39 protein-coding genes, 1 tRNA gene and 2 pseudogenes are annotated in these 42177 nt (G+C 55.2%); 17 read left to right on the top strand and 25 right to left on the bottom strand.

The genetic code is table 11. The features are described 5' to 3' along the window. Together ABD76_RS24580 and ABD76_RS24585 are read right to left on the bottom strand one after the other, a co-directional pair. A pseudogene (locus tag ABD76_RS24580) lies at positions 1–347 on the bottom strand (group II intron reverse transcriptase/maturase); the annotation flags it as partial. Positions 348–975: 628 nt separating this feature from the next. Continuing rightward, positions 976–1836: a M15 family metallopeptidase gene (locus ABD76_RS24585; RefSeq protein ID WP_197259635.1), complete on the bottom strand. Its 861-nt coding sequence runs from the start codon at positions 1834–1836 to the stop codon at positions 976–978. A 296-nt stretch (positions 1837–2132) separates the two neighbouring features. Here ABD76_RS24585 and ABD76_RS24590 point away from each other — a divergent pair, with 296 nt between their 5' ends. Then, on the top strand, positions 2133–3791 hold the full coding sequence (locus tag ABD76_RS24590; protein WP_197259636.1) for a YheC/YheD family endospore coat-associated protein: 1659 nt from the start codon (positions 2133–2135) through the stop codon (positions 3789–3791). A 128-nt stretch (positions 3792–3919) separates the two neighbouring features. Here ABD76_RS24590 and ABD76_RS24595 read toward each other — a convergent pair whose 3' ends face one another. From ABD76_RS24595 to ABD76_RS24610, 4 genes are all read right to left on the bottom strand, one after another. Further along, a complete protein-coding gene (locus ABD76_RS24595; protein ID WP_197259637.1) occupies positions 3920–5308 on the bottom strand; it encodes a dicarboxylate/amino acid:cation symporter in 1389 nt (462 codons plus the stop codon). A gap of 931 nt (positions 5309–6239) precedes the next feature. Further along, positions 6240–7538: an ABC transporter substrate-binding protein gene (locus ABD76_RS24600; RefSeq protein WP_197259638.1), complete on the bottom strand. Its 1299-nt coding sequence runs from the start codon at positions 7536–7538 to the stop codon at positions 6240–6242. 266 nt (positions 7539–7804) lie between these two features. Next, positions 7805–8641, bottom strand: coding sequence for a carbohydrate ABC transporter permease (locus tag ABD76_RS24605; protein ID WP_197259639.1), 837 nt, complete (start codon positions 8639–8641; stop codon positions 7805–7807). Then, positions 8641–9522 carry a carbohydrate ABC transporter permease gene (locus ABD76_RS24610; protein ID WP_197259640.1) on the bottom strand — a complete coding sequence of 294 codons (882 nt, stop codon included), beginning with the start codon at positions 9520–9522 and terminating at the stop codon, positions 8641–8643. Before ABD76_RS24610 ends, ABD76_RS24605 begins: the two co-directional genes overlap by 1 nt. Positions 9523–9687: 165 nt before the next feature. On the opposite strand from ABD76_RS24610, the gene ABD76_RS24615 reads away from it, so the two are divergent. Beyond that, the gene (locus ABD76_RS24615; protein WP_197259641.1) at positions 9688–11547 is read left to right on the top strand and encodes a sensor histidine kinase; all 1860 of its coding nucleotides are present in this window, start codon (positions 9688–9690) and stop codon (positions 11545–11547) included. Continuing rightward, positions 11528–13168: a response regulator gene (locus tag ABD76_RS24620; protein ID WP_197259642.1), complete on the top strand. Its 1641-nt coding sequence runs from the start codon at positions 11528–11530 to the stop codon at positions 13166–13168. The genes ABD76_RS24615 and ABD76_RS24620 overlap by 20 nt, the downstream gene beginning before the upstream one ends. Positions 13169–13227: 59 nt before the next feature. On the opposite strand, the gene ABD76_RS24625 is transcribed toward ABD76_RS24620, so the two are convergent. After that, positions 13228–13734 carry a DUF2062 domain-containing protein gene (locus tag ABD76_RS24625; RefSeq protein ID WP_197259643.1) on the bottom strand — a complete coding sequence of 169 codons (507 nt, stop codon included), beginning with the start codon at positions 13732–13734 and terminating at the stop codon, positions 13228–13230. A gap of 213 nt (positions 13735–13947) precedes the next feature. On the opposite strand from ABD76_RS24625, the gene ABD76_RS24630 reads away from it, so the two are divergent. After that, the gene (locus ABD76_RS24630; RefSeq protein WP_197259644.1) at positions 13948–14715 is read left to right on the top strand and encodes a tryptophan-rich sensory protein; all 768 of its coding nucleotides are present in this window, start codon (positions 13948–13950) and stop codon (positions 14713–14715) included. Between the two features lie 149 nt (positions 14716–14864). Here the strand turns inward: ABD76_RS24630 and ABD76_RS24635 are convergent, their stop codons facing one another. From ABD76_RS24635 to ABD76_RS24650, 4 genes are read right to left on the bottom strand one after another with little or no spacing between them, the layout of a single operon-like run. Beyond that, positions 14865–16031 (bottom strand): GerAB/ArcD/ProY family transporter, encoded by a 1167-nt coding sequence (locus tag ABD76_RS24635; RefSeq protein WP_197259645.1) that lies wholly within the window; start codon positions 16029–16031, stop codon positions 14865–14867. Between the two features lie 4 nt (positions 16032–16035). Then, a complete protein-coding gene (locus ABD76_RS24640; RefSeq protein ID WP_197259646.1) occupies positions 16036–16269 on the bottom strand; it encodes a hypothetical protein in 234 nt (77 codons plus the stop codon). Further along, entirely contained in the window at positions 16270–17472 is a 1203-nt protein-coding gene (locus tag ABD76_RS24645; protein WP_197259647.1) for a Ger(x)C family spore germination protein, read from the bottom strand. 35 nt (positions 17473–17507) lie between these two features. Continuing rightward, entirely contained in the window at positions 17508–19013 is a 1506-nt protein-coding gene (locus ABD76_RS24650) for a spore germination protein (protein ID WP_197259648.1), read from the bottom strand. A gap of 202 nt (positions 19014–19215) precedes the next feature. Between ABD76_RS24650 and ABD76_RS24655 the strand changes: the two genes are divergently transcribed. Continuing rightward, a complete protein-coding gene (locus tag ABD76_RS24655) occupies positions 19216–19695 on the top strand; it encodes a MarR family winged helix-turn-helix transcriptional regulator (RefSeq protein WP_338125195.1) in 480 nt (159 codons plus the stop codon). A gap of 10 nt (positions 19696–19705) precedes the next feature. Here ABD76_RS24655 and ABD76_RS24660 read toward each other — a convergent pair whose 3' ends face one another. Next, positions 19706–19855 (bottom strand): hypothetical protein, encoded by a 150-nt coding sequence (locus ABD76_RS24660; RefSeq protein WP_197259649.1) that lies wholly within the window; start codon positions 19853–19855, stop codon positions 19706–19708. A gap of 119 nt (positions 19856–19974) precedes the next feature. On the opposite strand from ABD76_RS24660, the gene ABD76_RS24665 reads away from it, so the two are divergent. From ABD76_RS24665 to msrA, 4 genes are all read left to right on the top strand, one after another. Next, positions 19975–21696 (top strand): phospho-sugar mutase, encoded by a 1722-nt coding sequence (locus ABD76_RS24665; protein WP_197259650.1) that lies wholly within the window; start codon positions 19975–19977, stop codon positions 21694–21696. A 262-nt stretch (positions 21697–21958) separates the two neighbouring features. Next, positions 21959–23038 (top strand): M42 family metallopeptidase, encoded by a 1080-nt coding sequence (locus ABD76_RS24670; protein ID WP_197259651.1) that lies wholly within the window; start codon positions 21959–21961, stop codon positions 23036–23038. 216 nt (positions 23039–23254) lie between these two features. Next, positions 23255–23587, top strand: a complete 333-nt coding sequence (locus ABD76_RS24675; RefSeq protein WP_242069790.1) for a cytochrome d ubiquinol oxidase subunit II — start codon at positions 23255–23257, stop codon at positions 23585–23587. A gap of 149 nt (positions 23588–23736) precedes the next feature. Continuing rightward, the gene (msrA, locus tag ABD76_RS24680) at positions 23737–24315 is read left to right on the top strand and encodes a peptide-methionine (S)-S-oxide reductase MsrA (RefSeq protein WP_197259652.1); all 579 of its coding nucleotides are present in this window, start codon (positions 23737–23739) and stop codon (positions 24313–24315) included. 592 nt (positions 24316–24907) lie between these two features. On the opposite strand, the gene ABD76_RS24685 is transcribed toward msrA, so the two are convergent. The 6 genes and pseudogenes from ABD76_RS24685 to ABD76_RS24710 form a co-directional block, all read right to left on the bottom strand. After that, entirely contained in the window at positions 24908–25882 is a 975-nt protein-coding gene (locus ABD76_RS24685; RefSeq protein ID WP_197259653.1) for a diaminopimelate dehydrogenase, read from the bottom strand. Between the two features lie 226 nt (positions 25883–26108). Further along, on the bottom strand, positions 26109–26333 hold the full coding sequence (locus ABD76_RS24690; protein ID WP_197259654.1) for a sulfurtransferase TusA family protein: 225 nt from the start codon (positions 26331–26333) through the stop codon (positions 26109–26111). A 27-nt stretch (positions 26334–26360) separates the two neighbouring features. Beyond that, a complete protein-coding gene (locus tag ABD76_RS24695; protein WP_206765800.1) occupies positions 26361–27428 on the bottom strand; it encodes a YeeE/YedE family protein in 1068 nt (355 codons plus the stop codon). Positions 27429–27623: 195 nt separating this feature from the next. After that, positions 27624–28162 (bottom strand): annotated as a pseudogene (locus ABD76_RS24700) (class I SAM-dependent methyltransferase). A gap of 245 nt (positions 28163–28407) precedes the next feature. Then, positions 28408–29082: a TerC family protein gene (locus ABD76_RS24705; protein WP_197259655.1), complete on the bottom strand. Its 675-nt coding sequence runs from the start codon at positions 29080–29082 to the stop codon at positions 28408–28410. Between the two features lie 302 nt (positions 29083–29384). After that, a complete protein-coding gene (locus tag ABD76_RS24710; protein WP_242069791.1) occupies positions 29385–29570 on the bottom strand; it encodes a putative glycolipid-binding domain-containing protein in 186 nt (61 codons plus the stop codon). 133 nt (positions 29571–29703) lie between these two features. Here ABD76_RS24710 and ABD76_RS24715 point away from each other — a divergent pair, with 133 nt between their 5' ends. From ABD76_RS24715 to ABD76_RS24725, 3 genes are all read left to right on the top strand, one after another. Beyond that, the gene (locus ABD76_RS24715; RefSeq protein WP_197259657.1) at positions 29704–30972 is read left to right on the top strand and encodes an esterase/lipase family protein; all 1269 of its coding nucleotides are present in this window, start codon (positions 29704–29706) and stop codon (positions 30970–30972) included. A gap of 102 nt (positions 30973–31074) precedes the next feature. Continuing rightward, positions 31075–31791, top strand: a complete 717-nt coding sequence (locus tag ABD76_RS24720; protein ID WP_197259658.1) for a YiiX/YebB-like N1pC/P60 family cysteine hydrolase — start codon at positions 31075–31077, stop codon at positions 31789–31791. 58 nt (positions 31792–31849) lie between these two features. Then, the gene (locus tag ABD76_RS24725; RefSeq protein WP_242069792.1) at positions 31850–33007 is read left to right on the top strand and encodes a hypothetical protein; all 1158 of its coding nucleotides are present in this window, start codon (positions 31850–31852) and stop codon (positions 33005–33007) included. Positions 33008–33141: 134 nt separating this feature from the next. On the opposite strand, the gene ABD76_RS29945 is transcribed toward ABD76_RS24725, so the two are convergent. Genes ABD76_RS29945 through ABD76_RS24735 form a run of 4 tightly spaced genes read right to left on the bottom strand, consistent with a single transcriptional unit; the run spans position 33142 to position 36557 of the window. Then, the gene (locus ABD76_RS29945; RefSeq protein WP_242069793.1) at positions 33142–33312 is read right to left on the bottom strand and encodes a hypothetical protein; all 171 of its coding nucleotides are present in this window, start codon (positions 33310–33312) and stop codon (positions 33142–33144) included. Further along, positions 33309–33590 (bottom strand): hypothetical protein, encoded by a 282-nt coding sequence (locus ABD76_RS29950; RefSeq protein ID WP_242069794.1) that lies wholly within the window; start codon positions 33588–33590, stop codon positions 33309–33311. The genes ABD76_RS29945 and ABD76_RS29950 overlap by 4 nt, the downstream gene beginning before the upstream one ends. After that, complete coding sequence (locus ABD76_RS29955) at positions 33553–34203, bottom strand: hypothetical protein (protein WP_242069795.1); 651 nt, start codon at positions 34201–34203, stop codon at positions 33553–33555. Before ABD76_RS29955 ends, ABD76_RS29950 begins: the two co-directional genes overlap by 38 nt. Positions 34204–34235: 32 nt before the next feature. Beyond that, the gene (locus ABD76_RS24735; RefSeq protein WP_242069796.1) at positions 34236–36557 is read right to left on the bottom strand and encodes a DUF4179 domain-containing protein; all 2322 of its coding nucleotides are present in this window, start codon (positions 36555–36557) and stop codon (positions 34236–34238) included. A 269-nt stretch (positions 36558–36826) separates the two neighbouring features. Here ABD76_RS24735 and ABD76_RS24740 point away from each other — a divergent pair, with 269 nt between their 5' ends. The 4 genes from ABD76_RS24740 (at position 36827) to ABD76_RS24755 (ending at position 39118) form a co-directional block, all read left to right on the top strand. Beyond that, positions 36827–37147, top strand: coding sequence for a hypothetical protein (locus tag ABD76_RS24740; protein WP_242069797.1), 321 nt, complete (start codon positions 36827–36829; stop codon positions 37145–37147). A gap of 428 nt (positions 37148–37575) precedes the next feature. Beyond that, positions 37576–37689 carry a putative holin-like toxin gene (locus tag ABD76_RS31055; RefSeq protein WP_420901968.1) on the top strand — a complete coding sequence of 38 codons (114 nt, stop codon included), beginning with the start codon at positions 37576–37578 and terminating at the stop codon, positions 37687–37689. Between the two features lie 284 nt (positions 37690–37973). Beyond that, positions 37974–38897 (top strand): MBL fold metallo-hydrolase, encoded by a 924-nt coding sequence (locus tag ABD76_RS24750; protein WP_197259661.1) that lies wholly within the window; start codon positions 37974–37976, stop codon positions 38895–38897. A gap of 5 nt (positions 38898–38902) precedes the next feature. Further along, entirely contained in the window at positions 38903–39118 is a 216-nt protein-coding gene (locus ABD76_RS24755; RefSeq protein ID WP_006678380.1) for a DUF3006 domain-containing protein, read from the top strand. 157 nt (positions 39119–39275) lie between these two features. Here ABD76_RS24755 and ABD76_RS24760 read toward each other — a convergent pair whose 3' ends face one another. Beyond that, entirely contained in the window at positions 39276–39464 is a 189-nt protein-coding gene (locus ABD76_RS24760) for a copper resistance CopC family protein (RefSeq protein WP_197259662.1), read from the bottom strand. Between the two features lie 91 nt (positions 39465–39555). Further along, positions 39556–39633, bottom strand: a tRNA-Leu gene (locus ABD76_RS24765). 536 nt (positions 39634–40169) lie between these two features. On the opposite strand from ABD76_RS24765, the gene ABD76_RS24770 reads away from it, so the two are divergent. Beyond that, positions 40170–40631 (top strand): EndoS/ChiA family endoglycosidase, encoded by a 462-nt coding sequence (locus ABD76_RS24770; protein WP_242069798.1) that lies wholly within the window; start codon positions 40170–40172, stop codon positions 40629–40631. 139 nt (positions 40632–40770) lie between these two features. Here ABD76_RS24770 and ABD76_RS24775 read toward each other — a convergent pair whose 3' ends face one another. Then, positions 40771–42069: an IS1380 family transposase gene (locus tag ABD76_RS24775; protein ID WP_197253375.1), complete on the bottom strand. Its 1299-nt coding sequence runs from the start codon at positions 42067–42069 to the stop codon at positions 40771–40773. Positions 42070–42177 lie beyond the last annotated feature (108 nt).

The following is a 42177-nucleotide window of genomic DNA, read 5'->3' on the forward strand; positions in this document are numbered from 1 at the left end:
TCATGGCCTCGTCTGCGCGGACGAAACCCATAGCTATGTTCGGAAAATGCAGGGTCAAACACCGGTGTCAATACTTGCGTTATTGCTTGTTGAATGAATCGGTCTGTCACGGTTGGTATGCCTAATAGCCGAACTCCCCCGTTCGGTTTCGGGATTTCGACCCGACGGACTGGACTTGGCTCATAGGTTCCCTCTTTCAAGCGGTGACGGATTTCTTGCCAGTTTTGCAGGATGTGGGCTCGTAACTCTTTTACGGCCATTCCGTCTACGCCGTGGCTTCCTTTGTTCTCCTCCACACGTTTCAGTGCAGTTAGCAAGTTTTCCCGTGACAACAGCAACTCCATCATTCGTGACATACTCCTCGCGTGAATTGTTCTTCTGTTCATGCCGCTGTAAGCTCAGCCCTTCTGGATACCCTTGCGTATTCACCGCTACTTCCCCAGATAGGTCTCCGAGAATAAAAACAGGAGATTGTCTGCCTTCATTGCTTACATTCGAAATCCAAGTTGTTCAATTCCTATAACATGTTCAGTCCTTCCGACCGTTGACGTCACAACCGTCGTACTATGACCTCTGCTGACTTCTGTATGTTCAGTCTGCCTTCACAGGCAGATTTACAGAGTTACTCTGCGTTCATACAGATCTCCCCAGGTAAGAGCGCTATCTTCCTCTCCATCTATCTGCTTCATTTACTTTCGCATGCCTTCGGCAGTAAGGACTTTGGTTTGTTTGGCAACCTCATCCAACATGCGCTAGCCTTATATGAAGTTCGTGTTCCTCAGACCGGAGATTTGCCGCCGACTTCCTTCAGATTCGACCTCACGGTCGACACCCTTGTCTTAAGCTACGGCTACTACTGCCTTCACCGTTCGGGACTTGAACCCTAGAGATAGCGCCCATGCTGGGCGCACCAAAACAAGCCGGAGACGTCACCCGTCTCCGGCTTTCTTTTCGAATCGAAAAATAATAGAAGTGCTATTGCAAAAATTGCTCCAATGTCGTTCCTTCGTTATATATCGCCTCAGCGGCATCCTTCCCGACATACCGGATATGCCATGGCTCGTACACGTAGCCGGTAATCGATTCGCCATCCTTCGGATAGCGGATGATGAAGCCATACTCATGGGCGTGCTCCGCAAGCCATTTTCCTTCTTCCGAATCGCCGAACACCTCTTCCAACACGTTGCCTACGCTTGGGCTGGATACGTCAATCGCCAACCCGGTCTGGTGCTCGCTCGTTCCCGGGACGGCACTGACGCGGGAAGCGTACTCTTTCCCTTGCGTCTCGACATAATGATTGAACAGCGATTGCTGACGCTGATACGAGCGGTAGCCCGAGACGGCGTTCAGCGTGATGCCATCCTGCTCCGCGCCGGCGAACAGCGCTTCCAGCGCTTCGGCCGCTTCCTTGCGCATGTGGCGCTTCTCATGCGGCTCATCGAATGAGAACTTGACATTCGGCTCTACCAAATCCGGAGGCTCGTATCCATCCGGCAAATACCGCTCCTTGTTGACGACAACCATAATCGATTCTTGATTCGTTACGACGGCTCGTCCGTCCACTTCCTGCACCGTATTCGCCAAGGCGAATTCCGACTTCATCTGCGCAATAGCGTCGATGGCTCCTTCCTTGTCCGTATCGATCCCGGATTCCGCTGAAGGTTCAGGATCGGGGGATGGCGTCAGGGCCGGATCAACCTCGGTCTGACCCGATTGCGGCGCTCCCGATTGCGGCGCTCCCGCCTGTCCGCTGCTCGATGCCTGACAACCGCTAAGCAAGAGGGCTGCACCCAATGCTGCGATTAGACACCGGACTGCCATACGGTTCTGGTTCATTCGAGTATCCCCTCTCTCAATCTTGACTCGCAGCTTGCTGCTAGATTGAGAGTCTATTATATCGCATTCTATCAGCGATTTCGAATAGTAAGAGATTTACCGCTTTCCCTGAATAGACTGTCACACTTCTCCGGTTCAGGCGATATGCTGTAGTACGATCGCAACGGAAGGAGCCGCCATGCAATCAACTTGGACAGCCCGCCCATGGGCTGTACCTGCAGCGGAATCAGCTGTGCCGCATTGAACCGCAGTCACAATCCCGGCCGCCGCTATCTCGGCCAAGGAGGTGATATCAGATGAAGCAGAGACATCCGGTAATTGGAATTTTCACATACCGCAAGGGCACCCGGTTCATGGAATCCTTCGTATTCCGCCAATGGGTGGAGATCGGCAGGAAGCTGGGGGCTAATGTGTATGTATTCAATGAATCAGACATCCGCCTCCGCCAAAAGCAGATTCGCGGGTTCAAGTTCACCCGTTCCGGCTGGACTGCCGCAATGGAGCCTTGGCCCGACATCGTCATCGACCGAAGACGCTGCAATTGGAACGCCGCCTTCCGCATTATGCGGAACCGCTCGCTTTTCCCCTATGCCAACGATAAATTCGTGCTGAAGTCCAAAGCGTTGGAAATGTTCTCCGAGGATGAAAGAACCGCCCGCTGGCTTCCGAAGACATTGCCTTATTCCGAACGGAATCTGAGAAGCATGCTGGCCCAATACCCGCTTATCTATGCGAAGCCCAACAATGGAACCGGAGGAATGGGCGTCGTCCGCATCCAGGCGAAGCAGGGCAGGTATGAAGTCTGGGGACGGGAACGAAGCTTCGGATTGCGCAATGTCCGGCTGCGCCATCGGGGCGAGGTCGTTCGCTGGCTCGCGCATTGGACCCGGTCGCAGCGCATTCGCAACGGCTCATTCGTCCTTCAGCAGGGCATAGATACAGAGCTTCTCCCCGAAAGAACCGCCGATGCCCGCGTCCTTCATCAAAAAAACGGAGAGGGCGAATGGGTAACGACAGGAATGGCTATCCGCGTCGGCACGCCGCGCAGTCCGAATTCCAATCTGGCGGGTCAACGGGGCAGTGCAGCGCTGCCGTTCCTTCCATTCATGGAGAAGCATTTCGGGACCGAGCAGGCGAAGGCCATTGAAGAGGAATGCCGTTGTCTGGCGCAGCGCCTGACCGAAGTGATCGAAGAAAAGATTGGCTCCCTGTTCGAGATCGGGATCGACCTGGCCGTAGATAAGTCCGGCAAGATATGGCTGCTGGAGGTCAATCCGAAGCCGAGCCGGGATCTGTTCCGCAAGATCGGCGATAAGGAAGCGTACCGGAATGCATTGACGTACCCGATCGCTTATGCGATGTATTTGGCGCGGAAGCGATATGGGAAGGCCGGGCACAAGATTGTCCAAATTCATGATCAGCACAAGGAAGAGAAAGCCGTCCCGGAACAGGAAGAAAAACAAGAACAGCAAGTTCTACAAGTAGAACAAGCGCAACAAATACAGCAAGTGCAACATGTTCAACGAGCCCAATATACGCAATATGCTGAACAATTGCAGCAGGGGCAACAAAAGGTACAAGATGCGCGACAGGTACAGGAAATACAAAAAGTACAAGAAACTCAACAGGTAGAACTGATACAAGAAGTTCAAGCAGTTCAACAGACAGAACAAATACAAGAAGTTCAAACAATTGAACAGATAGAAAAAATACAAGAAGCACAAGGAGAAATAAAAGTTCAACAAGGCGAACCGCAATCAAAGCAACAAGAGCCACAACGGCAGCAAGTGCAACCTCAGCAGGAACCGGTGCAGGAGCAAAAGAAAACGCTGATGCATGAGGAAGAGCAGGAGCGCCTCGTGCGGGTCAACGGACACAACCCGAATTCGGAACGCGAAGAGGCTCGCCCATCCCGCCCATTCTCGCATCGCTCTGCCGATGCCCCGGCCTCCTGATTCAGTATAAGAACCCGCCAGGCCGATCCGGCTTGGCGGGTTCTTCGTCGGGGCCTTATAGCCTTAGAGCAATTCACTGACGCTTCCTCTGCAAAAGCTCAATCGTTGTTGTTTTCTGCAATGCGGGGTTACACGGATACGCTCCCTTGGCTTGGCGCCGATTCTGTGTTGAAGTCGATCTCCCCGTCCGGCTCGCGATGGAACGCCTCGCGGTCGAATTCGCCCTCGCTGCTGGCGACAAGCAGGGAGGCGACGGTCGTTCCGGTCGCATTCACCGCGGTGCGGGCCATATCGACGATCGCATCGATACCGAGCACAAGCGCGAAGCCTTCGAGCGGAAGACCGGCCTGCACCAACACGACCGTCGTCGAGATCGAGGCCGGGCCGGGCACGCCGGCAACGCCGACGGAAGCTAACGTCGCGGCGCCAATGATGAGGAGGTAATCGGCGATATTGAGATCAATGCCGTAGACCCGGGCGATGAACACGGCGACGATAGCCGGGTAAATCCCGCCGCAGCCGTTCATGTTGATCGTCGCCCCGAGCGGCGCCACGAAGCTGGCTATCCGATCCGAGACCTTCATCCGCTTCGTAATTACTTCCAGGTTGACGGGCAGCGTCGCGTAGCTGCTCCGCGTCGTGAAAGCGACCGCCATCGTCGGGTACGCCTTCTTGAAAAACCGGATCGGATTGACGCGGGCGCCGAATGCGACAAGCGATCCGAACGTAATTATCATATGGATGAGGCACGCCGCATAGACAGCAATAATGAACCAGGCCAATTCCTTCAGGGTAGACAGTCCGTATTTCGCGGACATCGATGTCATGAGCCCAAGCACTCCGTAAGGCGTCAGCCGGATAACGAATTTGGTGACGCGGAACATAATATGAGAGAACGACTGGAAGAACGAGCGAACCGGCTGCACCCGCTCCGGGTTCCGCGTCCCTTCGTATATGATGGCGACGGCGATGAAGGCGGCGAATACAATGACCGGCACCACTTTGCCTTCAGCCATCTCGTTAATCGGATTCGACGGAACGAGGTCAAGCACCACCTGGCGGAAGCTCGGAATCTCGCGCGCCTGAAAATCTTGCTCCCCTTCGCCGTTCTGGGCGATGCCGGAACCGGGATCGATAACAAGCGCCGTTCCCAGGCCGATAACCGCCGCGATCGCGGTCGTAGCCAGGAAGAGCGCAATGGTCTTCGTCCCGAGCTTTTTCAAGACAGCCGGATCTTTAACGGACGTGATGCTTGTAATGATTGCGGCGAAGACGAGCGGCATGACCACCATTTTGATGAGGCTGACATACAGCGAGCCCAGAATGCTAATGTCCGAAGCCGCCGGACCGAACAGCGCCCCCAGCGTCAGCCCGAGCGCCATCGCCAGCAGCACGCGCAGGCCGAAGCCGACCTTGTTCTTCGCCAGCCACCACAGCAGAATGACGAGCAGCAGGGCAACGCCCCAGCTTGCGTAGACATTCCAGTCCCGCAATGTAATCCAAGATTGTTCGTTCATGATCCGCCCTCCTGATAACTTATAATTCCAACGTGTTTAATCGGTATTATAAGAATAGGAAGGATGATCGTCAATTGTTTTTTGCCCGGAGCCGACTGGCACCTGCTTCGCGTAACGTTCGGGAATGCCGCCCCAGGCAGACCAATATGCGCCGACATAATACGGGGTCGTCTCCTTTGAATGGCGTCCCCGGCCCGGCTCTCAGCCACGCGATGAGCCTGAAAAAAGGATTGAGCAGAAGGGAATGGGGATTGGCTATCGGGCGTTGGTGGATGATGATGTAGATTCGGATTGATGATTCGTGTTGGAGAGGCGGCGGCACAGGGCCGGAGCGCTGATTTGTGTTCGTGGTTGGCGGAATGAGTCGAAGTACTGAACCTTGTTAGCGGTTGGCGGGAATGACTAGTACTGAATGACTCGGTTGTCGGTGGCGGTAAAGAGTCGCAAGGCTGATTTTCGCAATTTACTAGCCTTATCGGCGATCGCTTTCCAAAAATGCTGCAAATGTGCAGGTTTCCGCCCCAAACCGATTGGCGATAAATGGAATGCTGCAAATATGCATCAATTTGGAGCAATTCGGCCTCAAATTTCGAGTTAGAAGGGAAAATGCTGCTCTTTTGCAGGAATTTGGCGGAAATGTGCTTCTTAATCGAGGAAAAACTGTATTTTTGCATCAATTTTCCGGAGAGCCGCTTCAGTAGCGGATCAGAGACACCTCAGAGACACCTCAGAGCTACCTAGAGCTACCTAGAGCTACCACAGAGCTACCTTAGAGGTACCTGAGAGCTACCTAAGAGAAGGTACCTATCGATCGGCGCAATGGGACGGTGCAAGCCGCTTCATCAACCTAGGCCTCCACGTGCCATGAACAAAGGGCCGCTCCCTTCACGGGAACAGCCCCTGATGCGATATATCCGGTTGGCGGCGCAGATTATTTTTTCAGATTGTCCCAAGCCTTTTGGAATTCATCGAACATTTTATCCTTGTCGGACTTGCCCGCGACATAGGCCTGGATCGAGTTCCCGAATTCCTGCGTGGCGCCGTCCGGGTATTTGAACCAGTTCCAGCTCAGGACGCGATTGTCCTGGCTGTACTTCATCACATCGGCCGCGATGTCGCCCAGATCCTCCGCCGTCGCGTCGATCGTCGACATCGCCGGAATGAACTTGAACTCCTTGGCAATATACTGCTTGCCGATATCGGAGGTAACCATCCAGTTCAGGAACGTCTTCGCTTCTTCCTTCACCTTGGAATTCTTGTTGACGACCCAGTTGTTCGGCACGCCGACGAGCAGCTTGTCATTTTTGGCCGCATCATTGTCTATCGGCATCGGAAGGACGCCGAGATTCAAGTTCGGATCGATGCCGTCGATCTGAACCTGGGTCCAGTTGCCCTGCTGCATCATGGCGGCTTCGCCCTTCGCGAACAGCGTCACCTGCGTGTTGTAGTCGGTCGTCAGCGGGTTTTTGTTGCCGTACTTCACCGTCAGGTCCAGCAGGTTCACCCAATTCTCGAACTCCGGGTTGCCCTTGAATTTCGCGCTGCCGTCGCTCAGCCCCTCAATAAAGGCATTTGTATCCGGCTGCTGCGCGAAGGCGACATTCAAGTTATGAATCCCAAGAATCCACCATTCCTGATAACCGTTGGCGAATGGCGTAATCCCGGCGGCCTGCAGCTTCTTCGCGGCTTCTTCCAGCTCGGCCAGCGTCTTCGGCAGTTCGGTAATACCCGCCTTGGCGAACAGATCCTTGTTATAAATGAAGCCGTACCCCTCCAGGTTCATCGGCATGCCGTACAGCTTGCCGTCCTTAGTCATCGGCTCCTTCGCCAGCGGGAGCACATCCTTCACCCATGGCTGATCCGACAGATCCTCCAGATGCTCGAACCAGGTCGTCAGCTCCTGAAAGCCGCCGTTATTGAAGATGTCGGGCGCGTCATTGCCCGCGAATTTGGCCTTCAGCGCGGCGCCGTAATCGGCTCCGCCGCCGACCGTCTGAATATCGAGCTTAATATTCGGATGCTCCTTCTCGAATTCCCCCTTCAGCCGGTTTAGCGCCTCCGCGATTTCAACCTTGAATTGGAAAATCTTCACCGTTTTCACGTCCTGCTTGGCGCCCTCCGCCCCGGATGCGGAGGAAGCATCTCCGCCCGCATCCTTTGCTCCGCAGCCCGCGAGCATCACGGATACCGCCAGAAGCATGACCAGCGACCATTGTGCCATTCGTCTCATTTTGCCAGACCTCCCCTTATGTGTATACCTGATTTTGTTGCTGTTGTGCAGCTTATCTGTCTGATAAAGGTAGTGAAAACCGGCGGTCCGCCGCCTGCGGCGGGACAGCCGCTTGATTCCTCTCCAGTATAGGCCCTTTTTGCAAACGGTTACACCGAGAGAATTGACCGAACAGGTGCAATTCATTGACCATTGAATACAGGGTCCTCAGGGCCAGAGGTTCCCTGGAGCCGATGGATCATGATCTGCCGATTGAGGCATACCGCTTACCCTTTGACCGATCCGGCCGTAATCCCTTCGATAATATATCGCTGCATCGCCAGGAAGAAGACGACGATCGGCGTAATGCCCAGCACGAGCGCCGGCAGCGCCAAATCCCATTGCTTCGTGTACTGCCCGAAGAACGCATAGGTCGCCAGCGGAATGGTGCGCAGCTCCGCGCTCTGCAGCATAAGGGACGGAAGCAGATAGTCGTTCCAGATCCACAAGCTGTTCAAAATCGCCACCGTCACGAACATCGGCTTCAGCAGCGGCAGCACGATCCGCCAGAATACCGCATACGGGGAACAGCCGTCGACGACCGCCGCCTCTTCAATTTCCGCCGGAACCGACTTGACGAAGCCGTGGAACAGGAAGATCGAGAGCGGCGCCCCGAAGCCGAGATAACAGATAAGCAGTCCCCAGATGCTGTCCATCAGATGCAAACTTCCCGTTACCTTCACCAGCGGGATCATGATGGACTGGAACGGAATGACCATCGCCGCCACGAACACCATGAACAGGAACCGGTTGAACCTGGAATTATGCCGCACCATCCGGTAAGCGGCCATGGCGCTGAAGAGGCCGATAAGCAGAATGCCGGCGACCGTCACAAGCAGCGAATTGCCGAACGCCTGCGGGAACTGCGTGATCTCCCACGCCTTGCGGTAGTTCTCCCATTCGAAGGAGACGGGCCAGCTTGCGGCATTGCTCAGCAGATCGCCGAACGATTTGACGGAGTTCACCAGCAAAAAATAAAACGGAACGAGAAAGACTAGTCCGGCCAGCACCATCAGTCCTTCGGTCAGGAGCAGGCGGACGCCGTATTTGCGCGCGGATTCCATCAGCTCTCCACCTCCTTGCTCTTGGTGATTTTCACCTGAATCAGGGTAATGACGGCGACGATAACGAAGAACAGGAGCGCTTTGGCCGTCCCGAGACCGTAGCGGTTATTTTGGAACGCCTCCAGATAAATGTTCAGCGCGACCGATTCCGTCGATTTGAACGGGCCGCCTTTCGTGAGCGACAGGTTCAGGTCGAACATTTTGAACGACCAGGAGATGGCGAGGAACAAGCAGACCGTCACCGCCGGCATGACGAGCGGCACGATGACGTGGCGCAGCACCTGCCCGCGGGAAGCGCCGTCAATCTCGGCCGCTTCGAGCACATCCTTCGGAATGTTCGTCATCGCCGCGATGTAGATCACCATCAAGTAACCGGCTGTCTGCCAGACAAAGACGATAATAATGCCCCAGAATGCCGTCGTCTCGTCGCCGAGCCACGGCAGATTGAAGAAGCCGATGCCCGTCAGCTCGCCGATCGCGGCGAAGCCCTTGACGAAGATGAACTGCCAGATGAAGCCGAGCAGCAGGCCGCCGATAACGTTCGGCATGAAGAAAACGGTGCGCAGCGCATTGCGCAGCTTGAGCGGCTTTGTCAGCACGTAAGCGAGCAGGAAGCCGATCAGGTTCGTCAATACGATACCTGCCACCGTGAATCGCAGCGTGAACCAGAAGGCCGGAAAAAAATCCGAATCCTTCGCGAAAATTTGTCTGAAATTATCGAGTCCCACCCAGGTTACCGACCCCGACACCCCATTCCAGTCGGTAAAGGAATAGTACATGCCGAGCAGGAACGGAAAGACGACGATAACGGTAAAAAAGAATGCCGCCGGGCCGATGAAAAAAAACTGTTGTCCGACTTGGGACCATGTTTTGCGCGACATTCGCCTCTCCCCTTTTCATGTCATGAGTTTCATTCGTGTTCAGGAATACCTCTAGTATGACGCCCCATGAAAGCGGTTGCCACCGTTGCTGGTGAACGAAAAGGTGCAATATATTGACCGCCCCGGGCCGAACGGTTACACTGTGACCGGAGGAGTTGAACATCCATGCGCTGGAACAGCATCCGCACCAAGCTTATTCTCTTCATGCTGATTGCGACGATCGTGCCGACGGTCGCGACGATGGTCGTGTCCTACAGCTATACGACCGACTCATTGAAGCGGCGGGCCATCGAAGAGAACCGTCAGCTTATGTTTCAGGGGAAGACCAATCTCGGCAATTTGCTGGACAATCTGAACCGGACCTCGCTGGCGGTCTATACGGATCATGAATTTTTCCGGCAGCTCGAATTGGGCTATGACGACTACACCGCGGAAGCGAATACCTATGTCTCCTTGCAAAATATCGCCGCCGCGATGGGCGACATCTGGCAGGTCTATTTATACCGCAACAAGCAGCAGCGGGCGACGCTCGTCATCCAAAGCCTGCCGCGGCGCATGCATGACGTCGCCCTCGACGAGGACGTCCGGCGCTATGCGGAGGATGGGATAAGCATGCAGCCGACCCATCTAAGCGGAATGTACGGCTTCAACGCGTCGCCTTATTATTTCCCGAGCGTTCAAGTGTTCACGCTCCATCGTCCCATCTACCGCATGCCGTCAAGCGAGAGGATCGGCTACCTGTCCATCGACGTCAAGTTGGAAGCGCTGTCTCGGATTGCGGAGCAGCTTTACGCCCGGGACAAGGAGCAGTTCTATTTGATCGATGACGAAGGCATCATCTTCTATTCGGGAGATCGGGAGGCGATCGGGCGCCCGTTCCAGGAAACCGGACACGATCTTGCCCCGTTCCTGGCATCGCCTAGCGGCAGCAACGAAGCGGACGGCTCTCTCTTCGTTCATGAGCGGGTCGAGACGCCGCTGGTCAATATGACGCTGATCAAAATCATTCCGAAGCATGTGCTGCTGGAGGAAGCGAACCGGGCCGCCGTCGTCAACATGCTGCTAATCGCGCTCTCGCTCGTCGTCATCATTATCGCGACGATTATCGTGTCGTTCCGGATTACCCGGCCGATCCGCCAGCTCGTTCGTTATATTAGCCAGGTGCAGACCGGCAATCTGCACGTCGATATCCAGCCTGCCGGCAATGACGAGATCGGCGTCGTATCCAAGCGCTTCCGCAATATGGTGGACAGGCTCAACAATCTCATCGTGCGCGAGTACCAATTGGAGATCGCGAACAAGACCAATCAGCTGAAAGCGCTGCAGGCCCAGATCAATCCGCATTTCATGAATAATGCGCTGCAATCGATCGGCACGCTGGCGCTGCAGCACAAGGCGCCCCAGATTTATAAGCTCGTCACGGCGCTTGCCCGCATGATGCGCTACAGCATGTATACGGAGGAGAGTATCGTGACGCTGCGGGAGGAGATCGAGCATGCCAAAGCCTACCTGCAATTGCAGGCGCAGCGGTTCGAGAACGCCTTCGACGCGCGCTTCGAGCTCGATCCGGCCACGCTGGATCTGTCCGTGCCGAAGATGACGCTCCAGCCGCTGATCGAGAATTATTTCAAGCACGGGCTGGAGCAGGAGCGCTCCGGCGGCTGGCTGCGGATTGGAAGCCGGATCGTCAGTCGGGAGGCCGATGGCGAAGAGGCGGGAATGATCGAGATTACCGTCGAGGACAACGGCCGCGGCATGCCGATGCAGCGGCGAATCGAGCTGAATGAACGGCTGGATGAGGTCCATCCGGAGCGGCTCGGCATCCGCACGAGCCACGATCTGTGGCGGGACGCGGCAGCCGACGAGACCTCGTCCGGCATCGGTCTCGTCAATGTGCTGACCCGGCTGCAGTTGTTCAGCAACGGGCAGGCGAAGCTGCGGATCGAGGCCGTCGAGCCGCACGGCACCCGCATCATGATACTCATCAAGGGGGAGCTAGATTCGAATGGAAGCGTTAATCATTGACGATGAAAAGCATGTCCGCAAGGCGATCCGGCTGCTGGTGGACTGGGAGCATCACGGGATCACGGCGATCCACGAGGCGCAGGACGGCATGCAGGCAATCGAGCTGATGGCCGCCCGCAAGCCCCAGATCGTCATGACGGACATGATGATGCCCCGGCTCGACGGAACCGGGGTGATGGAGTGGATCAGCCGCCATGCCCCCGCCTGCAAGGTGATCGCCGTCAGCGGCCACGACGACTTCGCGCTCGTGCGCCATACGCTGCAGCATGGCGGCATCGATTATATTCTGAAGCCGATCGATCCGGAGGCGATCAATGAAGCAGTCGCCAAGGCCGTGGCGGCGTGGCGGCACGAGGAGGCGGAACGGCAGGCCAGCCATATGCAGCGCATGCAGGTGAACGAGTTCAAGCCTCTCGTCTCGGAGAAGCTATGGTCCAGCCTGCTGGATGATCCGGCGGTGTACGAAGCCAACGTCCGCCGGCTGGCGTCGGAATTCGGCCTCCCGGCCGGCATCTCCCGCATCCGGCTCGCGATCGCCTGCGTGCCGGCGGGAAGCCGCGAATTCCGCGGCAAATTCGGCGATGATGTCCAGCTTCTGTTCTACACGCTGGTCAACATCGCCGCCGATTTTTTGAACCCGCCCGGGCGCGTGCGGGGCGCGGCGTTCCGCTACTGGAGCGCCGGAAGCGAGCTGGCGATCGTCCTCTGGGAGGACGCCGCCGAGCTGGAGGCCTTGCTCCAGCGCATCAATGCCGGCTTGGCGCAGACCGTGCAGCGGAAGCTGCACTTCGGGACAAGCGGCAGCCAGCCCTTCCCCGCCGGCCTGAACGCGGCCTACGCGCAGGCCAAGGAAGCCCTGGCGCGGCGCAATCTGATGGAGGCCGGCATCGAGGTGCATCCGTTCCGGAACGGAACGGAGCCAGTTGAAGCGTCTGCGGCGCCCATCCGGCTGGCCGCCGCCGCGGACGATTGGGCGCTGGCGGCGCAGAGCGGCCAGGCCGATCAGCTCGCGGCCGCCGTCCGGCGCTGGAGCGAGCCGCTGCGCAGCCGCGGCGCGCTGACCCCTGCGATGATGGCGCAGTGCCTGAAGGAATGGGAGGCGCTTCGCACCCGCCTCGTGCAGGAGGCCGTCCCGGACAGCGCGACGGCCTCCGGCCTGCTGGAGCGGCTGGAAGCCGAGGATCCGGTCCGTCAATTGGCGGAGCGGGATTGGTTGACCTGGGAGGAATGGGAGCGGCACTGGCTGGAGGCGCTGCAGCGGGTTGCGGATGCCCTGTCCGTTCACCAGGGCCGGGAGCAGCACATTATTTTCGATATCGCCCGCTATGTGGAGCAGCATTATAACGAGGATCTGTCGCTGCAGGATATGGCCCAGCGCTTTTATGTCAGCCGCGAATATATTTCCCGCAAGTTCAAGCAGCAGTTCGGCATTAATCTGTCCGACTATTGGACAGGCATACGGATCGAGAAGGCGAAGCGGCTTCTGCTGAACCCTCGTCTGCGCATCGCCCAAGTCGGAGAGATGGTCGGCTATCAGGACGAGAAATATTTCAGCAAAGTGTTCAAAAAAGTGGAGGGCGTCTCGCCCAACCTGTACCGCAAGCAGCATGGCGGAGCGTAACAGATAGAACAAGACCCTGAATCTGTGCCGGCAGGCAGAGAATTCAGGGTCTTGTCGGTTTATCCGGACGCCCCGGCACGGGCCTTCGGGCGCGAGCGCATCATTCGCAGCATGCGCGGACGATAACGGCGCACCAGATAGCGGAACAGAAAAAAACCCGCTGCGGTGAAGATGATGCAATTCACGACGGAACCGACGGCAAAATCAAGGCCGACCTCGCTCCACGAGTGAACGGCATCGGCGGCTTCGGCGTACAAGCCTTCGCCGGAACGGGAGTCCGGCAGCTCCACATGGCGGCCGCGCGACATCAGCAGCGATCCGACCGCATAATTCATATAGAACAGCAGCGGCCAGGCGAATGAGCCGACCCCAGCCGCGATCAGCGCGCCGGTCAGGCTTCCTCCAACCAGCTTAGTCAATCCGATTGACATCGCCGGGCCGGCGCCGAAGGTCGGGAACCAGCACGGAACGAAGCCGAACACCAGGCCTGACGCGATTTTGGATGCCCCTTGCCTGGAACGGAGCAGTTGAATCAACGCGCAGCGGAATCGACGAATCCATTTCATGGTCTCTCCTCTTTCACGTTCCGATAGAATGGCCGGCCACCCCCGGCCCTTCGTTCTATACGTTCCGGCGGGAGCGCCGTTTCCCTTTTCGGGCCTGGCTGACAAAATTGAAAGATTGCGGGACAGCACCGTTATTTTCGGGCGGCTTCGGTTATATTCTGTAATAGTACCTATGTTCAACCCCCACTATAACGTGTATTAGGAGGGAGCGCCATGTCCCGTTACCAATGGTGGAACATCATCGCGTTGGCCGCGATGATCGCCGTCAACGCTCTGGCCGAGTTCGCGCCGCTGAACGGCAAGACGACCGGCGGCATTTCCGATATGTTCCCTACGCTTATCACGCCTGCCGGCTATGCCTTCGGCATCTGGGCGCTTATCTATGCGCTCCTGATCGGGTATGCCGTCTATCAGGCGCGGCCCGCCAACCAGTCCAAGCCCATCCTGCAAGCCATCGGGCCGCTTTTCGTCATCAGTTGCTTGTTCAATATCGCCTGGATTCTGGTGTGGCACTATATGTATGACCGCATCTGGCTTTCTCTCCTGGCCATGGCCGGCCTATTCCTCAGCCTGCTGTTCCTCTACGTCCACACCCGGCGGCATAGAGCTGTGCCGGCAGCGGAGCGGCTGTGGGTGCGGCTGCCGTTCAGCATCTATTTCGGCTGGGTAAGCGCCGCCTTGCTCGGAAATACGGCCGTCGTCTTGACCGCTGCGGGATGGGACGGCTTCGGGCGCGGGAACGAGACTGCGGCGCTTCTGCTGCTGGCCGCCGGGGCGCTGTTCGCCTGGATCGTCGGAGGCCCGAACCGCGATCCGCTCTTCGTGCTCGTGTTCGTCTGGGCGTACGCCGCCATCGCCGTGAAGCATCAGTCAGCGCCGTCTATTTTCTATACCTCTCTCGGACTGGCCGTGCTGCTCGCCCTGCTTGCCTTATCGCTCGCCTTTACCCGCCGCGGTCCTTCGCCCTACTCCGTACCATAGCGGCACCGCTGTTGCCGGCTGACCTCTCATGAGCCCCCTTGAGTCAGCCCTCCCTTGAAATTCCGGCTTCGCTCCAAAAACCGGCAAGGGAGGGCGCGAAGTCACCGTCATTCGCAGATAATGCCTGCTCCGGCTCCGTTTAAGGGCATTCACCTGCCTTTGGCACCGGGTGCCGCGGCACCGCGATCCGGCTGCGGCTTCGGTCCGTTCCCGCCGCTCCGTCCCTCGCGCTTGCCCTTCCCCTTCTGCCTCAACCAGGCCAGAGCGAGCAGCAGCGCAGGATAGACAACCTGCACCGTGGCCGAGAGGAGTGGCTCGGTCGTCATGAACAAGTCGATCATATCCGGCATATTATCCGTAATCCAAAAGGTCATGATCACCATGAGCAGGCCGATCGGGAACACGATCGGGCGGTAGTCTTCCAGCTTAAACCACTGCGCAGTGCCGATGACCAGGATATAGTACCACGTAATCACCTGCACGAAGCCGCTCAGCACCCACAGCACCATAATGATAGCTTCCATATGCTCGAAAAAATCGCCCAGGCTGATGTAGCGGGAAGCGGCAAAGATAGGAAACGTGAACATGGAGGTTAGCGTGCCGAAAAACCAGAGACAGGTCAAATTGGTTACGACCATCGTGAACAGCATCAGCGCCACGGCCGACATGCCCCATTTCCACTTGCTCCGGTTCCCTTTGACGAAGGGGAGAATCAGGCCGGCCAGCGCGAACTCCATGAACCAGGTCAGCGGCAGAACCGAGCCTTTCCAGACCGGCTTCCACCCATGCTCCAGAACGGGGAACGTCTGCATCACATCCAGGTTCGGAATCAGCATAAGAGGGACGACGACGATAAATCCGAGGAACACCGGCGCAATCAGCATGGAGAACCGGCCGATCACCTCGATGCCGCCTCGAATCGCCACCGCGCAAATAAAGATGAAGCAGAAGACAACGACCGGCTGGGGCGTGCGGATCAAGACCGAACCGACGATGAACTCCCCGTATTCGCGCGTAATCAAGCCGGTGCCATGCCAGATGAAAAGCAGGACGATGAAGTTGGCCGCTCCGCCAAGCCACCGTCCGAGCAGAAGCTCTGCCTGCTGCACCAGCGTCAGATCCGGATAATAGGAATGCAGCTTCAGCACAACCGCCAAGGTAAGGAAGCCGGTCAACGATCCGATGAACGGGGAGATCCACATATCGTGCTTCGCGAACTGCGCGGATAAGGTAGGCAGCACCAGCACCGAAGTCGCTCCGACCATCAAATACAACAGCATGCTTAATTGCGGCCATGTAATCCTGCCCCGTTCCATCCCTTCATCCTCCCCCCTTCATCCACAACAAGATCGGCAAATAGATCCAATCGATAACCTGCCGCGGCAGATTCTGCTTGGAAATGAAAGAAATCGTCAGGCCGCACCCCCATGCGAACGCGGTCAAGGCGAGGAACGCCTTTTGCTCCCTCTTGCCGGTATGTTTGCGCCGCAGCCATTCGAACGCCAGCATCACCAAAACGATCAGGCTGATTCCCGCAAAAAACTTCATTCCCATTCAGTCTTCCCCCACCTTTTTCTTCATTGGGCTTGTCGCGCTTCCTGAGCGGGCGATATTCATGGATACGCTCGTATCCAGCACCATCTCGCTGTAAATGCGGCTCCACTCCTTTTCCATGAAGGCATTCCATTCCTTCGGATATTTGCGGTGGACCTTCTCGGCGAAATCGAAAATATCGGTCTGCCACTTCTCCTGCGTCGCGCGAACGGCGTGCTGAACCGTCTTGATAATCTGCCTCTCCATCTCTTTTTCCGCCTTCTCATTCTGCAGCATGTCCGTAATGTCGAAGCGGGAATTGTTCTGGACGACGTCCGCTTTCGCGCTTATCCGAATCCGCATCGTCAGCTTTTTGCCGTCCCAATACGGCGACGTATCAACGAGATTGCGCCTTACCCGAAGAGACAAGCATTCCTTGGGCGCGTCGCAATAGGAGATGTAGAGACGTTTATTTTCTCCCCGAAGCCACATCAGGCCCTCGGTCTCATTCTCGGACAGTCTGCCGACATAACGATCCTTGGAAATGATGCCCATGCCTACGACGGAAGGAACCCTGCCGCCCAAATGATTCGCGGTCCAGGAAACAAGCGGCGCATAGGCCGCCTTCGATTCGCCGTACAGCCGCTGCGCCGCCTCCAGCATGGAGACGCCAAGCGCTCTCCGCGATCGGGCCAAATCCTTGAACATGGCGGCTACATTCTCATGGAGCATCGTCTTGAACTGCAAAAAGTCGCTGGCCTTCCCCTCCGTCAGGAAAACGAAGGCATGCAGCCGCGGCGTCTGGAAGCGAAGCAGAAAGTCGATATGCTCAAGCAGCCCTTCTCTGGCCAATTCCTGGCTGATGAAGTAAATCTCTGCATGCCCCCAGAAAATATAGCGGGGCACATTGTTCTGAAGATTGTACAGCGCTTCGCCGACGGTCGATCCGCTCGCGGAGAAATGCGTCGTATCTCCCCCCTTCTCGCCGCCGGAACTGGAAGGATCTTGACTTTCTCCGCCTCCGCTCTTCGGGACAAAGACCTCCAGGCTGACTTGAACGCCGCCTTGCTCGGCCTTGTCGAAGGCCGCGGACAAGATGATCGTCAAATCTTCAATCTCGGTCCGATCCCAGCAGCCGGCAAGCAGCGCTCCCATCAGGACGACCAGCGCGCCAAGGAAGACATGGCGGACGGCGCGCAGGAGGTTCGGCATCTTCTTCGGCATGACATGCCTCCTTTCTCCAGATCATGCGAACCGCTTCAAGGGTGCGGATCGTTTTCCTCCCTCCGGTTCGGCTGCTGTCTGGACGCGGCGCCCTCCATCGGCAGGTCCTCTACCCATACCGGAAGCCGCAGCAAGGTATCCTTCAATTGCCGCAGGCGGATCGGGGAGAAGCCGGTCAAGTAAGGCGTCCCGAACGACTTGAGCGTCAATAAATGCGTCATCAGCAAAATGACGCCCATCATGAGGCCGAGCAAGCCGAGGAAGCCCGACAGCAGCATGATCGGGAAGCGAAGCAGGCGGATGGCGATCCCCATCGTATAATGAGGAACGAGGAAGGAAGAAATGCCCGTGATGGCCACGACCATGACCATCGGCGCCGACACGAGTCCGGCCAAGATCGCCGCTTGGCCGATGACGAGCGCGCCGACAATGCTGACCGCCGAACCAATCTGCTTCGGCAGGCGTGCCCCGGCTTCGCGCAGCGCTTCGAACATGACCTCCATCAACAGCGCCTCGATCAAGGCGGGAAAAGGAACATGCGCGCGGGCCTTGGCCATCGTCAGCAGCAGATTGGTCGGAATCATTTCCTGGTGAAAGGTAATGACCGATACGTACAGGGACGGTCCAAGCAAAGCGACGAACAGAGAGACGTAGCGCAGAAGGCGAAGCGCGGTCCCGAAGATGGCCCGTTCGTAGAAATCCTCGGACGCTTGCACGAAGGAGGCGAACAAGGCCGGCACGATGAGCACGACCGGAGAGCCTTGAACCAGGATGACGACCCGGCCCTCCAGCAGGTGCGAGGCAGCGACATCCGGCCGCTCGGTGGTGACCGCCTGCGGGAACGGGGAGTACGGATTGTCTTCAATGCTCTGCTCGACATAGCCGCTATCGATCACGCTGTTGAGGGAAATGCTGTTCAAGCGCCGCCTCACCTCTTCGATAAGCTGCTCGTTCGTCACGCCCTCGATATAGGCGAACGTGATTGCGGTCTTCGTCATCTGCCCTTTTTTCAGCGTCTCCATCTTGAGGCTCGGCGTACGGATGCGAAGGCGAAGCAGCGACGTGTTCGTCTGCAGATTTTCCACGAATCCTTCGCGCGGCCCCCGCACGACCGATTCCGCATCCGGTTCCTGTATGTCCCGCTTGTCCCATTGCATCGCTTCGATCGCGATGACGAACGAGGTCTGATGTGTAATGAGCAGCGTATAGGCGTTCAGCAGCAGCTCCAGCGCTTCATTCATCGATTCGACGGCTTCCGCCTTCGAGGTGAAGAGGGTATCGATGACGTCGCCGGGCCGGGGAGGCCGTCCTTCCGGCTCCCGGTATCTGGTGACGAGCGGCTGGACGACATGCTCATCGAGGCTCTTGTCGTCGATCAGCCCGTCGATGTACACGAGCGTGGCTTCCTCCCCGTTCTGGAACGCGATTGGCGAAAAGACGACGTCCGAACAACGTTCGAACAGTTGCTTCAATATTTGAATATTTTCCGTGCCTTCATCGGACCATTGGACCTTCTTGGCGTGTCCTGTCAACTGTTCCAAGGCGGTTCCCCCCTGTACCGGACAATCTTTCCTTACCCGTTAGATTGTGAAGGGTCTGGCCGTTTTATGCGTTGACATGTGCGGTGTGGCATGATATTATTCATCTCGAATTCAAGATATTAATGGATATTATCGTTATCTGCGTGAATCTGTTACTATAGTGGAGAATGACATTCATTTTGGAGGAAAGGAACGATTCGAAGTGAGCGAAAAGGAAAGCCGCGGACGCGGCGGAGCGGCGACTGTCGATCAGTCCTTGAAATTATTCGTCGTCCTGTCCCGGGCGTCGAAATCGCTGATGGATTTCGCGCAGCAGGACATGAAGCGCTATCAATTGAACCCTTCCGAATTTGCGGTTCTGGAGCTCCTTCATCATAAAGGCCCTACCCCGATTCAGCAGATTGGCGGCAGAGTGCTGCTCGCCAGCGGCACGATGACCTATGTCGTCGATAAGCTGGAGAAGAAGGGCTATTTAAAGCGGTGCCCGTGCGAGCAGGATCGGCGCGTCATTTATGCCGAGCTGACGGAGCAGGGAGCCGCCTTGATGCAGGAAATTTTCCCCAAGCACGCCCAGGCGCTCCACCAGCTCATGGAGGTTCTCCCTGCGGAGGAACAGGAGCAGCTAACCTCGCTCTTGAAGAAGCTGGGGCGGCATATCGCCCAAGTGAATACGAATCACTAGCCCTCGGACCTTATCCGGGGTCTGCTTTGCTTGCACGCTTCTGAACCGGATGCGCTCCGCAGCGATTGGACTGCGCGGCGGCCGGTTTTTTGTCTTGTCCCGTTTTTTTCACATGCAGAACGCGGTTGAATCCAGTACAATAGATCAATGCGGCATCCATGGTTAATGCCCCTGCCGGTGTCTTTGCCGTCTTGCGGCTGCCGCATCATCCAGACACATCTTATCCCGATAATCATTGTCTTCAACAAATATAGGGTATTGAAGGAGGATATGAACGCAATGACTATGAACGCGATGGCCCAAGAACGGTATGAAGCCTGGCTGAATGACGCGTCGATCGATGCGTCGACCAAGGCGGAGCTCGCCGGAATTGCGGGCAATGAACAGGAGATTACCGATCGCTTCTACAAGGAATTGGAATTCGGAACCGGAGGTCTGCGCGGCGTCATTGGCGCAGGCAGCAACCGGATGAACATATATACGGTAGGCAAAGCGACTCAGGGGCTGGCCCAATACTTGAAGGGCTCTTCCTCCTCTCCATCGGTGGCGATCGCGTATGATTCCCGCCACTTCTCCCCGGAATTCGCGCTGGAGGCCGCCCTCGTCCTCGCGGGCAACGGGATCAAGGCCTATATCTTCCCGGAGCTGCGCCCGACGCCGGAGCTCTCCTTCGCCGTGCGCCATCTGCAAGCGAGCGCCGGCATCGTCATTACCGCGAGCCATAACCCGCCGGAATACAACGGGTACAAAGTCTACGGCAGCGACGGCGGTCAGATTACGAAGGACACGGCGGGCCGCGTCATCGCCGAGATCCGCGGCATTCACAGCTTCGCCGACATCCGCAAGGCGGATCGGGCGGAAGCGGAAGCGGCCGGGCTGATCGTCTGGCTCGACTCGGCCATGGACGACGCCTACATATCAGCCGTCACCGCCGTCAGCCGGAATCCGGAGACGATTCGCCAGACGAGCGATCAATTCCGCGTGCTGTACACCCCGCTGCACGGGACGGGCAACAAGCCCGTGCGCGCCGTGCTGGATCGCCTCGGCTTCCAGCAAGTTCGCGTCGTTCCGGAGCAGGAGCTGCCGGATCCGAATTTCTCCACGGTCAAATCGCCGAACCCGGAGGAACGGGACGCTTTCTCCATCGCGATCGCGCAAGCGCAGGAATGGGATGCGGACATCATTATGGGAACGGACCCGGATGCGGATCGGATGGGAGCCGTCGTGAAGAACGCGCAGGGCGAATATGTCGTCCTGACCGGCAACCAGTCCGGCGCGCTGATGGTCCACTATTTGCTGGACGCCATGAAGACGCAAGGCGCGCTGCCGGCCAACGGCGCGGTCATCAAGACGATCGTGACGAGCGAGCTGGGGGCGGCCATCGCCAAAGCGTACGGCATGACGGTCTTCAATACGCTGACCGGATTCAAATATATCGGCGAGAAAATGACCGAGTTCGACCGGACGGGAGAGCACACATTCCTGTTCGGGTATGAAGAGAGCTATGGCTATCTCGCAGGCAATTATGCGCGCGACAAGGACGCCGTCATCGCCGCGATGCTGATCTGCGAAGCGGGCGCCTACTACAAGGCGCAGGGCAAGACCTTGTACGAAGTGCTGCAAGGCCTGTACGAGCAGCACGGCTATTATTTGGAGGCGCTGGAGACGCGCACGCTCAAGGGAGTCGAGGGCGTGGCCATCATCGGCGGCATCATGGACGAATGGCGGGCCGCGGCGCCGTCCTCCGCGGGCGGAACCGCCGTGGCCCGCACGGAAGACTATGCCGAAGGCCTGTATGGCTTGCCGAAGGAGAACGTGCTCAAGTTCCATCTGGCGGACGGCAGCTGGTTCTGCCTGCGTCCTTCCGGGACGGAGCCGAAGATCAAGATGTACTTCGCCGTCCAGGGCACGTCGGCCGCCGATGCGGAGCAGCGTCTGACGGCGCTTCGCCAGGACGTGATGGCGCGGATCGACGCCTTCATCGCCTCGAAGCAAGCCTAGCCGGGCTGGCCCGCAGCCGAACCGGCCATCGCTGCGGTCTCTCCCGTTCGCGGCTTCAAACAAGCGCCTAGGCCATCGTGGACGGCATCTCCCCGATGGCGCCCTGACAGGCCCGCTGCCTTCCGCTGCGATGTGGAAGGCGGCTTTTTTTTGAAGATCGAGGTTGCAACGGGACGCCAACCCGTCCATACTGAGGATTAGGCAGAATCCACCGAAATCGATGCAGGCTCTAGTCAGGCCTGGAAGGAAGGAGCTCGTAATCATGCAGCAAGAAACATTAGACTTATTCCGTACCTTGACCGAATTCCCGTCTGCCCCCGGCTTTGAACGGGAGCTTCGCGCCCTGGTGAAGCAAGAATTGTCCAAATATACGGATGAATTTGTCCACGATGCCCTCGGCAGCGTATTCGGGGTTATGCGCGGGGACGAGCAAGGCCCGCGCGTCATGGTCGCCGGCCACCTGGATGAGGTCGGCTTCATTACGACCCAGATTACGGCGAACGGGATGATCAAGTTCCAGCCGCTCGGCGGATGGTGGGGCCAAGTCGTCCTCGCCCAGCAAGTCGAGGTCATTACGCCGAACGGGCGAATCCCTGGCGTCGTCGGATCGATTCCAAAGCATCTGTTGGATGAAGCGACGGCCAATAAGCCGGTCGACGTGAAGCATATGTATATCGACGTTGGCGCCGACAGCCGCGAGGAAGCCGAGAAGGCGGGCATCCGTCCGGGACTTCAGATCGTGCCGGTCTGTCCGTTCACGCCGCTGCTCAATCCAAAGAAAATTATGGCCAAGGCTTGGGATAACCGCTATGGCGTCGGGCTGGCCATCGAGCTGATGAAGGAGCTGCACCGCGAGCGATTCGCCCTGCCGAACATCCTCTACTGCGGAGCGACCGTGCAGGAAGAGGTCGGTCTTCGCGGCGCGCGCACCGCGGCGAACCTCATTCAGCCGGATATTTTCTATGCGCTCGACTGCAGCGCCGCCAACGATATGACCGGCGACCCGAATTCGTTCGGCCAGCTTGGCAAAGGCGCGCTGCTCCGCATCTATGACCCGACAATGATTACGCATCGCGGCCTGCTTGAATTCGTACAGGATATCGCGGATACTCACCGCATCCCGTACCAGTACTTCGTGTCTCCGGGCGGCACCGATGCCGGACAGGTTCACCTGAGCGGCAAAGGCGTGCCGGCGACCGTCATCGGCGTGTGCGGACGCTACATTCATACGCCGGCTTCGATCGTTCATACCGACGATATCGATGCGGCGAAAGAACTGCTTGTCCAGCTTGTGAAGCATACCGACCGCACCACCTATAATACGATCGTCGAACGCTCCTAGCGTTCGCGCCGACAATAGAAGAGCGTGCTCCCGGCCCGGCCGGACGAGCACGCTCTTTTGTTCGTTCCGGCGGCCGCTATAGGCCGGCCCACGCTCAACGCTAAGGCTCCGGGGGTCGGCGGCGCGCGACCTCGGGCCTGCCATCGCCGCCGTCCTGCTCTTGTTCGCCGTCATGACCTATGTCAGCACCGACATTTATACCGTGCATGGACCGCAATGGATCGCCTTGCCGCTCTGGCCGGGGCAGCGCTCTTCATGGCAGGCCGGTTCATCAAGCGGCAGTGCGACGGCTGGGCATTCGTCATGACGGGAGCCGTCATTATTTTGTCCATGAGCAGCGTGTTCATCGGCTTGTTCCCGCGGGTGATGATCAGCTCGATCAGTCCCGACTATCATCTCACGGTATTCAATGCCGCTTCCGGCGCGTATTCCCTGCAGGTGATGACGTATGTCTCCCTTACGATTCTTCCGTTCGTATTGGGGTATCAGATCTGGAGCTATTATGTATTCCGCAAACGAATCGACGACAAGGAGCATCTGGAATATTGACGGGGAGCCGGGTTCTCCCTCATCCCCCCCTTGGCAGCCTGTCCGCTTCAGGTTACACTGTGAACAGAAGACGCGGAATGGCCGGGGCGATGGCGCCGTCTCATGCTTAGCCCAACCATCTGCTACTCTGTAAAAAAAGGGGAAACGACATGTCAACATACGCTTCAGACGCCTCTGCCTGCCAACAGGGTACGCCGCGCCAGGACGGGCTCCAACTGGCCACATTCGCCGGCGGCTGCTTCTGGTGCATGGTGAAGCCCTTCGATCAATGGGATGGCGTGCATGCCGTCGTGTCCGGCTATACCGGCGGCCATGTTCCGCATCCGACCTATGAGCAGGTCAAATCCCAAACGACCGGTCATCTCGAGGCCGTCCAGATCACATTCGATCCGGCTATTATTCCGTACAGCCAGTTGCTCGAGCTGTATTGGGCGCAGATCGATCCGACCGATGACGGCGGGCAGTTCCAGGACCGCGGCGAATCGTATACGACCGCCATCTTCGTCCATACCGAAGAGCAGCGCCGTCTGGCCGAGGCTTCCCGTGCGGAACTCGCGGCGAGCGGACGGTTCGACCGGCCTGTCGTCACGCCTATTCGCGATGCCGGCCCCTTCTATCCGGCCGAGGACTATCACCAGGACTATTATCGCAAAGAGCCTGAGCATTACGCGGCCGACCGCGCCCAATCCGGCCGCGATCAATTTCTGAAGAAGCATTGGGATAAGTGAACGGCATAGGGTGAGGCGCCTTTCTCGGCTCTTTTTTGGGGCAGGAGACGGGCGTCTTTCTTGTTGACGCCTTATGGCCTGTATCCCATCCTGTCAGGTTGCCAGGCCTCTGCTTCGCTATCCCAATCTTTCAGGTGACAAAGCCTATTGTTCGCTCCCCCATCGGTTAGGCAGACAAGCCTCTTTTATCGGTATCCCCTTCTGTAAGGTGGGCAGAGCCCTTTTTCGCTATCCCGCTCCGTCAGGTGGGTAGGCAGAGCCCTTTTTCCACTATCCCGCTCCGTCAGGTGGGCATAGCCTTTTTACACTATCCCGTTCTCCAGGTATTCAGCGTCTTTTGGTCGTTATCCCATCCACTCAGAGGAGACGAGCCACAGAGGCCTGCATAGGCTGATATGAGAACACACGGAATATGCATTAAAGCGGGAAACTTCACTGGCACAGTAAACAGGGGACATGACAGGAAGCGGATTGACGCCCTGAGTGGAGGGGAGATTGAGCATAAGGGCTTGAAAGGGGCTGAGTACCGATACGACAAAAAACGCAAGCCGCAGCGGGCTTGCGTTGATGTCCATCGAGAATGGCGCCGATGTTACAGCATTTCCTTGCGGAGCTGTTCAGGCGATTTCGGCGACAGAAGGCCGAATGGAATGTCGAATACGGTGCGTGCGCCGGCTTCTCCGCGTGCCGCCAGCTTGTGTACCGCCCGCGCATAGGCGACGAGCACGCTCGCCGTGAACTCCGGATTGCTGCCCAGCTTCAGGCTGAATTCCATCAATTGGGTCGTCCCTTCTCCGGTCACGCCGCTGCGGAGCACGTAACCGCCGTGAGGCATTGCCGAGTGATTTGCCTTCAGTTCCTCTTCGCTAATGAAGTTCACAATCGTCTCATAGTCGGAGAAGTAGTTCGGCATGTTTTTGATTTCCGCTTCGATGCGGGCCTTGTCCGCGCCTTCCTCGGCGACGACGAAGCACTCGCGCAAATGCTTGTCTCGCGTCGACAGCTTCGGCTGTTCCCCATTGCGTACGGCAGCTACCGCTTCCTCGGAAGGAATGGTGTACTGCACGCCGTTTTTGACGCCTTCTACGCGGCGAATCGCATCCGAATGGCCTTGGCTTACGCCGCGGCCCCAGAAAGTATATTCCGCGCCTTGCGGCAGCACGGATTCGAACAGCAGGCGGTTCAGGGAGAACAACCCCGGATCCCATCCCGTGGAGATGACGGCTACATGTCCCGACGCTTGTGCCGCGCCGTTCACGGCTTCGAAGTATTCCGGAATGCGCGCGTGCGTGTCGAAGCTGTCCACCGTATGGAACAAGCGTGCCAATTCAGGTCCCTGCTCCGGCAAATCCGTAGCCGAGCCGCCGCACAAAATCATGACATCGACTTTGTCTGTATAGGACTCCACTTCCTGTAACGATACGACCGGAACGCTCGCTTGCACCGAGCCCGGATCTCTGCGGGTAAATACAGCGACAAGCTCCATGTCCGGATTTTGCTGAATCGACTTCTCGACCCCTCTTCCAAGGTTGCCGTAACCTACAATACCGATACGTATAGCTGACATCGTATGTTCATCTCCTTCAACTTTTCTAACATAAGTATAATATGGACAAATGATTACCGACATAGATTATTCGGAGAACATATTGCACTTCATGTGCACTCTCAGCGTACGCCCGGCTCAGCTTCTATTATTCTGCCCGTCCGCCTGGACGCCATGCCGCGTCTTGGAACGCCAGCAAAAAAGGAAATGCCGCATGGGCATTTCCTTCGTGAAGACGATATGCACTTTATTTCTTTTGCACGGTAATGGTCCAGGACGCATCATCGATCTGCTCGAACCGGGTGACGCGGTGGCCGGCCTCGGCAGCCCAGCGGGGTATGCTCTCGGTTGCCTGGGTGCAGTCGAATTCGATGACCAGCTCGTCGCCGCTGTCTATCGTCTCGATCGCTTCCTTGGCCTCAATCAAAGGAAACGGACATACCATGCCTAGTACGGACAGTTTTTTCCCCATATCGTTATTCCTCCTTACGCTATCGGCTTACGCCGTCGTTGTCTGATAAGCTACAGCCTGATTTTTGCGCGCCTTCGCACGCGGGCGAACATAGACGAAGTAAGATGCGGTCCACGTTCCCAGCAGGATAAAGAGAAGCGAAACCCATCCTTGCCAGGTCATCATGGCGGTCATGACCAGACCGTTCCCGATCGAGCACCCCCCGGCCCAGCTCGCTCCGAATCCCATCAGCAGGCCGCCGCCGAAGCTGGACAGCGCCGTCTTGGCGTCTGGCGCCCGGAAGCGGAATTCACGGCTCGCCTTCGCGGCGAGGAAGGAGCCTGCCAGGATGCCAAGCACCAAGAAGACGCCCCAGTTTACATATTTTTCGCTGTCTCCCGTCACCAAATATTGAAGCAAGTTCGCGGAAGGGGTCGTAATGCCAAGACCGGACATTCTTCCCGTCGCCTCGCTGAGCGGCCAGGCCAGAATCGCAATCAGGCCGACGAGCACCGCCGTAACGAAGGGATGCCACCGCTTCTCGAACAACATATGGTTCATCCCTGTGCGCTTCGCCGGCAGGGACGGAATCGCCACGGCAGGCTTGCGAAGCTGCCTGACGACCAGCCATAGCGTCAATAGCGCCAGGATGAGGATAAAAGGCCACACCGACAGGCCGAATGTGTCAGGAATGGAGTTTGTCGGCGCATGGTATGCTTTTAGACTGTTATTGACAGGCAGCAGCGCGCCCGACTTCATAACCGCGCTCATCGCCATATATCCGAACAGGGCGATCCAGCTTCCAATCAGGCCCTCTCCGGCCCGATACCACGTCCCGGTGGCACAGCCCCCGGCCAAAATAATCCCGATACCGAACAAAAACGAGCCGACCACCGTCGCCAGCCAATGGAACGAACCGGCTGAAAACTCGACCAAGCCCAGTTGAATCAGCGCAAACACGCCTATGCTCTGCACCGTGATGGCAATGAGCAGCGCGTAGAACATCCGGTTGTCCTTCGTCAGGTACATATCCCGGAAACCGCCGGTCAGGCAAAATCGTCCGCGCTGCATGACGAACCCCAGCAGCGCCCCGCATAGCAACCCCGTAATCAACATGAGTTCAATGACGCCTCCTCCCGGATTTAAACCGAGTAATTCAATGAGATTTATAAGTGATACTGATTTTATCATATCTTCGGAATGTGTCAATATACAGCATCATCCAGGCTGTAAAAAAGAGAGGGGCTTTCCCCTCTCTGTCATTAGCAAAACATATGCGAAGCGGCTTGCTCCTTATACCTGTACTTCATCTTACACTTCTCCCCAAAATACTTCGGTCTCGTATTCAAAGGATACGATCCCATTCTGTTCGTTCCGTGCAAATATGCGCTCCAATTCAGCCATCATCGGCTCATAGTTCGGATGTCCCGCCTGTGGCGCATACGAAGAGGACTGGAGCCGCCCGGCTTCAATATGCGGCGAAATTCCAGCCGCGCGGCGTCGCGATCGAACCAATGGAATGATTGCGCACAGACGATATGATTAACGGAGCTGTCCGGCAGCCCTGTCGCCTCCGCGGCGCCGGATACCGCGCGATATAGCGAATGATGGCCAAGCTCTTGGACTGCCGCTTCCCGCATCGCTTGATTCGGTTCAACGGCAATGACGCGGCTCCCGCGAGCCAGCAGCAGCTTGGAAAAGATGCCCGTCCCCGCCCCAATATCGGCAATCTCGTTCTCCGTACGAAAACCTACCGTGTCATACAAATACGAGATTGCTTCCGGCGGATAACTGGGCCGGTACTTCACATAGGCGTCGACTCGGCTTGAAAATCGCTCCTTACTGTTCATTCCATTCACTCTCCTTCGGCAAATTAATAAAGAAGTCAGATCCAAACAACTACCACCATGTTCCATTCAATGAAATCCGGTTTCATTATTTCCATATGTATATTATAGTACATCAGGCGACCGTATTCACCTGGGCAGAGGGAGCTGCGTATAATAAAAAAAGCACCATGAGGTGCTTTCTCAAGAAATATTCGATGTCTTTTCTCTACTGTGATATGACCTGCAGGAAGGAAGGAGCTTGATTATTAAGCGGCTTGCTTCACTTCCTTCTGCTTTTTCAGTCTGCCCATCACCAGCACGCCGGCAATGATTACAATCATGAGTCCCCACTTCAATACCGGATTTTCCGTGAAAAAGCCCTTCACTAACGGCTCATCCGTGATCATTTTAGCCGCTGTCCAAGCCAGCACCCCGGATCCAATATAGATAATGACGGGGAATCGCTCCACCCATTTCAAAATCAAAGTGCTTCCCCATACGACAATCGGCACGCTAACCAGCAGCCCCATCACGACCAGAATGAAATCGCCATGGGCGGCGCCGGCCACGGCGAGCACATTATCGAGACCCATGACCGTGTCCGCGATAATAATCGTCTTGATGGCCGCCCATATGCTGGCTGCCGATGCCACGTCATGCTTCTTCTCCTCTATAAGCAGCTTATACGCAATCCAGATCAGCATCGCCCCGCCGAGCAGCAGCAATCCCGGAATTTTCAACAACCATACTACGGCAAGCGTAAGCAGCGAACGAATGGCAATGGCGCCGAACGTTCCCCAAAAAATCACCTTTTTCTGTTGTTCCTTCGGCAAGTTCCTCGCCGACAGCCCAATCACAATGGCATTGTCTCCCGCCAGCACCAGATCGATAATGACGATCGCCAGAAGCGCAGACCAGAAATCTGCTGTCAAGAAATCCATCGTACCCTCTCCTATCTCGAATGTCGTATATATCCTTTCTTCAATGGCTCACATTTATGAACACGTCCGGGCAACACCCCTTAAAAACAAAAATGGCCTCTACCGATCACGGTAAAGGCCATAAATAAAGACCTTTACCGTAATGGTAAAGGTCTCGCCAGCAATCATCGTTGCCAACAAAGCCGGAGGCGTTATCCTCGTAATGACGACTTTATTGAACAGCTACTCCCCTTTATGTTTTCTATGTTAATTGATAAGGATACATAGGGTCAAGATAAAAATATCCTGCTTAATCAAATTGGTTACAGACTTGCCCATTGATCCTCGTAGACAAGGACAATTCCGTTATCGTCCACTTCGAGCCGCGCCGTGTAGCCGCTTGCGATCGATCGGTATAAATACGCATTGTCTTCCAAGCGTTCATAGGATTGCTTCAAGGGCTGGACCGTTAGCTGAGGAAAACAGATCCATACGGCCGATACGTCCATATTATACCACATTTATGAATCGCGTCTGGAGCAACTCCTTTGCAACCGTCTTCCTGTATTCTGACCGTGATGCGCCGCGAGGCGCTCATGACCAACACGCTGCGTGAATGCAGCTCACGAAAGGGAGGATGTCATGACGAAACGATGGATGTCTGCCATGATCATCATGGCGCTGTTAGTCTGTACCATCCTGGCAACCGCCGAATCCGCCCAAGCGGGCGAAGCCGCAGAAACCAGTCTCATACTGGAGCAAACGTACGCCGATGTCGCCAATGGATGGAGCAAAGCGGAACGCTGGAAAGACAACAACCCGATGTTCGCTTCAGAACATTACCCCCCGGATGGACAGGGAGATCAGATTGGCCAGCGCCTTCTCTTCTTCGGCGGCGTGAAGCAGCCGCATTCCAGCCGATTTCTCCTCTACTATGCGCCGCAGTATCAGACCAATCCTTTTCCAACCCCGGTTCTGCTTGTTCATGGAGCCAATGATAATGCCGATCGGGCCTGGGCCAATCCGAACGAGTTCGGTCCGGATACATGCGGGGCTTCCTCCTGCCCGAACACGGGACTGATGCAGTTCCTCGTTAGCCAAGGATATAAAGTATTCGCCATTAATTTCGCACATAAGCACGGGGACAATTATTATGCCGCCGAGCTAATTCACGATGCCATCCGGATCATTCGAAATGTTACCGGCGAGAGCAAGGTCGATGTCATCGGCTGGAGCAAAGGCGCGTTCGCTTCCCGCATGTACGCGTCATCTATCCACAAGCCAGGCGGCACGCCCTATGCGGGAGATATCCGCAAGCTGATTCTGATCGCCAATCCAAATAAGGGCACCGATCTTATATTTCGGCACGGGTGGACATTCAATTACGGCATAATCCCCGAATGCGGCGGGAGCATGAACGCCCCTTCGCCTCATACGCGCATGATGTGCTACGGCGTATGGCGCCATCACCCCGAGCTATCCATTTATCGAACAGCGGCGGGCGATTTCTTCCCCGGACAGAAGCAAATGCTGGCCAAATGGGATAACGTCCATCCGCTGCCTGCCAACGAACAGGATTGGTATACGACCTACTATGGGGGGCAAGGTTTCTTTACTGCAGGAGACGGGATCGATGCCGCCATGCAGCAAGGATCGTTGGTCGATGCCATCTTGGGGGCCGGCATTCCAGCCAGCATCTCAACGTATCTGTTATCCGGCAATCAGAACGATATCCCGAACATGCATAACGAGCATACGGGACCAAGCGATGGCGTCGTATTCGTGCAAAGCGCGGCAGCCGTACAAGGGATTGGCCGCGTCACGGGCAATGTCACGCTGCCGCTCAATCACTTGGAACTAGCATGGGCAAGTCAAGCTCGCAGCCAGATCGATCAGTGGCTGAAGCAGTAAAGCCGGCGTATGCCATATAAATAAGTAAATTTTTTGAATATTTTTCCACATCGCCTATATACTATCCTTGAAAGTATACTTTACATGCTAGGAGGGATTGTAATGAAAAAGGTTGTGCTTGCCATTCTCGTGCTCGTGCTGATCGTACCTGCAACGGTTGGCGCCCGCGGGAAGGACGGCGATGTCCTGGAGCGTATTCTGGATGTGTATCCGCATGTCACCAAGGACCAGCTCGTATCTGAAATTGAATACGCTTCCCAAGTCACCAAGCTTTCGCGCGACGTCATCGCCAGCCAAATGTACGAGGAACTGCGCGCGAAGAAGCCCGCACTGCAGAACAAAATAACAGTGCTTGGCGGCAAAGGCAACGGCGCCTATCAGCTTGCTTCCAGCAGCAAAGGCAATGTCTTCTTCGAAACGGCCTCCACAGCCGGGATCCCGCACGGACATGTCGGCATCTATTACACCCCCGACTACATCGTGGAATCCGTGCCCGGCTCAGGCGTGCGCAAGGTGAAGCTCATCGACAAACGCGTCGATGCAGGCTCCAAAATTTTGACTCCAAAGCCGCAATATGCAAGCGCTTCCGCAAGAGAACAAGCCGCCGACTGGGCGCACGGACGCATCGGCGAGAGCTACTCCTACAATTTCGCCACGAATCGCGCAACTTCGTGCATCGGGGATAAGAACTGCTCCAAGCTCGTATGGTGCGCCTTCAAAGAAAAAGCGAAGATCGATATCGATAAGGATGGCGGCCTCGGCGTCTATCCGGTCGATATCCGGGATTCCCCGATGTTTCTCACTTTGAAAAGCTATTGAATAAGCCTAATCCACGATGATGCCCAATCCTACGAAGCCGCCTGGAGCCGTTAAGCGGATGACTCTGCTTCTCTGCCTGCTCATCCTCTCAAGTACCTTGCTCTCATGCAGCCACCCAGCTTCTCTTCCTTCATCTTCGATCGATATGCGGCTCGACGACACCGTCGCCCTTGTCTATTATTCCACCTCACTGCCGAAGGAGTATTACAATAGAGGGACATCCTATCTTGTTCGCATGAATCGGGAAGGCGCCATCCAGACCCTCCCTGGAGACGGTTTGGAATGGGGCTCTCCGGTCAAGCTTCCCGATCAAAGCAGTCTGGTTATCCAGCGCAAAGACGGGATCGAGGTGCACACGAACGAAGCGAAGTCCGCTTCTTATGCCTCCCCCTGTGCGGTGAGCGCCGGATATCGGCAAATGTCAGGCTATCTGACCGGCAGCAAGCAATATTATTCCTTGTTCAATCAAGGCGTCGCTCCGAATGATGACTACGTATCTATCCTGCGCTGGGGAGACACCCATCATCACTATTGCCGGGAGATGCGCGAATTCGTCGAAGCCCAGGGGAGCGACGGGCACACGGTATACGCCTTAACCTCCGATCACGCCTCGCTTCAAGGCCTGAGCCTGGTCGTCGTGGAGCCTGGCCGCGACAAGCTGATATCTGACAAATACCCTCTGCTGGACATGGATACCGGGTCTCTGATCGTACAGACGGACATCGTACCCGTTCAAGGGAAGCTGTATACCGTCTTCTCCACGCGCGGCCCGGACAATCGCGTCAAGCTGCAGCTGATGGAGATAGACACCGCTTCGCATACGGCCAACGTCTATCCGCTGCATACGTATGGAGAAGAGTTGGATAATCGCTATTTCTCGCTCAGCGCGAATAGCCTCGGCATGGCAGAGGGAAAGTTGTACTACGTGGATGGCTATGGAACCGTCTTCCCCTTCGCGCTGGACACGCGCACGGCCGGACAGACGTATTCCCTCTCCGGCTTCGAACCGACTTTTGATCGGAACCAGGAGATGGGGTATGCGCGGGGGAATCATTACTACCTGTTCCGCTATGATGCCGCTCTTCAAGCACATAAGGTGGAGCAGTACCGCTTGACGGACGGTTCCTTGCAGCAGGAGCTGCGCATTCCGAAGGTGAAGGATGCCATCTCGCCGGAAGTGTATTTATATGATTTTCAGGTATTGAGTGATTTGTAGGCACCAGTTGTCCGCCTGGACCCAGTTAGACCCTGACAAGAGCATAGGGGCGCCTTCTGCGGCGCCCCCTCTTCGGCCAATCTTATGTCGTTGACCGGAACCCTTGCTTTGTTCGTGTTCCGAAACTCTCTCTATTATTTCTTGACTTTGCGCTCGATGCGAATGAGCTCGCCGGCTTGATTGATTTTGGCAACGATCGTCTCTTTGCCTTTGCTGCTGAACTTATAATCTCCCCAGTCTTTATCGATCTTCAATGTATAAGAGGATAAGTCTGCGTCGAACAACTTTTTCGCCACTGGCTTCACCAGCTTGATGTTTCCTCCTTGGTCAGCGTCTTCGTCTTCTTGTCAGCTTCGTTCGACGGGATCGTTACAGACACTGGCTTTCCTGTCTTTGCTTCAATAATGACCCACTCTTTTACGACGAACGCTCTGCCTTGCCCATCGGTCATGAATGATTTCTTTTTGCTCTTATCGCCGTTCACGTCGACGGTCCGCTTCAGCTCCCAGACTTCACCGGCCGCATCGCCGTCTACTTGGCGATGCTCAATCTCGGTAAATGGCTGGACCTTGGCCACTCCCATGCTCTTGACCGCCTGTTCGGCCGCTGCGATGATGTTGGAATCCCACGTCAGCCGCTTTATGTTTCAAAATATAATTCCCCGGCTTGCCTGTGTTCTTATCGATGGCGATGAACTGCCCGTCTTCCGTCTGGAAGGAGAGCGTTTCGCTTTCTTTCCCTTTTTCAGTGTTCTTAAAGAAATTTGCGCGCACAAAGGAAAGCTCTCCCATGCCATTCAATTGCTTGACAGCCGCCTGCGCCGACTTCAGCTTCGCCTCGTAATCTCCCGTTAACTCATCCATATCATAAGTAAGCGACAACGTCAGCACTTCGCCGGACACCGCATCAAGCGATACCACGGCGCTCCGATCCTTGGCCGAGATATACCATACCCCTCTTTTTGTGTTCTCGTCTACAAATTGTTCGCCCTTTAACGCTTCTTCGAGTTGAAAGGCTTTTCCGTTGCCGTAGTGCTCGATGGCTTTTTCCGCCGCTTCGGCAAGTTTGCGATCCATATCCGCGAACTGAACCGTCTGCGGTCCTTCGTTGTTCACAGCGGCTTGCGCAGCGAAGACAGGGGTTGCTGCGAACAGACTGCATGCCAGTGTTACCGCGAGCAATTTATTCATTTTCATGGAAAAAGTCCTCCTTTATCTTATAACCATCATTATTGTTGATTTCCCTCTTCTGGGATCCGCTCCAGCTTCCAGAACTCGCCCTTGGCATTCACGGTCCCTCTCACTGTCGTGGCGCCATGGCGCGTGAACGTATATTCGTTCAACCGGACGCCCACTTCATATCCTTCCAGATCGATGCCGAACACTTCCTTCGCGGCCGAACTTGCCTTCGTTATGGCTTGCTCTTCTGTATAGTGCGGTTCGGCCGCTTTGTCATCGCCAGGATGGTCATTTTTGAAGCTCTGTTCGACCGACCGCACCTGGTTCGTCTTCACGTCGACGGTCGCCAATAGGCTCATAACCCGGTAGAACTCCCAGACATGCTTCGTCGGCGTCACTCTCTGAACCATATGAGTCATTTCCAATGCTCTGCCTTGCGCAAAAGAAGAGTACGCTTTGTCCGCAACGGCCTTCGCCTCGGCATCGAATCTCCCTGGCTCATAGCTTAGCGAAGCTTCCATCAGCTTGCCCGTTAGCGCATCGATGATGATGTCGGCGTGCTCGTTGTGAAGCACCCAACGGTCATTCACCTCGGACTTCTCTCTCGCCGCTTCCTCAAACACGATCGGCTGATCCGGGCTGAGCTGGCGCAAGGTGTCTTCCACAGTCTTCCTCAGCTTCTCGTCCAGTTCGCCATAGGCAATGGCGCGTTGTACAGCGATCGGCTCCATCGTCGCCTTCTCCACAATCACGACGCTTCTGCTGTTATCCTTCGCATAGAGGAACCAACGATCCGAATATTCCGTGACGCCGTACAGCTCCGCCGTCCTGCCCGGAGCGAGCTCCCGCAGCGCCTGCTCCGCTTTTTGCACCATGTCAGGCTTCAATTCGTCAACGGTCATCTCGTATATCGGAACGTCGTCCAGCGGCGGAAGCTTCTCTGGCGATGGAACGAGCGGAATGCTCCAGTTCACGGGGATCTTCTTCGTCCATCTGTCCACATGCAGGGTGATGCGGTCAGGCACCGGCGTCTGGCCCTCGAAGAAGAACATCGTACGGTTGCGGTAATTCCCCTGCTCGTCTTGCTCCATCTCGATCACGCTTTGTGCCTGTACCGGCTTCCCTTGCCCGTCCTCCATGCGCCATTGCAGATCAAGGGTATCCGAACCGAGCTGTTGATCAGCCTCCAATATCCATCCCTTGCCTGCAAAGACGCTGCGTCCATCCTTCATCTGTTCCGGAGCTTCATCCTCCTTGGCCCGCATTTTGAACGTAACTTTCTTCCCTTTCACCTCCTTCACAAGCAGCTCCTTCCGCAGTGCCTCCGGTTCAAGCCCGACATTCAGCTCCTTGTCCGCCCGTTCCTCCATATAGATCGCGGTCAATTCGAGCGTCAAATCCTTCGCATCATGGAAAGGAAGGAAGGCATGCCGATAGTTCATATGCCCGGTGGTGCCCTGGGCATTCAGGAAGCGCTTGAGCACATTCCTGCTCCCCAAGTCCAGCTCTCCGCGCCGCAGCCCGTCCATGGCCGCGACGATATTCCCGTCGCCATCCTTAATCTCATACCGGAACATCGGATCGCTCTTCTTCGCGCTTCTCCAGGCCTGCGTCTCATCGACCTGAAGCAGCAATTCCGACTTGCTTGGACTATGCCGCAGCTGCTTGAAGTCGATGCTGAAGCCAAGCGGCGAGCTATAGCGCTGGTTGAGCGGAACGAGAGCGGACGACGCCTTCGCCGCGGACAGATCGATCGGCACCTCGAGATGCCATTTCCCGCGGGTCTTGTCGATTTGATTAATATCGAAGCGGACCGTAATCCGATCGGGCAGATCAGACAGGGACTGAACTTCATGTCCGGGAACGAGGTCGTCCAGCCCCAGCGTCAATATCCGGTCATTCCCGGATTTAAGCAGCTGCAGAGACAGCGGCAGCTCCTTCCCCTCGGCATCGACAATCACATACCGGTTCACGTACGGATCGTCATCGGTGCCGTCCGGAATGAACGTCTCGAACAGCAGATCGGAGTTCAGCGGCCTGCCGTCCTGTTCAAGCCCGAACAGAATCGAGATGCGAAAGACATCGTGAATCGCCTCCTTCACCCGAAGCGTAATCCCTTGATCGGTGACTTGCTTATTCACCGTTTCGGCATAGCCGTCGTCGGCCGCTTGCTTCAAGCCGCCGTCCGTCTTTTGCAGCGAAAACCAGGACTTCAACACCTCCGCAAATGTAGGCGACGTCGCCGCGCCGACCGCTGCGGCTAACAGCAGGGCGGCAACGGTGGCAGCCGCCGCCTTTACCCCTTTACGGGTGCGGCTCTCGCAAGCTCCCAATCGATTAAAAGGACTGATAGGCCGTCTCGTGAACGACATCGAGCGCGTCCTGCTTGTTCTTCAAATACATATAGGCGGTCCGGTAAATCTCTGCCTCATGCTGCTGCATATAGAAGGGCGTTTGGCTTTCCTTTTTGGAAATTGCAAAAAAATTTATGGATAAAACGCGAAAAACCCCGGAGACTCCGAGGTTTATTACGTATATATTTTACTTCATTACTTATTTAGGACATAAAAAATTTTATCCAAACACGCCCTTAAATCGGCCGACAAGGCGGCCTACCGCAACCAGCAGATTATCGATATAATTGCCGATATATCCTTCATCGGGACAAAATGGAGGCGCTTCACCTGCTTCGCCAGCCATCGATTATATCGAGGAGCATCTGACCGACACGCTGGAGATCGAGGATATCGCGCAGGCGGCGTTGTCCTCCCGCTATCATTTTCAGCGCATGTTCCATGTCCTGACCGGCTTCCCCGCAGAGGTTGAGGCTCCTTCTGAATTCGACCTTCTTCACGTTCCCGCCCGTACGTACGCGGTATTCGAGAGCCGGGAGACGCTGACAGAGGAATCCGACAGCGGCCTGGAAATTCAGAATGTATGGCGGCGCATCTATTCCGAATGATTCCCTTCGACGAACTTCGAACAAGTGGAAGAACCGTGCATCGAAAAATACTACTGGGTGAACCAACAGATGACCGAGTATATCTGCGAAGTATGGATTCCGGTAAGAAGAAAAGCGGAGCATGCTGCCAGATAGCATGAAGCCGCACGGAATATAGACGGGAGACGGGGCTGGACAATCCAGCCCCTGTTCGTCGTCGAACGAGTGACATGCTTGAGAACGGCTTGATGTGGAGTGGGTACCAGCCGCCTTTTGATCGCTCTCCCGTTCGCTCAGGGTATTCACAATTCCGCGCAACAAATAATGCAGCCCCGTTAACCGGAAGCTGCGCTGTTATCGGCATGGAAGTTCTCAGGAAAAATATAGTATAATAGATAGGCAATAAAATGGCTTTATGGGCGGTCGGCTAATCTCCCGGAAGGGAGGTGATGCCTGTGAGCGTATATGAAGCACTATCCACCATGTTCCAATTTGGGCTGTGGATATTTGCGTTATTGACGTTTGTGGTGACGCTGCTGATATACCTGCACACAAAGAAATAGACCGCCCTCGGCAAAGGTAGCGATCTATTTCTGGACCTTTGAACTAGCCACCGCCTTTGAAGCGGCTATTGCACTGGAGTCGTGTTCCCGCACGGCTCCTCTTCTATTTATATCTTAGCATGCGTGAATTTATACGTCCAGTTGTTCCACGCCCACAGTAAGTCAGATCACGGAATGCTTTTTTTCTCTAAACGCTTCTGTACTCATCTTACTCTCGCAGGGATGATATGATTAGATATATCTTAATCCTTCGATGAGAAAATGATCGGAAAGAGGAGAGCACCATGAGAAAAGCATACGTATCGATAGCGCTCGTGTTTTCACTGCTTTGCGCACTATTTTCCCCTGCCCTGCTGGCGCATCCCGGCAAGACCGATGCGAACGGGGGCCACACTTGCCGCACGAACTGCGCGCGATGGGGCTTGAAAGACGGGGAGTACCATTATCATAACAAGGATGGTAGCATAAGAAAGGCCGATAAGCAGAAATCGACTCAAAAAGAAGCCGGCACGTCACAGATTCTCCCTCAAAAGCAAAAGGCCGGCACGCTGCAAGTCTACTATTTGGATGTCGGACAGGGAGATTCCACATACATAAGAACGCCGCAAGGGCAGCATATCCTGATTGACGGCGGGGACAATGATAAGGGACAGGATGTCGTGGCATACCTCAAGCACCTTGGCGTCAAGCAGCTTGATGTGGTCATTGCGACACATTCGGATGCCGATCATATCGGCGGTCTGGACGATGTGATCAACGCCTTCAAGGTCAATGCCGTCTACGCCCCGAAAGTGTCCCATACCACGCAAACCTTCGAGGATTTCTTGAAAGCCGTCAAAAAGCAAAAACTGGGAATCAAGACGGCCAAGAGCGGAGTCACCATCCCGCTTGAAGGCGTTACGGCTGAATTTATAGCTCCCGTTAAGGAATATGGCAAGGATTTAAACGAATGGAGCGCCGTGTTACACTTAAAGTATAAGGTAGGCCATCACGGCTCGGACACATCGACGTCACAGAAGTTTCTGTCCGCCGTACAACCAACCTACGCAGTGATTAGCGCGGGAATGGACAATAAGTATGGCCATCCCAAGAAAACAACGTTGGATAGGCTCAAGAAGGCAAAGGTGAAAACATTCCGGACTGACACGCAAGGAACCATAACCGCTATCAGCGACGGCAAAAAAATAAAGTTCGAGACAGTGAGGTAATCCATATGATTAAAGGGATAATCGACAGATTCGAATGCGATCTGGCCGTGATTGAAGTGGATGGCCATACCGTTGAGTATCCGAAATATTTGCTGCCGGCCGAAGCCGAAGCAGGAGACGTCGTGATCATTAACGGCAATCAGTTCACCCTAGATAAAGAAGAGACCAAGAAACGAAAACAAGAAATCGATGAGCTGATGAATGACCTGTTCGAGGATTGAAACGCAAGCTGCCGGGCAGAAACTTACCTGCTCTCTGTTTTTATCTTGCCCGGCAATCAGTGCCGTATGCAATCTAAATCATTACAATGTCTTTGTTACAAAGAACCGTGGAATATTATCCTCCACGGCTCGTTTGGGTTGAATTAAAAATAGTTACTCAATAAGCTCTAACGGCAGAATTAAATCCATAATCCCATCCGCCTGAGCCATCGTCTGAAATAATTCTTATGGTATAGGTTCCCTCTTTCGTCGGTTTTGTTTCAAGCAGAACCCGATAGTTGTTGCTGGATGAAGTACGGCCCTTGACATATTCTTTATTGTCCGGATCATATACTACGATTTGCATGCCTCTTTTATCTTCGTCTTCCAGCCAAAACCTCATGTTTTTTGGAAAAACAAATAGCGCGGCCCCCGGAAGCCCGGAACCCGCGCCGTTATCGACATGTGAAGGGAATTGAACCCCGACCTACGCATTACGAGTGCGTTACCTACCGGTACGGAAAGATTTTATATCGACCCATTCGCTGAATTGTGAACCTTTATATAAAAATATGGTTCCGGTAGGTTTCGCACGGTTCTGTGTTGTTAGAAGCATTGGATAGGAAGTAGCCTCGGGACTACTCCCGGAGCATAATTAAATACTCCTTACTTAAGAGTTACTGCCATATGTCTGTCATAAAGAGCGATTCTCTGTGCATACCCATCGTCGTCAAACATAAAATCAACGGCCATTTGATCGTAAAGTTCTTCGGTCTATTAATTTTGTTGTGTTTCTTTACGATAATATAAAAGACTCAACTTTTGCAAAAGTGGCGCTCCTTTGACGTATTTGACTCATAAGGGCTGCTACAACACTCCATCGCGAAAAAAGTAAATGATTAGCTATTCAAGTGCTTCTTTAAAATCTTATGGTATGACTGCTCTCCATCCTTTGCTGTGGCAAACTTGAGGTTGAGTGTGGTTAGAGCAAGGAGAACTGGAATCCCCCTGAATTGTAACCGCTTACTTTATTGTCTCAAATATTATCATTTAAGGAAGGGAGTTATCTTGTATGAAGAAAACATCAATGTTGTTAATCTTGTCGACAGTTTTAATTTTTTCTTTAATGGGCGGCTCAATTATTACAGCTAGTCCTTCTACTTCTTTCGTAAACGAGTTAACTGAAGCTCATAAAGCTCCTGTAATGATGGCATACTATAGAACATGGCGCGACGTAACCATGCCTCATGATGCAAATTCAACCCTGCCATACCCTAATGTGACAGCTATGACAGACATTCCTGAAGAAATCGATATCGTTTCCGTCTTCCACTATGTAAAACCAGGTACAGATGAACAACTATTTTGGGACACGCTTCGTGATACGTATGTGCCTGTCTTGCACGAACGTCAAACCAAAGTGATACGCACTATAGATATAAGGGAGCTATATAACGTACCTAGTATTGGTACAATGCCCACATCCAAAGAATATGATCCCAGATTTCGAAAGCCCGTAATGGAGGCGAGTTAGTAACCTACTAGGGCGGGTAGCAACTGTAATAAACAAGAAAATATCCAGTCCCATGAGCGCTAATTCGAAAAGAAGGGCATATTTTCCCCCTCCCCATCCCACAGAGGCATTGCATTTCCATGTTTATTTTTGGAAGCGGTCATTCCAGCGCAGCAACTTTTGTCGCGATCCGTAGCCAAGTGTAGCGGTTCGGGAAATCTCTCGCCAACTTGAGAATCACCTGCCGACTATGCTGGATGATGGTCGCGGCACAGAGGAAAAACTCCTGACGAAACCGGGCAATCGTATACCCGTGATGAACCGGTTCACAGCAGTCGCGTTTAAACCGTTCGTAGAGGTTGTATGCTAACAGCTTGATTAGCAAGTCGATTTCATTCGCGGTGAAGCGGCTTGTCGAAATGCGGTTGATGGAAAAGCCACGCTTGGCTTCCTTGATGTGGTTTTCCATGCAGCAACGCTGGTTGTAGAAATGCCACAGGTCAATCGGCTCCCACTCAAGGCTTGTGACGATCGCTTCATACTGCCAATCTGTATCAAGAAGAAGCCGAGATTGATCCCCATCGTACACCTGTGCTTTGCGGATGACGGCAACACGGCGTGCTTTCTTCCAGGAGGTGGCTTTGTAGACCAGTACAATGCCCTCGATGATCCACTCCTCATCGACAAATCGCTTCCAAACGGAGCAGCGTTGCACTTCCGCTTGAAGTCGCTGGGTCCATTTCAATTTTCCTACATACCCGATTCCTTTGGATTCCCATAAGCCGTAAAAGTCCTCACCGCCAAATCCTTTGTCAAATCGGGCATACTTCACCGGACGATCACCAAGCAATTCGAACGTCTGGCGGAGGAAGTCAGCGGCATTCGTGGATGAATGCGTATTTCCAGCACGAAGAACAGCGTTTAAACACAAACGAGATTGGCCTTCATAAGCCAACAGCGGATGGTAGCTTTTACGTCCCGGTTTGTGGGGATTCGTGCCAACGGCCGCGCCTTTTTGGTGACCAAAAACGGTTTCCACGGTGGAATCCAGATCCATGATGAGTTCATCGGGCAAACCAGGCGCGATGACCTGCTGATTCAACTTTCTCAAGTCGAGTGTGAAAGTTGGTTGCTTACCAAACCGATTCAATTCTTTATACAGCAAGGTGTGGTGTGGACAGCGTCCACCGAGGAAACGTTGCACAAGTGCATCCTGTTGCAACGCTCGAAAATGAAAAAGGCGTTCACAACCGAGTGTCCAGCCGATTATGAGGTAGAGCAGGATGCGAAAAACAGGGAACAGGGAGTGCCTGTGTTTGATGTTGCTCAAGTTCTGCAATGCTTTGTCCAGTTCGATTTTTTCGAGATACTCCAGGAATACTTTGCTTCCACCAACGCTGGAAGCGTGACGCAAGGAAAATTCAGTCTTGATTTTGCTGACGGGTGTGGTAGACTTCACCTAAAAGGTGCTCCTCTCTTTGGGTGATGTTGTTTTCGCAAACACTATTCTACCAAAGATTTGGGCCCTTTTTTCATTTTTCAGGCACAGTTACTTTCGAAATTCAGG

It is taken from the genome of Paenibacillus dendritiformis (assembly GCF_015845845.1).
GTDB classification, from domain to species: Bacteria; Bacillota; Bacilli; order Paenibacillales; family Paenibacillaceae; genus Paenibacillus_B; species Paenibacillus_B dendritiformis_C.

Excerpts from the sequence above, each read along its gene's own strand:
- ABD76_RS24695 (WP_206765800.1), bottom strand. The coding sequence starts at position 27,428 with ATGTTGATTACGGGGTTGCTATGCGGGGCGCTGCTGGGGTTCGTCATG.
- ABD76_RS24640 (WP_197259646.1), bottom strand. The coding sequence starts at position 16,269 with ATGGGAATGAAGTTTTTTGCGGGAATCAGCCTGATCGTTTTGGTGATG.
- msrA (WP_197259652.1), top strand. The coding sequence starts at position 23,737 with ATGTCAACATACGCTTCAGACGCCTCTGCCTGCCAACAGGGTACGCCG.
- ABD76_RS24625 (WP_197259643.1), bottom strand. The coding sequence starts at position 13,734 with ATGAAATGGATTCGTCGATTCCGCTGCGCGTTGATTCAACTGCTCCGT.
- ABD76_RS24690 (WP_197259654.1), bottom strand. The coding sequence starts at position 26,333 with ATGGGGAAAAAACTGTCCGTACTAGGCATGGTATGTCCGTTTCCTTTG.
- ABD76_RS24635 (WP_197259645.1), bottom strand. The coding sequence starts at position 16,031 with ATGGAACGGGGCAGGATTACATGGCCGCAATTAAGCATGCTGTTGTAT.
- ABD76_RS29950 (WP_242069794.1), bottom strand. The coding sequence starts at position 33,590 with ATGGGAGTGGCCAAGGTCCAGCCATTTACCGAGATTGAGCATCGCCAA.
- ABD76_RS24645 (WP_197259647.1), bottom strand. The coding sequence starts at position 17,472 with ATGCCGAAGAAGATGCCGAACCTCCTGCGCGCCGTCCGCCATGTCTTC.
- ABD76_RS24715 (WP_197259657.1), top strand. The coding sequence starts at position 29,704 with ATGACGAAACGATGGATGTCTGCCATGATCATCATGGCGCTGTTAGTC.
- ABD76_RS24600 (WP_197259638.1), bottom strand. The coding sequence starts at position 7,538 with ATGAGACGAATGGCACAATGGTCGCTGGTCATGCTTCTGGCGGTATCC.
- ABD76_RS31055 (WP_420901968.1), top strand. The coding sequence starts at position 37,576 with ATGCCTGTGAGCGTATATGAAGCACTATCCACCATGTTCCAATTTGGG.
- ABD76_RS24585 (WP_197259635.1), bottom strand. The coding sequence starts at position 1,836 with ATGAACCAGAACCGTATGGCAGTCCGGTGTCTAATCGCAGCATTGGGT.
- ABD76_RS24605 (WP_197259639.1), bottom strand. The coding sequence starts at position 8,641 with ATGGAATCCGCGCGCAAATACGGCGTCCGCCTGCTCCTGACCGAAGGA.
- ABD76_RS29955 (WP_242069795.1), bottom strand. The coding sequence starts at position 34,203 with ATGAAAATGAATAAATTGCTCGCGGTAACACTGGCATGCAGTCTGTTC.
- ABD76_RS24735 (WP_242069796.1), bottom strand. The coding sequence starts at position 36,557 with ATGTCGTTCACGAGACGGCCTATCAGTCCTTTTAATCGATTGGGAGCT.
- ABD76_RS24620 (WP_197259642.1), top strand. The coding sequence starts at position 11,528 with ATGGAAGCGTTAATCATTGACGATGAAAAGCATGTCCGCAAGGCGATC.
- ABD76_RS24660 (WP_197259649.1), bottom strand. The coding sequence starts at position 19,855 with ATGGATGCCGCATTGATCTATTGTACTGGATTCAACCGCGTTCTGCAT.
- ABD76_RS24705 (WP_197259655.1), bottom strand. The coding sequence starts at position 29,082 with ATGGATTTCTTGACAGCAGATTTCTGGTCTGCGCTTCTGGCGATCGTC.
- ABD76_RS24590 (WP_197259636.1), top strand. The coding sequence starts at position 2,133 with ATGAAGCAGAGACATCCGGTAATTGGAATTTTCACATACCGCAAGGGC.
- ABD76_RS24615 (WP_197259641.1), top strand. The coding sequence starts at position 9,688 with ATGCGCTGGAACAGCATCCGCACCAAGCTTATTCTCTTCATGCTGATT.
- ABD76_RS24665 (WP_197259650.1), top strand. The coding sequence starts at position 19,975 with ATGACTATGAACGCGATGGCCCAAGAACGGTATGAAGCCTGGCTGAAT.
- ABD76_RS24755 (WP_006678380.1), top strand. The coding sequence starts at position 38,903 with ATGATTAAAGGGATAATCGACAGATTCGAATGCGATCTGGCCGTGATT.
- ABD76_RS24685 (WP_197259653.1), bottom strand. The coding sequence starts at position 25,882 with ATGTCAGCTATACGTATCGGTATTGTAGGTTACGGCAACCTTGGAAGA.
- ABD76_RS24610 (WP_197259640.1), bottom strand. The coding sequence starts at position 9,522 with ATGTCGCGCAAAACATGGTCCCAAGTCGGACAACAGTTTTTTTTCATC.
- ABD76_RS24770 (WP_242069798.1), top strand. The coding sequence starts at position 40,170 with ATGAAGAAAACATCAATGTTGTTAATCTTGTCGACAGTTTTAATTTTT.
- ABD76_RS24675 (WP_242069790.1), top strand. The coding sequence starts at position 23,255 with ATGGATCGCCTTGCCGCTCTGGCCGGGGCAGCGCTCTTCATGGCAGGC.
- ABD76_RS24720 (WP_197259658.1), top strand. The coding sequence starts at position 31,075 with ATGAAAAAGGTTGTGCTTGCCATTCTCGTGCTCGTGCTGATCGTACCT.
- ABD76_RS24595 (WP_197259637.1), bottom strand. The coding sequence starts at position 5,308 with ATGAACGAACAATCTTGGATTACATTGCGGGACTGGAATGTCTACGCA.
- ABD76_RS24760 (WP_197259662.1), bottom strand. The coding sequence starts at position 39,464 with ATGCAAATCGTAGTATATGATCCGGACAATAAAGAATATGTCAAGGGC.
- ABD76_RS24750 (WP_197259661.1), top strand. The coding sequence starts at position 37,974 with ATGAGAAAAGCATACGTATCGATAGCGCTCGTGTTTTCACTGCTTTGC.
- ABD76_RS24710 (WP_242069791.1), bottom strand. The coding sequence starts at position 29,570 with ATGGACGTATCGGCCGTATGGATCTGTTTTCCTCAGCTAACGGTCCAG.
- ABD76_RS24725 (WP_242069792.1), top strand. The coding sequence starts at position 31,850 with ATGACTCTGCTTCTCTGCCTGCTCATCCTCTCAAGTACCTTGCTCTCA.
- ABD76_RS24630 (WP_197259644.1), top strand. The coding sequence starts at position 13,948 with ATGTCCCGTTACCAATGGTGGAACATCATCGCGTTGGCCGCGATGATC.
- ABD76_RS24670 (WP_197259651.1), top strand. The coding sequence starts at position 21,959 with ATGCAGCAAGAAACATTAGACTTATTCCGTACCTTGACCGAATTCCCG.